Annotated in this window: 45 protein-coding genes and 1 tRNA gene (1 of these 46 running past the window's edge); 18 read left to right on the top strand and 28 right to left on the bottom strand. The window is 47.7% G+C overall.

The features are described 5' to 3' along the window. On the top strand, window positions 1-1338 hold the 3' portion of the coding sequence (locus BLW68_RS05100) for a S9 family peptidase (protein ID WP_092790953.1). It extends 882 nt beyond the left edge of the window; only the last 1338 of its 2220 coding nucleotides appear in the window; its start codon lies off the left edge, out of view; its stop codon occupies window positions 1336-1338. A gap of 167 nt (window positions 1339-1505) precedes the next feature. On the opposite strand, the gene BLW68_RS05095 is transcribed toward BLW68_RS05100, so the two are convergent. Then, a complete protein-coding gene (locus tag BLW68_RS05095) occupies window positions 1506-2756 on the bottom strand; it encodes a cyclic di-GMP phosphodiesterase (protein ID WP_245728270.1) in 1251 nt (416 codons plus the stop codon). A gap of 190 nt (window positions 2757-2946) precedes the next feature. Between BLW68_RS05095 and psrA the strand changes: the two genes are divergently transcribed. The 5 genes from psrA to BLW68_RS05070 all read left to right on the top strand — a co-directional run bounded on the left by psrA (window position 2947) and on the right by BLW68_RS05070 (window position 9402). Beyond that, window positions 2947-3633, top strand: coding sequence for a TetR family transcriptional repressor PsrA (gene psrA, locus BLW68_RS05090; RefSeq protein ID WP_092791465.1), 687 nt, complete (start codon window positions 2947-2949; stop codon window positions 3631-3633). Between the two features lies 1 nt (window position 3634). After that, on the top strand, window positions 3635-5950 hold the full coding sequence (locus BLW68_RS05085; RefSeq protein ID WP_092790949.1) for an acyl-CoA dehydrogenase: 2316 nt from the start codon (window positions 3635-3637) through the stop codon (window positions 5948-5950). Between the two features lie 74 nt (window positions 5951-6024). Next, window positions 6025-6522 (top strand): GNAT family N-acetyltransferase, encoded by a 498-nt coding sequence (locus BLW68_RS05080; RefSeq protein ID WP_092790947.1) that lies wholly within the window; start codon window positions 6025-6027, stop codon window positions 6520-6522. Between the two features lie 134 nt (window positions 6523-6656). Beyond that, on the top strand, window positions 6657-7430 hold the full coding sequence (locus BLW68_RS05075; RefSeq protein ID WP_092790945.1) for a PEP-CTERM/exosortase system-associated acyltransferase: 774 nt from the start codon (window positions 6657-6659) through the stop codon (window positions 7428-7430). Window positions 7431-7434: 4 nt separating this feature from the next. Next, window positions 7435-9402, top strand: a complete 1968-nt coding sequence (locus BLW68_RS05070) for a ThiF family adenylyltransferase (protein ID WP_092790943.1) — start codon at window positions 7435-7437, stop codon at window positions 9400-9402. A 100-nt stretch (window positions 9403-9502) separates the two neighbouring features. Here BLW68_RS05070 and pepA read toward each other — a convergent pair whose 3' ends face one another. From pepA to BLW68_RS05050, 4 genes are all read right to left on the bottom strand, one after another. Then, the gene (pepA, locus tag BLW68_RS05065) at window positions 9503-10270 is read right to left on the bottom strand and encodes a flocculation-associated PEP-CTERM protein PepA (protein WP_092790941.1); all 768 of its coding nucleotides are present in this window, start codon (window positions 10268-10270) and stop codon (window positions 9503-9505) included. A 245-nt stretch (window positions 10271-10515) separates the two neighbouring features. Continuing rightward, window positions 10516-13272 (bottom strand): XrtA/PEP-CTERM system TPR-repeat protein PrsT, encoded by a 2757-nt coding sequence (prsT, locus tag BLW68_RS05060; RefSeq protein WP_092790939.1) that lies wholly within the window; start codon window positions 13270-13272, stop codon window positions 10516-10518. 31 nt (window positions 13273-13303) lie between these two features. Further along, complete coding sequence (wecC, locus tag BLW68_RS05055) at window positions 13304-14548, bottom strand: UDP-N-acetyl-D-mannosamine dehydrogenase (RefSeq protein WP_092790937.1); 1245 nt, start codon at window positions 14546-14548, stop codon at window positions 13304-13306. A gap of 64 nt (window positions 14549-14612) precedes the next feature. Further along, window positions 14613-14855, bottom strand: coding sequence for an acyl carrier protein (locus BLW68_RS05050; RefSeq protein WP_092790935.1), 243 nt, complete (start codon window positions 14853-14855; stop codon window positions 14613-14615). Window positions 14856-15011: 156 nt separating this feature from the next. Between BLW68_RS05050 and BLW68_RS05045 the strand changes: the two genes are divergently transcribed. Genes BLW68_RS05045 through BLW68_RS05025 form a run of 5 tightly spaced genes read left to right on the top strand, consistent with a single transcriptional unit; the run spans window position 15012 to window position 21354 of the window. Next, window positions 15012-16604, top strand: coding sequence for an acyl-CoA ligase (AMP-forming), exosortase A system-associated (locus BLW68_RS05045; protein ID WP_092790932.1), 1593 nt, complete (start codon window positions 15012-15014; stop codon window positions 16602-16604). Then, window positions 16601-17860, top strand: coding sequence for a pyridoxal-dependent decarboxylase, exosortase A system-associated (locus BLW68_RS05040; protein WP_092790930.1), 1260 nt, complete (start codon window positions 16601-16603; stop codon window positions 17858-17860). The genes BLW68_RS05045 and BLW68_RS05040 overlap by 4 nt, the downstream gene beginning before the upstream one ends. A 30-nt stretch (window positions 17861-17890) precedes the next feature. Next, window positions 17891-18943, top strand: coding sequence for an SGNH/GDSL hydrolase family protein (locus tag BLW68_RS05035; RefSeq protein ID WP_092790928.1), 1053 nt, complete (start codon window positions 17891-17893; stop codon window positions 18941-18943). Beyond that, window positions 18940-20331 carry an MBOAT family O-acyltransferase gene (locus tag BLW68_RS05030; RefSeq protein WP_092790926.1) on the top strand — a complete coding sequence of 464 codons (1392 nt, stop codon included), beginning with the start codon at window positions 18940-18942 and terminating at the stop codon, window positions 20329-20331. The genes BLW68_RS05035 and BLW68_RS05030 overlap by 4 nt, the downstream gene beginning before the upstream one ends. A gap of 60 nt (window positions 20332-20391) precedes the next feature. Further along, window positions 20392-21354: a sulfotransferase gene (locus BLW68_RS05025; RefSeq protein ID WP_092790924.1), complete on the top strand. Its 963-nt coding sequence runs from the start codon at window positions 20392-20394 to the stop codon at window positions 21352-21354. Here the strand turns inward: BLW68_RS05025 and BLW68_RS05020 are convergent. The 4 genes from BLW68_RS05020 to BLW68_RS05005 are packed head-to-tail and all read right to left on the bottom strand — an operon-like array spanning window position 21351 to window position 26701. Next, a complete protein-coding gene (locus tag BLW68_RS05020) occupies window positions 21351-22649 on the bottom strand; it encodes a hypothetical protein (RefSeq protein WP_092790922.1) in 1299 nt (432 codons plus the stop codon). The two genes, BLW68_RS05025 and BLW68_RS05020, sit on opposite strands and share 4 nt — an antisense overlap. A gap of 7 nt (window positions 22650-22656) precedes the next feature. After that, window positions 22657-24987: a VanZ family protein gene (locus tag BLW68_RS05015; protein WP_177172159.1), complete on the bottom strand. Its 2331-nt coding sequence runs from the start codon at window positions 24985-24987 to the stop codon at window positions 22657-22659. 48 nt (window positions 24988-25035) lie between these two features. After that, window positions 25036-25878 (bottom strand): hydrolase 1, exosortase A system-associated, encoded by an 843-nt coding sequence (locus BLW68_RS05010; RefSeq protein ID WP_092790918.1) that lies wholly within the window; start codon window positions 25876-25878, stop codon window positions 25036-25038. Then, window positions 25871-26701: an alpha/beta hydrolase family protein gene (locus tag BLW68_RS05005; protein ID WP_092790916.1), complete on the bottom strand. Its 831-nt coding sequence runs from the start codon at window positions 26699-26701 to the stop codon at window positions 25871-25873. Before BLW68_RS05005 ends, BLW68_RS05010 begins: the two co-directional genes overlap by 8 nt. A 167-nt stretch (window positions 26702-26868) precedes the next feature. On the opposite strand from BLW68_RS05005, the gene BLW68_RS05000 reads away from it, so the two are divergent. Next, a complete protein-coding gene (locus BLW68_RS05000) occupies window positions 26869-27918 on the top strand; it encodes a DegT/DnrJ/EryC1/StrS family aminotransferase (RefSeq protein ID WP_092790914.1) in 1050 nt (349 codons plus the stop codon). Between the two features lie 29 nt (window positions 27919-27947). On the opposite strand, the gene BLW68_RS04995 is transcribed toward BLW68_RS05000, so the two are convergent. From BLW68_RS04995 to BLW68_RS04965, 7 genes are read right to left on the bottom strand one after another with little or no spacing between them, the layout of a single operon-like run. Then, window positions 27948-28952 carry a GNAT family N-acetyltransferase gene (locus tag BLW68_RS04995; RefSeq protein WP_092790912.1) on the bottom strand — a complete coding sequence of 335 codons (1005 nt, stop codon included), beginning with the start codon at window positions 28950-28952 and terminating at the stop codon, window positions 27948-27950. After that, window positions 28949-30019, bottom strand: a complete 1071-nt coding sequence (locus tag BLW68_RS04990) for a GNAT family N-acetyltransferase (protein WP_092790910.1) — start codon at window positions 30017-30019, stop codon at window positions 28949-28951. The genes BLW68_RS04995 and BLW68_RS04990 overlap by 4 nt, the downstream gene beginning before the upstream one ends. Next, window positions 30012-30956 (bottom strand): polysaccharide deacetylase family protein, encoded by a 945-nt coding sequence (locus tag BLW68_RS04985; RefSeq protein WP_092790908.1) that lies wholly within the window; start codon window positions 30954-30956, stop codon window positions 30012-30014. Before BLW68_RS04985 ends, BLW68_RS04990 begins: the two co-directional genes overlap by 8 nt. After that, a complete protein-coding gene (locus tag BLW68_RS04980; RefSeq protein ID WP_245728269.1) occupies window positions 30946-32757 on the bottom strand; it encodes an asparagine synthetase B family protein in 1812 nt (603 codons plus the stop codon). Before BLW68_RS04980 ends, BLW68_RS04985 begins: the two co-directional genes overlap by 11 nt. A 44-nt stretch (window positions 32758-32801) precedes the next feature. After that, complete coding sequence (locus BLW68_RS04975) at window positions 32802-33767, bottom strand: glycosyltransferase family 2 protein (protein ID WP_092791459.1); 966 nt, start codon at window positions 33765-33767, stop codon at window positions 32802-32804. A 13-nt stretch (window positions 33768-33780) separates the two neighbouring features. Next, the gene (locus BLW68_RS04970; protein ID WP_092790906.1) at window positions 33781-34686 is read right to left on the bottom strand and encodes a polysaccharide pyruvyl transferase family protein; all 906 of its coding nucleotides are present in this window, start codon (window positions 34684-34686) and stop codon (window positions 33781-33783) included. 15 nt (window positions 34687-34701) lie between these two features. Beyond that, window positions 34702-36135 (bottom strand): lipopolysaccharide biosynthesis protein, encoded by a 1434-nt coding sequence (locus tag BLW68_RS04965; RefSeq protein WP_092791457.1) that lies wholly within the window; start codon window positions 36133-36135, stop codon window positions 34702-34704. 161 nt (window positions 36136-36296) lie between these two features. Here BLW68_RS04965 and BLW68_RS04960 point away from each other — a divergent pair, with 161 nt between their 5' ends. Beyond that, window positions 36297-37013, top strand: coding sequence for a tetratricopeptide repeat protein (locus BLW68_RS04960; protein ID WP_092790904.1), 717 nt, complete (start codon window positions 36297-36299; stop codon window positions 37011-37013). Between the two features lie 32 nt (window positions 37014-37045). On the opposite strand, the gene BLW68_RS04955 is transcribed toward BLW68_RS04960, so the two are convergent. The 11 genes from BLW68_RS04955 to BLW68_RS04910 form a co-directional block, all read right to left on the bottom strand. Then, the gene (locus BLW68_RS04955; protein ID WP_092790901.1) at window positions 37046-38395 is read right to left on the bottom strand and encodes a putative O-glycosylation ligase, exosortase A system-associated; all 1350 of its coding nucleotides are present in this window, start codon (window positions 38393-38395) and stop codon (window positions 37046-37048) included. Between the two features lie 79 nt (window positions 38396-38474). After that, complete coding sequence (locus tag BLW68_RS20920) at window positions 38475-39833, bottom strand: phenylacetate--CoA ligase family protein (protein ID WP_143039923.1); 1359 nt, start codon at window positions 39831-39833, stop codon at window positions 38475-38477. Continuing rightward, window positions 39830-40873 carry a glycosyltransferase family 4 protein gene (locus tag BLW68_RS20915; RefSeq protein ID WP_245728268.1) on the bottom strand — a complete coding sequence of 348 codons (1044 nt, stop codon included), beginning with the start codon at window positions 40871-40873 and terminating at the stop codon, window positions 39830-39832. The genes BLW68_RS20920 and BLW68_RS20915 overlap by 4 nt, the downstream gene beginning before the upstream one ends. A 58-nt stretch (window positions 40874-40931) precedes the next feature. After that, on the bottom strand, window positions 40932-42137 hold the full coding sequence (locus BLW68_RS04945; protein ID WP_092790899.1) for a TIGR04063 family PEP-CTERM/XrtA system glycosyltransferase: 1206 nt from the start codon (window positions 42135-42137) through the stop codon (window positions 40932-40934). Next, window positions 42134-44029, bottom strand: a complete 1896-nt coding sequence (locus BLW68_RS04940; protein WP_092790897.1) for an XrtA/PEP-CTERM system amidotransferase — start codon at window positions 44027-44029, stop codon at window positions 42134-42136. The genes BLW68_RS04945 and BLW68_RS04940 overlap by 4 nt, the downstream gene beginning before the upstream one ends. Window positions 44030-44031: 2 nt before the next feature. Further along, complete coding sequence (locus BLW68_RS04935) at window positions 44032-45189, bottom strand: TIGR03088 family PEP-CTERM/XrtA system glycosyltransferase (RefSeq protein ID WP_177172158.1); 1158 nt, start codon at window positions 45187-45189, stop codon at window positions 44032-44034. Then, a complete protein-coding gene (gene xrtA, locus BLW68_RS04930) occupies window positions 45182-46645 on the bottom strand; it encodes an exosortase A (RefSeq protein WP_092790893.1) in 1464 nt (487 codons plus the stop codon). The genes BLW68_RS04935 and xrtA overlap by 8 nt, the downstream gene beginning before the upstream one ends. Next, window positions 46642-47862, bottom strand: coding sequence for a TIGR03087 family PEP-CTERM/XrtA system glycosyltransferase (locus tag BLW68_RS04925; RefSeq protein WP_092790891.1), 1221 nt, complete (start codon window positions 47860-47862; stop codon window positions 46642-46644). The genes xrtA and BLW68_RS04925 overlap by 4 nt, the downstream gene beginning before the upstream one ends. Continuing rightward, window positions 47859-48887: a FemAB family XrtA/PEP-CTERM system-associated protein gene (locus tag BLW68_RS04920; protein ID WP_092790889.1), complete on the bottom strand. Its 1029-nt coding sequence runs from the start codon at window positions 48885-48887 to the stop codon at window positions 47859-47861. Before BLW68_RS04920 ends, BLW68_RS04925 begins: the two co-directional genes overlap by 4 nt. A gap of 15 nt (window positions 48888-48902) precedes the next feature. Then, complete coding sequence (locus tag BLW68_RS04915) at window positions 48903-49751, bottom strand: XrtA system polysaccharide deacetylase (protein WP_092790887.1); 849 nt, start codon at window positions 49749-49751, stop codon at window positions 48903-48905. A gap of 5 nt (window positions 49752-49756) precedes the next feature. Then, window positions 49757-51166: a TIGR03013 family XrtA/PEP-CTERM system glycosyltransferase gene (locus BLW68_RS04910; protein WP_092790885.1), complete on the bottom strand. Its 1410-nt coding sequence runs from the start codon at window positions 51164-51166 to the stop codon at window positions 49757-49759. Window positions 51167-51351: 185 nt separating this feature from the next. Here BLW68_RS04910 and BLW68_RS04905 point away from each other — a divergent pair, with 185 nt between their 5' ends. From BLW68_RS04905 to BLW68_RS04890, 4 genes are read left to right on the top strand one after another with little or no spacing between them, the layout of a single operon-like run. Then, window positions 51352-51987, top strand: coding sequence for an XrtA/PEP-CTERM system exopolysaccharide export protein (locus BLW68_RS04905; protein ID WP_092790884.1), 636 nt, complete (start codon window positions 51352-51354; stop codon window positions 51985-51987). A gap of 39 nt (window positions 51988-52026) precedes the next feature. After that, window positions 52027-53622 (top strand): XrtA system polysaccharide chain length determinant, encoded by a 1596-nt coding sequence (locus BLW68_RS04900; RefSeq protein WP_092790882.1) that lies wholly within the window; start codon window positions 52027-52029, stop codon window positions 53620-53622. Continuing rightward, window positions 53619-54569, top strand: a complete 951-nt coding sequence (locus tag BLW68_RS04895) for an XrtA-associated tyrosine autokinase (protein WP_092790879.1) — start codon at window positions 53619-53621, stop codon at window positions 54567-54569. Before BLW68_RS04900 ends, BLW68_RS04895 begins: the two co-directional genes overlap by 4 nt. Next, window positions 54556-56184, top strand: coding sequence for a TIGR03016 family PEP-CTERM system-associated outer membrane protein (locus BLW68_RS04890; protein ID WP_092790876.1), 1629 nt, complete (start codon window positions 54556-54558; stop codon window positions 56182-56184). The genes BLW68_RS04895 and BLW68_RS04890 overlap by 14 nt, the downstream gene beginning before the upstream one ends. Before the next feature lie 31 nt (window positions 56185-56215). Here the strand turns inward: BLW68_RS04890 and BLW68_RS04885 are convergent, their stop codons facing one another. Further along, on the bottom strand, window positions 56216-57217 hold the full coding sequence (locus tag BLW68_RS04885; RefSeq protein ID WP_092790872.1) for an ExeA family protein: 1002 nt from the start codon (window positions 57215-57217) through the stop codon (window positions 56216-56218). A 348-nt stretch (window positions 57218-57565) separates the two neighbouring features. Here BLW68_RS04885 and BLW68_RS04880 point away from each other — a divergent pair. Next, window positions 57566-57641, top strand: a tRNA-Ala gene (locus BLW68_RS04880). The last annotated feature ends 30 nt before the right edge of the window (window positions 57642-57671 follow it).

The following is a 57671-nucleotide window of genomic DNA, read 5'->3' as shown; positions in this document are numbered from 1 at the left end:
AAAAGTGCCCGCTATTTAAGTTACCAATGGCAAAGCCGTAACCAACAGCAGCTGGAGCTGCGGCTGGTCGACTTAAGCAATAATCAGCAAAAAGTACTGCTGAGCGAAAGCAGCAAAACCTGGCTGAACCTGCATGATGATTTACATTTTCTGGCTAACGAGCAGGGCTTTATCTGGGCCTCTGAACGTGACGGTTATAAGCACCTGTATCACTTTGACTTTAACGGCAAATTGCTGCGCCAGCTAACCAGTGGTAACTGGGTAGTAGATGAGCTGGATGCGGTAAACGAAAAACAAGGCATGGTGTACTTTACCGGCCGTAAAGATACGCCGCTGGAGCGGCATCTGTATCAGGTCAGTTTAAAAGATGGCAATATTAAGCGTTTAACCGAAGCCGGTTTTGACCATGCGTTGGTGATGGCCAAAGATGGCAGCAGCTTTATCGACAGCTTTTCTAATGTCAGTACGCCGACTAAAGTGGCGCTGCGTGGCCTGGACGGTAAAGTGCTAACCTGGCTGGAGCAAAACGAGCTGAACAGCAGCCATGCGCTCACGCCTTATCATGCTGAACTGACGGCGCCGCGTTTTGGTACGCTTAAAGCAGAAGATGGTCAAACTATGCATTACCGGCTGTTTGCGCCAAAAACGTTGGCGCAGGATAAAAAATATCCGGTAATTGTCAGCGTATACGGTGGCCCGCATGCCCAACGTGTAACCAATAGCTGGAGTGCGCGTGACTTGTATCTGCATTATTTAGTGCAGCAAGGCTACCTGGTCTTTCAGTTGGATAACCGCGGCTCTTATAACCGCGGTAAAGCCTTTGAAGATCCGATTTATTTGAAATTGGGTGAAGCCGAACTAAATGACCAAATCCGTGGCGTAGAATATCTGCGCAGCCTGCCGTATGTCGATGCGAAGAAGGTGGCTATTTACGGCCACAGCTACGGTGGTTATATGGCGATAATGGCGATGTTTAAAGCCGGTGATTACTTCGCTGCCGGAGTGTCCGGTGCACCGGTTACTGATTGGGCACTGTACGACACCCATTACACTGAGCGCTATTTAGGCCACCCTGCGCAAAATGCTCAAGGCTATACCGACAGTGCGGTATTTCCTTACACCGATGGCTTAAAAGGTAACTTGCTGATTTACCACGGTATGGCAGATGATAATGTGTTGTTTACCCACAGCACCAAGCTGTATAAACAGCTGCAGGATAAGGGCTTACTGTTTGATATGATTAATTACCCGGGCAGTAAGCACTCTATGTTTGGCCAGCCGGTACAAACCCATCTGCATAAAAGTATTACGCAGTTTTTTGACCGACATCTGAAGTAATAAAAAGGCCAGCGGCACTGCCCGGCAGTGGCCAGTTTATTGTCTTACATGACGCGGTTTGCTCACATCAACACGCCATGAATCGTCCCTGAGGCTCGATTCCGGCCATCCATGGCCTCCAACGGTTGATTTAGAGCAAACCGGTCATGCTTATCTGTAAAGCAGCATCAGTTTTTGCCCTGAATATGGTAACTGACCTGCGCTCTGGGGTTGAGGTATTCAGCAATATGTTGCGGTAACGACTGAATTTTAACCACTTTGCTGATGCTGAGTTTATCAGGCTCTAATGTCAGAATTGGCGCTTCCAGTCTTGGCACATCAGCGTCATACACCAGTACGTTGGGGCACAGCAGGCTGTCGCTGTTTACTGACATGACAATGCCCAGCCGTTGATCAGACAATAAAACGATGGTACCTGGTGGGTACACGCCCATCATTTTAATCATCACTTTCATCTCGCGCTCCGGCAGTTTACCTTTCATACTGCGGTACATATACGACAGCGCATGGTGCGGCGATCGTGATTTACTGATATCCAGCGGATGGCACAAATTGTCAAACGCATTAACTACCGCCACAATTTTAGCTAACGCATCTATTTGTGGCTCTTTTAAAGCCTTAGGGTAGCCGCTGCCGTCAATATATTCGTGGTGTTGCTCAATAATAGGCCAGGCGTCCAGGGGAAAGGTATCGGTTAAACCCACTAACTCCACACCATATTTGGTATGCAGCTTTAGCAGGTTTTGCTCTGGCGTACTCAGCTCTGTGGTTTTGCGTAAAATCTGGCTGGGTATTTTAATTTTGCCAATATCATGGAACAAAGCGCCAATGCCTACGGTTTTAACCTGCGCTGGCGACAGGTTAAGGTTTTTTGCCAGCATCATTGACAAAGTAGCCACATTCAAAGAGTGATAATACAGGCCTTCCTGCTCTTTCGCTGCACCGGAAATTAAATGCAGCACCAGCGAATCGGCTCCGAGCAGAATATCCGCCATGGCGCTGATCAGGCTGCCGGCCTCTTCTATAGCGTTGAGCGGGCGGCTGTTAATTTTGCTCATCAGGCTTTTTACCTGCAGCAAAGATTGAGCAAAGGCTTTTTCAGTGCGCTGTAAATCACGCCGGTGCGCTTTGGCTTGCTCAATGCGCTGCATTTTTTCCTGCTGCATTTTCAGCTGCGCTTCACTGGCTGCCATATTAAACCCGGCTGTGTCCTCGTCGCTTAACTCTGCCGGTTGTGCAACTTGGACACTTTTATCCGGGTAAAAAAACACATAATCCAGATTGAGCGATTTGATAATTTGTAGCTGCTGGCTGTTTTCTATAATCATATTGCCAGACAAGAACGGATGTTTCAGCCAACCGGCAGGTAGCTTAATGGCATAGCCCAGTTTTAACGCTTCGGGTTTTATTTTCAGCACGGGTAACAAGAACTCCGGCAAAGCTAATGACAGTAAGCCACTAGTTTAAGTTTCAAATTGCACAATACCAATGACGTACAACAAAAAAGCCCGATAATTATACCAGGTTAGACCAGTTGCTGATTTGCCGCTTGACAGTATTTAAATTCAAACGTACATTTCAAACATGCGTTTAAATATTGGTGGCGTTATGTCTGTTAAGCACAGCACCCAAAATAAAATTCTCGATGCGGCACAAACATTGTTTGCCGAAACGGGCTTTACCGATACCTCTTTGCGGCAAATAACCAGCATGGCTGAGGTTAATTTAGCGTCGGTCAATTACCATTTTGGTTCAAAAAAAGAACTTATTCAGGCCGTGCTGCAGCGCTACCTCGTGGTGCTGATGCCGCGGTTGGATCAGGAGTTTACCCGCTTGCTGGCCGTGCAACAGCCAAATAGCTTAAGCCAGGTGTTATCGGTGTTTGTAAAGCCGTTACTGGAGTTAAATAAAGTACATCAGAACGGTGCCCGTATTTTTTTACAACTGCTGGGCCGTGGTTATACCGATGTGCAGGGGCACTTGCGTTGGTTTTTTAACCATCATTATGGCCGTGTACTGGATAAGCTGGTATTACTGGTACAGCAAGCCTGTCCGGATTTGCCACCCAGCGAGCTATTCTGGCGGCTGCATTTTTCACTGGGTACTGTGGTATTTACCATGGCATCTAATGAAGCCTTAGCTGAAATCGCCGAAGCAGATTTTAATGAAAAAGTTGATATTGAAGGCGTGATTTTACGCTTACTGCCGTACTTGTCTGCAGCCATTGCTGCACCTGTTGCCACTGTTACTCAATTAAGTCATACCGCGCCTGCAATGGCGAGTGAAGGAAGATAATATGTTGATTCTATTAGTATTAGTTGTCACGCTGGCGGTGATTTTTGGCGTTGCTGATATTCGCCGTAATTTAATTACCAAACCTGTGTTTACCATGTTCAAAAAAATTCTGCCGCCACTGTCTGATACAGAACGTGAAGCGATGGAAGCAGGTGATGTATGGTGGGACGGTGATCTGTTTCAGGGCAAGCCAGATTGGCACAAGCTGCATAGTTTCCCTAAAGCGGAGCTAAATGCTGATGAACAGGCTTTTATGGACAATCAGGTAGAAACCCTGCTGAAAATGCTGGATGACTACAAGATTGTGCAGGAACAGCGGGATTTGCCTACTGAGGTATGGGATTTCTTAAAACGTGAAGGCTTCTTCGCGATGATTATTCCTAAATCCTACGGCGGCCGCGAGTTCTCTGCTATTGCCAACTCAACTATTGTTTCGCGTATTGCTACCCGCAGTTTAACCGCCGCGGTAACGGTAATGGTGCCTAACTCATTAGGCCCTGGCGAGTTGCTAATGCACTACGGCACACAGCAGCAGAAAGACTTTTGGTTACCCGGCTTAGCCAATGGCACTGATGTGCCCTGTTTTGCGCTGACAGGCCCTGAGGCAGGCTCTGACGCTGGTGGCATTCCGGATACCGGTGTTGTGTGCAAGGGGGAATTTGAAGGCAAAGAAGTCGTTGGTCTTCGTCTTAACTGGGATAAACGCTATATTACATTGGCACCGGTGGCAACAGTGCTGGGGCTTGCCTTTAAACTGTATGATCCGGATGGCTTAATTGGCAATAAAGAAGAGCTGGGTATTACCTGTGCGCTTATTCCTACCAGCCATAAAGGTGTTGAGATTGGTGACCGCCACTTCCCGATGAATATGGCGTTTATGAATGGTACTACCTACGGTAAAGATGTGTTTATTCCACTGGAATGGATTATTGGCGGGCCTGATTATGCCGGCCGTGGCTGGCGGATGCTGGTTGAATGTTTATCAGCAGGACGGGGTATCAGTCTGCCAGCATTAGCCACCGCTACTGGGCACCTGGCGGCGCGAATGACCGGTGCCTATGGCTATGTACGCCAGCAGTTTGGCTTATCAATTGGTAAGTTTGAAGGTGTTCAGGAATCACTTGCCCGTATCGGCGGTTTTACCTACAGCCTTGAAGCCATGCGGGTTATGACAGCCGGCGCAATTGACATGAAACTAAGCCCAAGCGTGGTAACGGCTATTGCCAAGTACCACATGACTGAAATGTCGCGAACCTTAATGAATGATGCCTTTGATATTCATGCTGGCCGCGCTATTCAGATCGGGCCGAAAAACTACCTGGCACATGGTTATATGGGTATACCCATTTCCATTACGGTAGAAGGCGCAAATATTCTGACCCGTAACCTGATGATTTTCGGGCAGGGCGCAACGCGTTGCCATCCCTATGTACTGGCAGAACTGGAAGCGGCGGCAAACCCGGATGCTGAACAGGGCTTAAAGCAATTTGACAGCTTGCTGCTTAAGCATATCGGCTTTGCTATGGGGAATACTTTCGGTGCGCTGTGGCAGGGTATAACAGCAGGTGCTTTTAACACTGCTCCAGTATCTGGTGAAACTGCTAAATATTATAAACAGTTAAGCCGTATGAGCCGTGGCTTGGCATTAAGTGCAGATTTTTCGATGCTGATTTTAGGCGGTGAGTTAAAACGCCGTGAAATGTTATCAGCGCGCTTAGGTGATGTATTAAGCCAGCTGTATATTGCCTCCGCCGTATTAAAATTCTATGAAGATAATGGTCGTCAGCAATGTGATCTGCCATTTGTGCATTACAGCCTGCAGCGGGCGTTGTTTGAAATTGGCCGTGCTTTTGATGGCTTCTTTGCTAACTTTCCTAATCGCTTTGTTGCCGGGTTATTGCGTGTTCTGGTATTTCCGTTTGGCATTGGCTACAAAATGCCGGATGACGATACTGCGATTCAGATCTGTGAAGCGATGTCTAAACCTGGTGTGGTACGCGACCGTTTAACACATCTGTGTTACATCGGCGAGGGTGAGGACGATGCAACGGGGTTGATGGAAAGCGCTTTTATAGCAATGTATGAAGCGCAGCCTGTAATGAAGAAGATTTATCAGGCCCAGCGCGATGGTAAGCTACCGCGTAAGCAACCACTGGAGCAAACCATTGAGCAAGCCTTACTGGCTGAAGTGATAAGCGACACGGAATCTAAACAGTTATTGAAAATGAATGCCTTGCGTTTTAGCGCTATCAGCGTAGATAGCTTTAAGGCGGGCGATCTGGAAAGTCGTGCTTTAACCTCAGCTGACGTCGTCTAAACAACTTGCTACACTCAAACGCCGACAGAGCCTGATGCTGTGTCGGCGTTTTTTTATTGCTTTAAGGAGCTGTTATGTCTGATAAAATTCATTTGCGTTTAGCCACACCGCAAGATGTACCTGTTATATTGACTTTTATTCAAGGGCTGGCTGAATATGAAAGGCTGTCAGATCAGGTTGTGGCTACAGAAGAAAAATTACAACAGACATTATTTGGTCACAAAGCTTATGCCGAGGTTGTCATTGCAGAATATGATAAAAAGGCTGCCGGCTTTGCATTGTTCTTTCATAATTATTCAACATTTTTAGCCAAACCAGGTATTTATCTGGAAGATCTGTTTGTATTGCCTGAATACCGTGGTAAAGGTTTGGGCCGGGTACTGCTGAGTTATCTGGCAAAACTGGCTGTCGAGCGTGACTGTGGCCGTCTTGAGTGGTCTGTACTAGACTGGAATCAACCTGCAATAGATTTTTATCAGGCACAGGGCGCCACTATGCTAGAAGATTGGCGGATAAACCGGGTTACCGGAGCTTCGTTACAACAGTTGGCGGCTAAATACACAGTTAGTTAATATTATTGTGAAATTGGTGTGACTCTAAATAATTTAGTATATGAAATTCGCATTGTTAGATGATTTTACTATGTAAAACAAACAAAGAGTGGCTACTATATTTACTGAGTCTAATGTATTAACTGGATATCATCATGGATTGTGTCAGTCTGGCCGACAACTTTAAGCAGTATTTTGAAATTAAGTTTGCCGCTTCAACAGCGTTACGACAAGAGTCTTTTAAGATCAGACACTCAGTGTACTGTGAAGAACTGGGCTGGGAGCCGTTGCGCGAAAATGGTATGGAAACCGATGAGTGTGACGAGTACTCTTTTGCCCTGCTGTTGGTGCATAAAAGGACTGGCCAGTATGCCGGCACTGCTCGGCTGGTTATTCCTCCGGCAGAGAACCCATCTTATCAACTGCCGTTTGAACAGCACTGTTTGTCGTCAGTCAGAACCGATTTAATTGATCTGTCTGAATTTGAACGCGGTTCTTTCAGTGAAATTTCCCGGCTTGCTGTGCCTGAGGCGTTTCGCCGTCGTTTAGGTGAGCAAAATACGCCTTATGTCATCAACGAGATTAATCTGGAAAAAGATGTATTTTCAGAAGAAGAACGCAGAAACTTCCCTAATATTGCCATCGGCTTGTACCTGAGTATTATAGCGCTGGTACAAATGTGTCATCACAAGGCTATGTTTGTTGTGGTGGAACCCAGGTTAAAAAAACGCCTTGAGCGGTTAGGGTTGGCGTTTGAGCAAATCGGTGATGAAATGGATTATCACGGCACCCGCGCGTTATTTTATCTTCCTGAGCATAAGTTCATATCGGCACTTAACCCGGAAATTCTGCAGTTGTTTAATATGCTAAAAAGCCAGTTAGCCCCGCAACTGCGGCTTTACCCTTATTTAATCCGGCAAAAGGACTAACCGTATGAGTTCATCCGATTTTGACTATTACAAAGCATTTTCGCGCAATATTGGCTGGCTAACCTTAGCAGAACAGCAACTGCTGGCCAGTAAGCGCGTGGCAATTGCCGGTATGGGAGGGGTTGGGGGAGCACACTTACTGACGCTGGCCCGGCTTGGTGTTGGCCGGTTTCACCTGGCAGATTTTGACAGTTTCGATATTGAAAACTTTAACCGTCAGGCCGGTGCCAGATTATCTTCCGTGGGCCAGAAAAAGCTCGATACACTGGTAGCAATGGCATTGGATATTAACCCGGATCTGGAAATAACCACTTTTGCAGACGGTGTTACTGAAAGTAATATCGACGCTTTTTTACAGGATGTTGATGTATATATTGATGGGCTTGACTTTTTTGCGCTGAAAATCAGAAGCCTGATGTTCAGAAAAGCCTATGATGCGGGTATTCCTGCGGTAACCGCTGCGCCTTTGGGGATGGGGGTAGCGAACCTGAACTTTTTGCCCGGCAAGATGACATTTGAGCAATATTTTCTACTTGATGGCTGTGATGAAAATGAACAGTATTTGCGCTTTTTTGTCGGGTTATCGCCTGCCAGACTGCACAGTGCCTATTTAGTGGTACCAGAAAGTATAAATTTGCCTGAGCGCAAAGGGCCGTCAACTATCATGGCTTGCGAGCTTTGCGCCGGCGTTGCAGCAACTCAGGCATTAAAGCTGATGCTGAACCGCGGGAAAGTTATTGCCGCGCCCAGAAGCCTGCAATTTGATGCTTATCGTAATAGCTATAAAGTTAGCTGGCGGCCTTTTGGCAATGCCAATCCCATAAACCGGCTGGCACTTCATCTGGGACGGAAGTACTTTCTGAATCAACCCGTGCAAATAGCGCCTAAAACCGCACCGGAACAGGATCCATTACGTTATGTATTAGATAAAGCCCGCTGGGCACCCAGTGGTGACAATACCCAATGCTGGCGCTTTCGACCGACATCGGCATTAAGTTGCGACATTCTGGGTAATGATACCCGCCACGATGTGGTATACGATTTAAACGGCTTTGCCAGCAATATGGCCCACGGTGCTTTACTCGAAACTGCCCGTATCGCAGCTTCTGAACGCGGATATCAGCTGGAAATCAGCGACATTGACCGCTCTGATGCAGAGCATCCGGTGTATAAAATTGCTTTGTTGCAAGACAGCAGCATTAAAGCTGATGCGCTTGCCCCTTATATTGAAACACGAACCGTACAACGCAGGCCAATGGGCACTACAGCACTGAACTCCGGTGAAAAGCGTCAGCTTGAAATGGCTTTACCGCCTGGCTTCGCGGTGCACTGGTTTGAAAGCTCAGCTGAGCGCTGGACTATCGCTAAGTTATTATATGGTAATGCTTACACCCGGCTGATTATGAAAGAGGGTTATGATGTACATAGCAAAATCATCGATTGGGGTAAGCAGTTCAGTATAGACAAAATCCCCGAGCAGGCATTGGGCGTAGATGCCGCCACGGCAAAACTGATGAAATGGGCGCTGGCAAGCTGGGAGCGCTTTGAGTTTATGGCCAAATATATGGGGGGGACCATAGCACCCAGATTGCAACTGGATTTATTACCGGCATTACGCTGCAGTGCACACTTTGTGCTATATAGCACTGCTGCTGAGGCACCGGTGACCTTGGAACAACAGGTGGCCGCAGGGAGCGCTTTACAGCGTTTTTGGCTTACGGCAACTAAGCTAAAACTAGGCTTTCAGCCTGAGCAGACACCGGTTATTTTTTCCGGCTATTTGCGTGACAACCTGCAGTTCACCACTAACCAGCAAGCATTTGACAACGCAGTGGCGATGGACAAAAAGCTGGCTGCGTTATTACCGCCACAAGTATTTGCTAATAAGGTATTTTTTGGCCGGGTAGGGCGTAGTGAGCAACCCGCTTCGCGTTCGCTGCGGTTTAGTCTGCAACAATTGCTGGTAGAGTAAAGCAGAGATACAACGCAAAAAAACGCTCAATCGGCAGACACAGTGTAAAAGACAATAAAAAAGGGCATCATCAGATGCCCTTTTTAATAGCGCTGATAAATCAGGCTTTGTTACGACGGTTCAGACGTAAACCTAACAGACCTAAACCTAACAATGCTAAGCTTGCTGGTTCTGGTACAGTGAAGGTTTGGTTACCATCGTGACGGATTTGGAATTCCTGAGTAGAACCTGGAACACCGTTATAGTTTGGTGATAAACCAATAATGTTCTGCACAGTAACAATCAGTTGTGAATACACAGCATTGTTACCAGAGATATCGTTACCATTGTGGTAGAAGTAACCTGGGTTAGCGTTAAACTTCATGGTGATATCACAAGCACCAACACCAGCAACACTTGTCATACAGTTGCCGTTAACCAATGAAAAAGTACCTAAAGCAGTCGCAGTACCTGCATCGTAAGCACCGTTTACAGTGGTGTCAGCCCATAAAGTGGCAGAACCGCCAGCAAATAAAACCTGAATTAAACCACCAAAGTTAGGGAAGGCTTCTGCTGTACCATTAAATTCATAGTCCAGAAATACTTCGTATGCTGATGGTAAAAAGTTTGGCATACCTGATTGTTTGAAGTTAACCATTAATGTCTGGCCGAACTCCATAAAATCGTCCTGACCACCAAAAATTGAGCCATTGCCGTTAGTGTCAGTTTGAGTCACTTGTGCCAGATCCGGATCCCAGTCGATTTCGTCGAACATGGTAGAACCTGAACCGCCAAATGAGCTGTCGTCAAACATAATTACTGAAGCACTGGCGTTAAAGGCCGCCGCTCCAGCTAAAAATAATCCTGCAAGTAATTTTTTCATTTTCATTTCCTTAGTGAAGTTTCCACACAAGCTAGTTGGGTTGCCCCGCAAACTTATCCTCAAGCAATCGACTTATATATAAGCACTTTTGGTGCCAACTTTTTTTGTTGTTTTTTATCAGTGACTTGTGTGATTGGTGGTGTGGTTGAAAACTGATGTTGTAAAATTACGTGACAGTAGCCGGAGGTGTTTTTTATAGTGAAGCTGCTTTAACAGAAGCTGTGCTGCATTGCTGCAGCACAGCTGTTATATCACAACATGCTGTTAATGGCGTCAACCCGTTTGATGACTTCAGCATCACGGCTTTTTACATTAGCCAGTACCGTTTTAGCTTTGCTTTTATTATCAGCACGTACCAGTGCTTCGGCATAATTAAGCTTAACCAGATCATTCTCTGGCCTTATCGCCAGAGACTGCTCAAAAGCTTTTATAGCGTCTGGCAGGTTATCCATTTTCATCAGCACTTTGCCGTAAGTGTCTAATACGTCGGGGTGCTTTGGTGCCTGCTTGATCGCTTTTTCAATATGCTGTTTGGCTTCAGGTAACTGATTTTGCTCTGCGAGGATCCAGGCATAGTTATTCAGTATGATGTAGTTGTCAGGAGAGGCCTGCAAAATTTCATCATAAAGCCCAAAGGCTTTTTTCTTATCAGATTCCAGTAGCAGGTTGGCGTAAAACAATTTCAGGTTGCCGCTAGCCTGGGCTTTACTGAAATGGCCTTCTAAAAACTCTACAGCACGTTGGTGTGAATAGTCTTTTGAATAAATTTCAGCAATAAACATGGCTGTCTGATCTGTTGGCGCTAACTGATAGCTTTGATTAAAAGCAGCAATTGCCGGTGGGATCTGGCCGTTTAAAAACAGTACCCGGCCTTTTAAAAACTGCATTTCAGCCGTTGCTGCATCTTGCTCTGTCAGGCTTTTGAAGCTATCCAACGCTTTGGTATAGTCTTTAGATTCAGACAATGCCATGATTTTGCTACGCAGCAGCATTGGATTTTTCGGATGTTTAACCAGTTGTTTATCAGCAACATTTATCGCTTCAGCATGGCGTTTAGCCAGACTAAGGCTGGTAGCATAGAAGTATGCTGCCCGCAGGTTTTCGGGCTCTTGCTGGTACCAGCGTTCGCTTAAAGCCAGCACCTCTTTCTGATTACCAAGCTGGGCATGTGAGTCTATTAAGGTCAGCCAGTAAGCTGCGGTGGCATTAACCATATTCACTGATGGATCGCCAATTACCTCTATAGCTTTTTTAAACTCTTGTTGCTGGTAGTACATACGGGCTAACGTTAACCGCAGTGCGTTGTTGCCCGGGTTATCTTTTAAAATAGCGCCAGCCCGTTTTATTGCGTCAGCACCTTTGTCATCATCTTTGCTGAGCGCATAGTACTGCTGTAATGCCGGCAGGTAAGATGGATGTTTCTCTATTGATCTAACCAGAAGTTGCTTTGCTTGCACAAAATCACTTTTCGTGCCGGCAACAAGGGCTTGCAATAGTAAAGTAAAAGGTTGATCAGCAGTGGCTTGCTGCGCTTGTTGCAGAAACACTTCAGCTTCGTCAAACTGCTTTTGCAGCATAGCGCCATAGGCTTTCAGATTGTAGCCAACAACAGCCAGCTTTTCGTCTGTCAGCCACTCATCAACTATGGCTGAGGCTTTGTCATACTCTTTTTGTCTGAGGTAACTGATAGCAAGCACGACGCGGGTCTGACTCTGGCTTGGGTCCAATTGCAGAGCTTGTTCAAGATCCCGTAAACCGCTTGATTCCTGGCCATCAATGCCCATTTTAAGCAGGCCTAAGGTTGTCATTGAGGCGACATCTTTACTGTTTTCACTTAGTTCATATTTGGCAATCAGCTCTTGTGCTGCACTGCCGGAACCTTGTTTAATCAGCTGGAATGATGTTGCTGCGAGTAATTTGTAATCCATTGCCTGCGGATCCTGGTTAACCAGAATCGCCTGAGCCTGATCAAGCTGGCCAGACTTTAATTGCAGTGAAGCGTAAAGATTTTGCAACGGCGGATATTGCGGTAACTGGTTTTGTATCGCGCTCAGATGGTTTAATGTCTGGCTCTCCAACCCCAGATGCAGAGATGCTAATGCAGCAATAATACGTGCGCTGGTATTACGCAGACCATTGTTGATGGCTTTTTCAACATGTTCTTTGGCCAGGGTGTAGTTCTCGCGCTCATACTCCAACACCGCTTTCAGATAATTAGTAAACGGCTGATTTGGAAACGCTTTGAGCAGCAAGGCTAATTCTTTATCTGCTAAATCAAACTGCTCTGTGCTGACAAGGTTTTGCGTCAGCATCAGGCGGGCCTGCAAGTTATTAGGCACCATGGTCAGATAGTTGCGCATACTTTCAATAGAAGCGGCATGCTGCTCTTCTGCTAACTGAGTTCTGCCTTGCAGAAATAATGCTTCGGCATAAAGTAAGCTGTCAGGCTGCACCTGATTAATGATCTCAAGTGCTTGGCTATTATTGCGATTGGCAATAAGTAAATGCGCCTGGGCATAAATTGCCGCATCGCTGAAGTTGTTTTGTGTTGCCAGTTGGTCAAAAAGAGCTATTGCAGCCTCGGCGTCACCGAGCTCTAACTGAGCCAGAGCACGGTATACGTCAATATAAACTTGCTGTTCCGGTGGCAGTGTCTCATCAGAAAAGTGCGCCAGCACTGCCTGATAATCACCCGCCTGATAGCTACTGCGAACCAACGGCAAAGCCACTTTATGCTTGTCGGTGCCATAACTCAGGGCGCGGGCCAGCTCTTTTTCTGCAGATATACTGTCGCCAATCTGCAACTGAAGTAAACCAAGAGCTAAACGGTATTCTGCATTTTCCGGTTCTTGCTGCACAGCCGATTTTAATTCGATTACAGCAGCGCTGTATTGTTTATTCTGAATAAAACTCAGCGCATCACTGTAATGCTCTGTTGCATCTTTACTGCCACAACCGGAAAGCAGCGCCAGCATAACGGCGCTGGCGAGCAGGGTAGTTTTTTTCATAGTTACACTCCTTGTAGCGAAATGATTTTCGTTAACCGAAAATGCCTCTGGTATCAATAACAACTTTGGTTGCTACATCTACCGGGTGCAGGGTTTTAAACTGCTTATGGTCGACCAGTACCACTAATATATTGGCTTGCTCTAATGCCTGTGGCAAAGAAGTTAGCTTGTCGTTGTGGTCTGCATACTTTTTCGGTAGCTGTTTAATATTAGGCTCTACCAGCAAAATTTCGCCAATATTGTCTTTTAATAATGACATGGCGATATCCAGCGCCGGGCTTTCACGTAAATCGTCAATATCTGCTTTAAACGCTAAGCCTAAACAGGCTATTACCGGCTTTTTAAACTGATCAGCGGCCTGCTTTATTTTATCAATCACGTACAGCGGTTTACTGTCGTTGATTTCACGCGCCTTGCGGATAATCTGCGCCTGCTCTGGCGCGGAGTCAACAATAAACCATGGATCAACAGCGATACAGTGGCCACCTACGCCTGGGCCGGGTGTTAAAATATTAACCCGTGGGTGGCGGTTGGCCAGTTTGATCAGTTCCCAAACATTAATTTTTAAGTGATCACAAATCATCGACAGTTCATTGGCAAAAGCGATATTGACGTCGCGGAACGAGTTTTCAGTCAGCTTAGCCATCTCTGCCGTGCGGGCGTTAGTTAGTAAACATTCGCCGCGGACAAACAGGTGATACAGGGCGACGGCTTTTTGCGCACAGCGCTCGGTAATACCACCAATAATCCGGTCGTTGCTAACCAGCTCTTGCAATACCCGGCCAGGTAATACGCGCTCGGGGCAGTGGGCAATAAAAACATCGGCTTTGTCCGGGTCCTGATGTGGCATGACCAAATCCGGGCGCAGTTCAGCCAGCCAGGCTGAAATTTTATCGGTAGTACCAACCGGAGAGGTTGATTCAAGCACAATAAGGTTGCCTTTAGCGATAACCGGGGCAATATTTTCCAGCGCTGCCTTGATATAGCTTAAGTCAGGGGTTTTATTTTCTTTAAACGGCGTGGGCACTGCTATCATAAAAGCTTCAGCCGGTTCCGGTGTTAAAGATGCCTTTAACTTGCCGGTGGTGACGGCAGCTTGTACCAGCATATCCAAATCAGGTTCGACAATATGAATTTTGCCCTGATTGATGGTGTTAACCGCATGCTCTGACACATCAACGCCGAGCACTTCCACGCCGCGGGAGGCGATAACTGCGGCGGTAGGTAAACCTATATAGCCCAAACCTATTACTGATACACGGGAAAAACTCTGCATACTGTGTCCTTTATACCTGAGGTTTTACTGTCTGACGCTGTACCATATAAGGCATAATGCGATGTCAGGCAGCTTGTTTTTGAGTGACAAATTTATTTAACTGGCCAAAGTTTTCAAAGACGTCGGCGGATATTTCATCATCATTAATCTGGATACCCAGTTGCTCTTCCAGTTCGGTTATTACAGCAATAACTGCCATAGAATCAAACTCAGGAATAGCTCCCAGCAAGGGGGTATCGTCGGTAAATTGTTTATCTATTTGCAAGACGGCGCGTAAGATATCAGCGAGAAGTTGCTGGTGTGGCATAATGCTTCCTTAAAATGACAGGTAGTTCCCTGATTTGCGTAAAAGGGGCCGCTGCGGTTAAACTACACAGAGTAGATAAATTACAGTCGGATTTTCCGCAAAACTGTTTTATTATTGCACACAAAGGGATAAAAAGTGAAAGGTCTGAAGGATACTATGACCAAAAATCTCCACGATATCGTTACCCAGTCTGCTGCACGTTTTCCTAAGCGTCCTGCACTGTACTTTAAAAATACCGCCTTAACTTATGCTGAACTTGCTTCAGGCGTAACAACCACTGCTGTGCAGTTGCAAGCGCAGGATGTTAAGCGTTTTGACAGGGTGGCGGTGTACCTGCCCAAACAATTTGAAACCGTGTTCAGCCTGTTTGGCTGCGCAATGGCCGGTGCGGTATTTGTGCCGGTGAATCCGGGTTTAAAGGCGGCGCAGGTAGCCCATATACTGCAGGATTGTAATGTCCGGGTGCTGATTACCAGCAAAGACCGGCTGGCGACCTTAGAAGAAGAACTGCATTTGTGCAGTGATTTGCACACGGTGTTATTGACTGACGTTACTGAAGATATGAGCCCGCTGGCGCATATTCAGCTGAAGTCATTTTATGCTGATGTCAGCCACAGAACATTGCAGTTATATCCGCATGCAACCGATCAGGACATGGCGGCTATTTTGTATACCTCGGGCAGCACCGGTAAACCCAAAGGGGTGGTACTGTCTCACCGTAATATGCTGGTGGGCGCTCAGAGTGTCTCCAGTTATCTTAACAATACAGCCGATGATGTATTACTGGCATTGTTACCCCTGAGCTTTGATTATGGCCTGAGCCAGCTGACCACCGCGTTTTTAACCGGTGCCAGTGTGGTGTTGCTGGATTTTTTCCTGGTACAGGATGTAGTGCGCACGGTGCAGCAGTACGGGGTAACCGGCATTGCTGCGGTACCGCCTTTGTGGGCGCAGCTGGCCAAAGCTAACTGGGTTGAAGGCAGCACCGATACTGTGCGTTATCTGACCAACTCCGGTGGGGCTATGCCACAGGCTTTGCTGCAACAGCTGCAGCAGGTTTTCAATAAAGCTGAACCCTATTTAATGTATGGTTTAACTGAGGCTTTCCGTTCTACCTATTTGCCGCCAGCTGAGCTGGAAAAGCGGCCCGGCTCTATGGGTAAAGCTATTCCAAATGCCGAGATTGTCGTTGTGCGTGAAGACGGCAGCTTGTGTGCGCCAAATGAGCCAGGAGAGCTGGTGCACCGCGGGCCGCTGGTCAGCCTGGGGTACTGGAATGCCCCGGATAAAACTGCTGAGCGCTTTAAGTTTGACCCGGTAGCCCCTAAAGGTATCCAGCTACCGCAGCTTGCGGTGTGGTCTGGCGATACAGTGCGCTGCGATGAAGATGGCTTTTTATACTTTATTGGCCGGCGCGATGAAATGATTAAAACTTCAGGTTATCGGGTTAGCCCTACTGAAGTGGAAGAGGCCGTGTACCAACTTAGCCCTGCACTGGTTGATGTTGCCGCCATTGGTGTGCCGCACCCTGAGCTGGAGCAAGCCATTCTGGTGTTATTTGCCTGCAAAGACGGTAATGAACCGGACATTGCTAACTGGACAACCCAGCTAAAACGCAGTTTGCCTAATTTTATGCAGCCAAAAGCTTTAATTGTGCAGCAAGGGCTGCCAAAAAATGCCAATGGTAAAATTGATCGTAAGCTATTGTCAGAGCAGTACCGGGGTTATTTTAATGAGGCATCCAGATGAGTAGTAGCCTGAATACAGAAACACGGCCACAAGCGCCGCAGCATGAGCTGATGTCACAATTTAGCTGTCAGGGGGATGAGCTGTTGCTGGGCGGTTTCAGCCTTAATGCTATTAGTACTATGCTTGGCAAAACTGTGTTTTATGCTTACGACCGCCAGATTATAAACCAACAGATCCAGCGTTTCAGGGCGGCAATTCCTGGCAGAATTAAGCTGCACTATGCGGTAAAAGCTAACCCATACTGGCCTGTTGTGCAGCATATGCGCCCGTTGGTAGATGGTTTTGATGTGGCATCACAAAAAGAAATGCTGCTGGCATTACAAAGCGGAATGCCGGTAGCCGATATCAGCTTTGCCGGCCCGGGTAAAACTGATACTGAGCTTGCCGCTGCTATTACAGCAGGTGTAACGCTAAATGTAGAATCGGCCAGTGAGCTGCAGCGTATTTGCCAGTTGGGTAAACAGCATAAGGTCACACCCCAGGTAGCACTGCGGGTTAACCCGGCGTTTGAGCTTAAAGCTTCAGGCATGAAAATGGCCGGTGGTGCTAAGCCTTTTGGTATTGATGAAGAGCAAGTGTTTGAGCTACTGACCCAGATTGCCGCCATGCCGGTGAAGTTGCGTGGGTTTCATATTTTTTGCGGCTCGCAAAATCTAAAAACTGAAGCACTGACAGAAGCACATCAGCTTACGTTTGATCTGGCGGCTAAACTGGTTGCCGCGTGCCCATACCGGCCTGATTTGATCAATCTGGGTGGTGGTTTTGGTATTCCTTATTTTCCCGGTGAAAAACGGCTTGATTTACAGCCTATTGGTTTATCGCTTAAACACCTACTACAGCAATACGAACACGCCCTTGCCGGTATAGAGCTGGTAATTGAACTTGGCCGTTACCTGGTAGCAGAGGCTGGCGTTTATGCTTGTCAGGTGGTGGATAAAAAAGTGTCGCGGGGCACAACCTATCTGGTATGTAACGGTGGTTTACATCACCATCTGGCAAATTCCGGCAATTTTGGCCAGGTGATCCGTAAAAATTATCCGGTGGCTATTGGCAATAAAATGCAGCAAGCTGCTGCTGAACCGGTAACAGTGGTGGGGCCTTTATGTACGCCACTGGATATACTCGCAGATAAAGTCAGCCTGCCGCAGGCTGACATAGGAGACTGGGTAGTGGTGTACCAGTCTGGGGCTTACGGGCCCACAGCAAGCCCACAGGACTTTCTTGGCCATGCAGCAGTGGCGGAGATTTTACTGTGATCTTATAACCACTAAACAGAGAGCTTCAACATGGCTAAGGACAGTCAGATAGGGAAAACCTTATTACTGGCCCTGCTGTTGTTTGTACTGATGGAATTTGTGCTGCAAGTAAGGGCGCAGCTAAAGTTTGGAAATAGCATTCTTAACGCCGCCTTTGCTGACAGTGCACAAGCTGTTTCTCTTTTTGTGCAACATGATGGCTATCAGCTGCTGGCACCGGATATCGAGTTTGCCGGCAGCAGCATTAAGGTACAAAGTAATCAACTGGGGCTGCGCTCTGCAGCTGTCGGAGCAAAAACAAGCAGTACTACCAGAGTTATCGCGCTTGGCGCTTCGAGCACTTATGGCGCTTATGCTGCTACCAACGATGATACTTTTCCGGCGATACTGCAGCGGATCAGCAGCGATATGCCGCTGGAGGTCATTAATGCCGGTATACCGGGAAATGATATTGGCAGCCAGTATTTGTTATATGCCGAGCAACTGGCAGGCTTGTCAGAAGATGTATTAATTCTTTATTCTGGTTTAAGCAATGACATTGGCCGGTTGTGTCGGCGCAGCAGCACCACTGAAAGTTATGCTTTGCCGCAGTTACAAGCACCCAAATGGCTATTAAGCGTTGATTTACTGTTGAAAAACAGCACAGATTTACGCTACGTGCCTTACAAGTTTTCCCCGATGCCCGATCTTAGCCCTTACCTGCAGCAATATGCTGCCTCACTAAGGCAAATAGTTAAGCTGGCGCAACAGCGACAGGTTAAAACCATATTGTTTGCTGAAAATTTGCGCTCCTTTCGTAAAGAGCAGCCACTGCAGTTACAGCAGCAACTGGCCGCTTCAGCACTTTATTACACGCCGTGTTTAACTGTCGGACAGTTTTCTGAGGTGTTTGAACAATATAACCAGGTGCAACAGCAGGTAGCTGCTGAGTTTATTAATGTGCATTATGTCAGTTTATCCGGGCAGGTGCCTGGTGGGCGCGAATACTTTACTGATAGCGTGCATTTTTCAGCTAAAGGTGAGCAGGCCGTTGCTGTTGCGCTGGCGCAGGTATTAAAAGATACGCGGCAGGTAACGCCATGAGTTTTACGTCATTTCATTTCTATGTGTTTTTAATTGCTCTGGTTATTTTGCTGCGGCTAGTTCAGCACAACGGCCAGAAGAAGATGCTGCTATTGCTGGCCAGTTACTGGTTTTATATGAGCTGGGATTGGCGTTTTGGTGCTTTGCTGTTTGCTATGACAGTAGTAAATTTTTACTGTGGCCGGTTAATTCGTTACTCGGCAAGGCCCAAAATCTGGCTGTCGGTATCGCTGCTGTTTAGTTTAGGTGTGCTGGGGCTGTTTAAGTATTTTAATTTCTTTCTCGCTAATCTGGATGCCGTCGCTTCCATGCTGGGCATGTCGTCGCATATTAATATTCTGCATATTATTTTGCCGGTGGGGATCTCGTTTTATACGTTTCAGGCGTTGTCGTATACGATAGATATTTATCGCCGGCAGCTGGACCCTGTTGATTCGCTGGCCGACTTTGCACTGTTTGTATCGTTTTTTCCGCAGTTGGTTGCCGGGCCAATAGTGCGCGCCAGTTATTTTCTGCCGCAACTGGCGCAGCATACCCCTGCTGACAGCGCTGCACAGCAGGAAGGGGTTATGCTGATTATCCGCGGCCTGATTAAAAAAGTATTGCTGGCAGATATACTGGCGCTGCATTTGGTTGACCCGGCCTTTACGGACTACGCTAATCATTCTTCCGCATTTTTAGTGCTGGCATTAATAGGTTACAGTTTTCAGGTGTATCTGGACTTTTCCGCCTATACCGATATTGCCAGAGGCTGCGCCCGTTTATTGGGTTATCAGTTGCCGATAAATTTTAACCGGCCTTACCTGGCCGACAGTATTTCTAATTTTTGGCAGCGCTGGCATATTTCTATGTCGTCTTTTTTCCGCGACTACCTTTATCACGGGCTGGGTGGCAGTAAACGCGGCAATGTTTATATCAATTTGGTACTCACCTTTGTTGCCATAGGGGTATGGCATGGGGCTGGCTGGAATTTTCTGCTTTATGGTTTTTGCCATGGTGTGCTGGTTGCGTTTGAGCGTTATATGCGTAAGTACGGCTGGTTTGGCAGCCAAACAGGTTGGCGCTGGGCGCTGGCAGTGCTAAGAACCTTTTTTCTGGTATGTGTATTAAGGGTAATGTTCAGGGCTGAGGATCTGCATCAAGCCGGGGGCTACCTGCAGGCTATCTGGCAAAACATGGCATTATCGTTTCATCTTACTACTGCCGGCGCGGTTGCGTTACTGGTGGCAATAGTACTGCACCTGATCCCGCAGCATTATATGGCGTTATGGCAACAGCGTTACCTGACCACACCACAACTGCTGCAGGCCTCAGTTGTGGTACTGTTACTTTACAGTATGCTTATGCTGGGATCGGGCGAAGCGCCTTTTATTTATTTTCAGTTTTAAAAGACCTGCCATTGAGGTGTGAATAATTAGCAATATAACGGGCTTAATAAGGATATTTTAATGACGAGTAAACACTGTATTTTGTTATTTGGCATGCCCCGTTCAGGTACTACCTGGCTTGGTAAACTGTTTGATGCACAGCGCCAGACGTACTATTTGCATGAGCCAGACAGCGTGCAGCCAAATATAGCTATTCCGTTATTGTTAAAGGCAGATGAAGCCACGCAGTATCCATTGCAGTCACAACTTGAGTTATGGTTTACCAGCAAAGCGGAAAAAGTGATTGCCTCGCGGCCGTTTTTTGCCAAAGACTACCTTAACCCGGTTAGCTGGTTGCTCTTTCTGGGCAGTGCTTACGCTACTAAAATAGCTGGCCGCTTGGGTGTGCCGCGGTTTATTAAGCCATTACGGTTGCAATCTGCGCAGCAACAAATCGTCTGGAAGTCAATCGAGTCACTTGGCCGCATGGCGGCGATTAAACAACTGGTGCCGGCACGCAGCATTCATATACTACGCCATCCGTGTGGCCATATTGCTTCTACATTAAAAGGACAGGACGCCGGCTTGTTTGATGGTGGTTTGCCAATCTGGGAAGACTGGGATCTGTACACTAAATTACTGCAGCAAAGTGGCGAGCAGCGCTTTAGCCTGGACAGCTTAAAGCAAATGAGTAAAGAAGAGCGGCTGGCAGTGCGTTGGGGCATTATTAATGATTTTGCGCTGGCGCAATGTGCAGGTGACAGCAGCAACATGGTACTGGTATATGAAAACTTGTGTAAAAACCCCCAACAGGTGTTGCAGCAGTGTCTGGCATTTTGTGGCTTAAAAGCAGACCAGCAATGCCTGCAGTATCTGGCGCAGTCGGTACATGGCAGCGACAACAGTGCTTATTACAGTACCACTAAAGACCCGTTAAAATCTGCCTATAAATGGCGCAAACAGCTGCCTGATGACGTGCAACTGCGGATAAAAAATATAGCGCAGCAGTTTAACGCCGGGCATTATTACCGCGATGATTTTTAATTAACAGCTGGCTTTGGCAGGCTGTTATATAGCTTTAATGCATTAATGCGCCGGGTAATTTCCTGCTCCAGCTGTTTAAAACCTGCGCCATTATAGCCACCAAGCTTTTGTTGTAATTGTTGTTCAGTTAAACCTTCTGGTAAATCCTGCGTCGGCGGCATTATCGCTTGTTCAAAGGTCAGGCTGTTAAACTGGCTTAACTGTTGCGGTGTTACTGATGCTAAGTGCTCAGCAAAGTGGGTGCCGGCTCTGTCTGCTGCCAGGTCGACAAAGCTGAAACCCGAGCCACCGCTGGCTCTGTCTGCATCCATAATCTCTTTCAGATTGCCAATTTGCTGCGATAGCTGAGTATTTCCCAGCATTTGTAGCACCGCCGAATATAAAAAGTGTAGGGTAAGGTCGCGCCGGCCGTTTAGCAGCATGGGTGGCATATTCGGTACCTGATGCAGCTTTACGTCAGGGTTGGCGTAATAAATAAATCTTTTGTTGGCAAAGGCCACAGCCAGAGCCCAAAGAGCGTTTGTATACTCGGTTTCTAAATCGCTGTTGTCTGCGCGGTTTATAGCAACAAGTAACAGTTTGTGGGCAAAAAATGCCAGCCGGCGCTCGCGTTTATGCTGGCGTTGTAACTGTTTTAACTGCTGCAGATAAAATTCGACATCTGCCGCCGCGCTTTGGGCTGAGCCAAAACTAAATGGCCGATGAATTTGCGGATGCAGGCTTAGTTTAATCGGGCTGGCATTGGCTGCCTCAAAATGCAGGCGGCTGTTTATCAGCTCGCCTCTGGCGAATAAAGCCAGCAACTGCTGATCTGCCGGTGTAGCGATGACAGTGCGCACCATTAGCCTTAGCAACGGGTTAGCAATCCAGCCCGGTAGCTTTATTGCGCCCAGTTTGCAGTGTTCAATAGCGAAACCTCTGTCTGACGGCATAAATAAACAGGACGTCTGTACACCGCGTCTGGGCCAGCTTAGCGGCAGGTTGGCCTGGCCATGTAACGCTACGCCAAACGGATTAAGCACACCACTAAACTCTACCTGTGGCAGGGCATAACTGGCCACGTTCATCAGCGCATCCAGCTGCTGCTGATCAAAGATCAGTTTTATATTGCCGTTGGGTTGCGCCAGATGCTGCACGGTGTCAGATAGCACACGTTGCGCCGTGGTAACATCGCTGGCTTCTATAGTCCGCTGTGATAACACCGGTTTTGATGTAATAAGAAAAAACAAAGTCACGGCAAGCACTGCCAATAACACTACGCTGCGCAAAAAATAGCGCGATAACCTATTTAGCATGGAATGGTTAAGCCCTTGAACCAGAGAATTTTACATTGCGCCGCAGCGCTAAAGCCGGAATAAAAAACCAGCACAACAGCCCAAGCAGTGTGATAAAAGCCAGGCTGTAGCGCATAAATAATTGCAGCGGAGCGGCATACTGGGTTCTGTCCGTACTGAGCAAAAACTGTAGCGCTGAATAAGCTTGCTGGTATTTGACGATAACACTTTCAGTGGCATTTTGCAGCAGCCACCAGGACAGCGGCAGCACAAATAAGATAAGCAGTGGCAGATATTTCCAGCGGGTGTGCACTGGGGCACAGCATTGCTGAGCTAAATAAGCGGCAAGGCTAAACAACAACATCAGCCACGCAGTAAGTGCTGTGATGGCAATCAGGCTGCCGCCATCTGCCAGTAGCTCAACAATATTGTCAGTTGCTGCCATTTTTACTACGGCCAGATACCAGAACAGCGCCACTACAGCATTCGCGCCGAGCCATAAAATGGTGGCGGGTATTTTGCTACGGCTGTAAATAAATTGCAGTGCTGCCATACAGTTAAACTGGATCAGGCTGAAAAAGCCGATAAAACGCAGCATTAACTCAAAGGCCCGTGGCAGCGTTGTTACCGGAGCGCCAACAATGTCATGCAGTGATTCTGTCGGTACGGTGGCGTACAGCAGCCAGAATATAACCAGGCTCTGCGTAAGACACAGTAGTGGGGCCCAGAGGATAAAACGGGCATAGCTGTTAAAACTCAACACTGCGGGCATAGCCAGCAGGTACAGCATCAGGCACAAACCAGGAATAGCGCTGATATTATCGCTTAACAGTTCCCTCACATTGTAGGGTAATGCCGGCACCAGGCTTAACAAAAACATGGCCAGCACGGATACAGCCAAATGGCTGGCGAGCTTTATGTACAACGCTGATGCCGGTGTAACGGCTAACGGGGTTGATAAGCCAGGTGGTACGGCATGGGGATGATTAAACACAGCGCTGTCTGGCTGCTGCAGGCGATTAGCGAAAAAAACAGTGAAACCAAAGCCCGCAGCAGCACCACCTATTTGCAGTACGGTATCGGTAATATCTACCGTTTTACCGGGCAATGCCAGTTGCATAGCTTCGCATAATAATGCCAGGGTAATCACATAAATACTGCCAATAACCTGTACCGTGTGTTGCTGCCAGCGCAGCGACAACCTGCGCTGAAACAGCGCCAGTAACACTCCAAGCGGGAGAAATGCCAGCAGTTTTTGCAGCAGTGCAGTAATAGCACGGTACTCAGTGCCAAAGTAAAGCGACTCCAGCAGCACCTTGCCCTGTGCAGCTTGCAGCCGCTGGTTGATAAAAGCCCAGTCAAAATTAAAGTTAAACGGATACCAAAACAGCATTAAAAGCAGCAGGCTGTACAGCACAATTGCACCCGGCCACAACAACCACGGCGTGAGTTTTGCCGTGGGACCGGCAATATTGCTAGCAGGGTTGCGTTGCCACAAACGCAACAACGTTACGCTAAGCCAGGTGGCTATTAAGGCGCAGAGTACATCACTGATATCGGTAACCCGGCTGTATACAAACAACTGACAAAATTCCAGCAGCAGCGCCAGTAACAGCACCTTGCTGTACAACCTGATGCCTGCCTGCTTTTGTTGCAGATACAACAGCACGGCGATAGGGCACCACAACAGAATATCGCTTAGTACCGCATAGCCAATTTCAGCTGCAGAGCCGCGGTAACCGGAAAATGGCAGCAGTATAATACGGCCTTCACGCCACTTTTTATATAGCTCTACCGGGCTTAGGGTTAGATCCAGCGGTAACAGGTTGTACAGGACAAAAATAGCAACATAGCCAATTAGCAGGTAAGTAACTACCGAAGCCTGACCACGGATGAGCGCCAGCGAGGCTAAAAACTGTTTTAGCTGACGGCCTCTGAAGCAGTACAAAATGATACCCAGCATAGCGCCGGTGGCTTCAGCAATAATGTCGTTAATGGACACTGTGCGCTGCGGGAAATACAACTGGGTAAACTCTATGCTAACGGCTAAAGCGGCGCAAAACAGCCAGATAACACCAGCAAGTAACAGGTTTACAGCAGTTGCGCCGGGGCGGAAACTAAGCGCACAAAGTAAAAAAGCAAACGGGACAAACAGCAGAATATTGGCTACCCAGTCAGCGCGTGAGCGTATGCCAAGCTGCAGATACGGAATTTGCCAAAAGCGTTCTATTGCGTCGTTTAACGGCAGCGCGACATAACGCAAAGGCACCAGGCTGCCGTAAATAATAAAGGCCAGATAAAGCACACAAGCCAGCAGCAACCATTTGTGCAAAGCGGCTTCGTTGTTAGTGCTGTGCATAAGCATCCTGCTCCCTGGCTTTATTTAACCGAACGGTATCAACAGCATTTACTTTGTGGTTTGCAAAAAATTATAGCTTTGTTGCTCAACCTGCTCCCGCCAGCGCGCGCTGGAAAAAGTATGGCTGGCATCGCTGATAGGGTAGTGCCCGGCATCCTGCAAACATTTACCCCAGGCCGGGTTGTCGGCACATAGCTGCAAAAATTCCTGCGCAGTTAGATCGTTACCACTGCTTATCAGCAGCACTTTGCCATTAAATTGCTGCCAGCCACTAAGCATGGCGGCGACATAATTTTGCTCTGTTACTGTAAGCTGGGCTGTTGCGGCGACAGTGGCAGTTTTGCTGGCCCGTAATGTCTGCCAGAACGAGCTGAGGCTACGACGCAGCGCCAAACCGCCGCCAAATAGTTTATGCCAGAACTGCCTGCTTAGCAGACGCTTTAAATAATAGTGTTTGAGCATGGTTTTGGCATGGCTTTGCTGCTGGCGCACCCAGGGATTCAGCAGTATTACACCACTGATGCGTGGATCTGGCCGGTTGAGTTTAATCAAAATAGCACTGGCAGCATCGCAAAGGCCCCACAGCACCACTTGTGTTAGTTGCGGGCACTGTTGGAAAAAAGCATCAATCGCCAGTTCAATATCTGCCGTTTGCTGATAAAACGCGGCTTTACCGCCGCTGCTATCACCCATGCCGGCAGTATCCAGCCGCATTGAAGGTACGCCCTGAGCAGCCAGATAGCGGCTTAGTTTAACAAACTGCCGGTGGCTGCCAACGCGGTACTGTGGCCCGCCCACAATCAATAATACGCCGGTTGTTGCTGCGCCCTGATGCAAAATGGCACTGAGCTGATAACCGGCGCCTGCCAGGCTGATATAGCGTTCAGTCATGCTGCGCACCTTCAGTTAAGTATTGCAGGGTAAGGGCAATAAGTTGCTCTGCGCTGGCCAGCTCTGCCGTTTGCCAGTAGGGCTCGGCTTTTAGCTGGGTATAATGTAGCTGGCAGTGTTGCTGTAACTGCTCGCGCATTTTTTGTACCGGTAAGGCCACGGTATCCAGCTGCGATGTCTCCAGCCACTGCAGCTTAATGCCGCTTAGTTGCGCCGGAGAGCTGCTATTGATATCAAGCAGGCTGTGATAAAACGCCGGGCTAATCGGATAACCGGCAATTTCAATATTTTCACCTTCGCTTAGCTGCTGCTCCAAATCCTTCTGGCTGATTTTATTGCCTGCCGCCATGGCTTCTGCCACTTTTAACCGTACAAACTGTTGCCAGAATTTACTGACATCAAATACCGGCTGCCATAACACCAGTTGCTGCATCGGCAACGGTAAAATGTGTTTATTCATTAAATCGAACAGTTGTATTACGCCAAAGCGCACAGCAATAAAGTTGATGTTTTGGTAGCCCTGTTGCTGCAACAGCAGCAATAATTGGTAGAGATCATCGCGCCAGATGTCTATGCTGGCCTGATCTAAATCACCGGCGCTGTCGCCGGTGCCATAATTATCCAGCATAAAGCAGCTGTAACCAGCCGCAGCCAATTGCCGCATAGCCGCGTTTAGCAGATGGCGGGATTTATTCATTTCTTCGGCAAACGGTGGAATAACTATAACAGCACTGCCATTACCCCCGCTGTTTTGCATGGTGCGAAGAAATAACTGTCGCTGGTTCAGCTGAATAAAACCGGTACTGAGGTGATGTTGTTGCACTTTACCTTCCTTGTGCGTAAACCTGAACAGGCCCTATGATAACCGTTGCTGAGGCGATGACCAAGTTTGTATCTTGGTACTTTTTGTATTTAGGCAACTATTTGGGTTGTTGTTTGTGCGGTGGTACTGCTATAGCATAGTGCGGTGTGAATTCATGGACTGAGTCAATGCCGGTACAATTTTCTGCGCCATTAATGGATGCCAAACATTTCCCGCCTTCGCTGATCAAAGCACAACCTGCCTTTACGTTAACAGGCAGTAGTTTATGGCGATATCCGCTGCCTGTTAACCATGTTAGCACTTTTAGCCGTGCCAGATATGCACTGGCGGCAGCAGCTTTGCATTTAAAGCATAGCGCGCAGCAAAATACCGTGTTGTTACCGGCGTATCATTGCCCGGCGTTAGTAGAGCCATTTATTTATGCCGGTTATAACATTGTATTTTACCCGCAGTTGGCCGATTTAAGCACCGATATTGCTACTTTTAGCCACTTACTTACCCCGCAGGTTACCCATGTGGTAGTGGTGCGTTATTTTGGCTTTAGTCAAAATGCTGATGAGCTTATTCAGGTGGCGTTTGCTGCTAACAAAGCCGTAATTGAAGATAACGCGCATAGCCTGGCGCATTTCTGGCAAACCTGCGCGGCACAACCGCCAGCTATCAGCGCCAGTGTCAGCAGTATTGCTAAAACTTTGGGTACCGCAGATGGCGGCGTGCTGTACCTCCCCGGTTATAAAGCTGATACGCAGGTAGCTGCCGGTTTTACTACAGAATTAAAAGCGCTGCGCAGCGGTAATCGGCCGATAACTGGCTCTGCTGATGCAGATTTGCGTTATTTTCGCGCCGGTATGCAAATTGCTGATTGTTTACGAGCCAGCCGCTGGCTGATGTTACGCAGTAATTACGCTGCCATTAGCCGGCAGCGGCGGGAAAATTATCACTATTTAGCGCAGCAGCTGGAGCGCAGCAGTGCGGGGCAGGTATTATATCCAACTCTGACAGAGCATGACGTACCTTACGTACTGCCGTTTTTACTGCATGACATTTATGGCTTTACGCGATTGCGTCAGCAGCAAATTCAGGTATTGCGCTGGGAAGAGCTGGCAACAACAGCAACCGGCATTGCCAGCCACTATCAACAACATCTGGTACAACTGCCGGTGCATCAGGCTTTATCAAAACAGCAACTGCAACACATAGTGAAGGCATTAGGCTGATTCTGCAAGCTGACGACAAAGTAGTGTGATTATTTCGGCGCGGGTTTGTGTTTAAAGTTGGCAATAGCGTTCGTCAGCGCCTTTAGTTTGCCGCGCCATGTCCGGTTGTTACATAGCTGAATACCATAAAGTGGCTGTTTTGCTGACATCCAGTCTTTTTTATAATCGTCATTGCCGGTAAGAAAATCGACCGTGTTAACGTTGTCAAGGCATATCACATGCTCAAGCAGTGCGGCTGTCAGCACTGTTCCCGGGCTGAAGCGCGTAAAGTCTTTGTTATAAGCCAGTTTGAAAATGGCAGCGGTTTTATCGTATACAAACCATATTTGTGCTGCTATCGGTTCGTTATTGTAGTAAATGACGCCAATACGCAGGGCATTAATTTGCCAGTTGTGCTGGCAGATGCTGTCAATAAAAGCCGGGGTGGGTTCAGAGCGTTTCCAGCTGTGGTAATACACCTGATGGTAATCAATCAGCGCTTGCATCAGCACTTCTGCAGAACCTTCGCTGTATACTTTTACGTTAAAGTTACCGTCTTTATTCATCAGCTCTTGCTTACGTTTCAGCGTGTTTTTCAGCTGGCTGGGCCGGCGTTGCCAGTACTGCGCTAAGCTGGTGATATTGGGCTCATACCAGTTTACCGAGTGTTGGTACATAAAGCCCTTAAAACCTAAGGTGGCAAAGCTTTGGCACCAGGCCTGCGCCTGGTTGCTGTAAAGCGGTAGAATATTAATATAATCGTAGGCTGAAAATATACCGGCGTGTTGTTGTAAAGTCGCAGCACAGGGCAAAGTGGCTATCGGCTGCCCGGCAATACCATAGATTGGCGAGTAGTAATTCGTCATGCTGTCCAGGATATTATCAGGCTGGTTTGGTGTGCTGCTAAAAAAAGCCAGGCCGGCATGAGCGGTTAAAGGCAGGCTAAAGTTGTGTTTGTTATGGTTTACATGCTCGGCAAAAGCACTGAACCAGTAGTTGCAGACAAACACCGGCGGTAAAGCTGAAGGGCTCTGTTGTACGGCTGGCTCTGTCATGGTTCAGCCACCTCTGCCACGGGTTTTTTCTTCAGTTTTTGCTTTAGCCGGGTTAATAACTGTAAGGTGTTGCCAAAGATGTTTTTTGCATACACGGTGCCGTTGTAGATAGAGCGGGTGTCGGTAGCCCATTCAAGCTGTTCTGGTGAGGCGTTAGTATAAAAATCGATTACTTTTACGCTGTGGTTGTCAAACAGCGTATGCAGGATCTGTTTTAACAACAGGCGGCCCAGCGCGAAGCTTTTAAACTCTTCATCAAAAGTTGTTTTCAGAATAATCAGCATATCGTGTTTGATGCAACATAGCCTGGAGGCAACAAGCCGGTCTTGTATGTAGTATTCATAAACCATGGCATTGTTCTGCTGCGCCAGCTGATATAAAAAGTCGCGGTAGAACTGGCCTTGCCGGTTGCTGGGATGCAGGGCCGTACCGAGTTTACCTTTCCAGCCTTTAGATTCGATCATGCCGTAGCGATCTACAGCAGACTTAATATGTTGCGCACTACTGATCTGGCGAAAATCGACAGTTGTATTTTCGCGTTGCAGGCGGTTTTCATAGCGCGACATATTTTTACGCAGGTTTTTTGAGCGTAACTGCCAATAGCTGTCGAAGCCGTTTTGTAACCTTATCTGCATATTAGTGGCATAAAACGCCTGCTGATGATCATGCAGTGCATTGAGTAGCGCCAGATGTTCTGCCGGATCCAGGCTGAGAAAATCGATACGGGCTGCTATGCCCGGTAATGCGCGGAGTAATGCCGTTACATCTGGCGTAAAGGCCGGATTTATCAGCAACAAGCCAACCTGAGCCTGGCTGGGCTTATACAACTCCCAGATCAGTTTGTTTCGCTGTCGCAGCAACATCAGACATTGCACTTGCCCCTGCCAGATGGCACGCACCTGGTATAACGGTGTATGGCCAAAATACACTAATAATGAGGTAAGAAACTCAGTGCCAAGCAATTGATTATTGCCATGATAGCTGTTGCTTAACAGGGTCCAGTCCGCAAAAAACTGCGGATCGTTTATATCAAACAGCTGTACTTGCCAGCAAACCGGGTCAGACATGTGCAGGCTTGGTATAGTTAAGGGTTAGCCGGCTGTGGAACTTCAGCGGGCTTTTATCCCAGGGTGTAAAGCGTTTTAGCAGGTAGGGTGATGTTGTTGCAGTAGACACGCCCCAGTTAGTAATCACCGCGCTGCTAAAGCCGGATTCAGTAACCAGTTTTACCGTAGTGTCATCAAAATCCGTGTCTTTTACCCCGTTAGGGTAGGCAAAGTGCTGCACAGGTTTGCCCAGCCAGTTTTCCAGTTGTTGCCTCGATTGAGTAATTTCCTGTAACTGCTGTTCTTCAGGCATCACCTTTAAAATAGGGTGGTTTACCGTATGGGCGCCAATGGTAACGCCGCTGTCAGATAGCTGTTTTATCTGCGCTGGTGACATCATCAGTGGCTCTTGCTCGGTGGCATTATTTTGCTGATAAAACTGGTCAATTTTTTCCAGCCGCTGTGCTATTGGCAGGTATTTTAATTTTTTCAGCCATTGCTGCGCTTTACTGCGCCGGTCTGCGGCGTCCGTTAAGGCTAACTGCGTATCGCCCAGTTGTAGCTGCTGGCGCTCAGGTTGCGAAAACAGATAAATCAGCCGGTCATTCCACATATTGGTACCCTGGCTGAAAGCTGTGGCAACATACACCGTGGCCGGAATGCCGTATTTGGCCAGTATGGGCTGGGCTACTGTCAGGTTATTCAGATAACCATCGTCAAAGGTAACACACACTGCATTGGCGGGCAGGGTATTATGCTGCAGATGTTGCAGGGCATCCTGCAGTGACAGCGGGGTAAAATAGTCGCGCAATAAGCGCATTTGCCAGTCGAACACCTCTGCGGTAGGTTCGCTGGGCCGCATTGGATCGGGCTTTGCCAGTACCTGATGATAAATCAGAATACTTAGCTTATTGCGGCCAAGGAGTTTACCAGTAACTTGCAGTATTTTATGCAACATAACCGGCCTCATGTTGTTGTAGCCACAATTCCAGCGTAACCATAATCCATACCAGCTCACCATAATAACCTGAATGGCCTTGCTGATAGGTTGCCAGTGCTTTATCGATAAAGCTTGGCTGAATAATATTGCGCTGTTTCAGGCTGGCCAGACTATCTGCGGTTATTTGTTGCAGTTTAGGTTGTTGTTTCATCCATACGCCAAACGGCAGGCCAAAACCATGTTTGCTTTTACTGAGGGTGGCATCGGGCAGAAACCCGGTAAAACTGCGTTTGTAAAAATCACGCAGTTTTTGCCCCGGTGCTTTTATACCGGCGCTGACTTTGCAGCTAAAATCGACCACTTCTTTTTCAAACAGCGGGTAACGCACTTCAACACCGGCCAGCTGACACATGCTGCTAACTTTAACCAAATCGTTATCTGCCAGGGTAAATTTCCAGTCCAGATACATCATGCAGTCAACGGCATCAGCAGAGCGGCACGCTTTATAACGTTGTTGCTTTTGTTGTAACGGCAACTGGCTGTCAATATGGGCAATAAACGCCGGGCAAAACATGTCGTTAATATCAAACCGGTTTAAAAAGTTGTAGCTGTCCAGCCGATCCGGTAAGGCGACTTTGGCCTGGTTAATATAGCTATACGCCTTTTTCAGCCCCGGCAATTTTGCGGCCAGGCCGTTGTAGAAACACAGGTCCAGCGATAAGCGCAGTGGGCCTGGCAGGGCACGGTAATGTTCAAAGGTTTTTTGTTTGACGTAGCGCTCGTTACCGGCAAATATTTCGTCGCCACCATCGCCGGCTAACAGCACTTTTATACCATCGTCTGCAGCCACTTTGGCACAGATATACGCTGCCATCGCAGAAGAGTTACCAAAGGGTTCATTAAAGGCGGCGGCCACGGTGCTAAAATGCTGCGTGATTTCTGCCGGCTGCAGGTAATGCACTTTATGTTCGGTGCCGAAATGTTTTGCTGTGATCAGGGCATAGGCTGTTTCGTCGTAGCCTTGTGCTTCAAAACCAATCGAATAGGTTTTGGCGCTGGCACCGGTATTAGCGCTGTGCTTTGCCAGCATACCGGCTACTGTTGAACTATCCAGCCCACCGCTTAAAAAGGCTGCGCAGTCGGGGCTGATATTACGCGCAACGGCTTCGGAGATCAGTTGCTGACATTGCTGCTGTAATAACTGCTGTGGTTCGGCTGATGGGGTGAAATCAGGCTGATAATAGGTTTCGCTATGCAGGTTGCCATCTGGGCCAACCGTAAAGGTTACACCCGGTTCCAGCTTTTTGATTTGCTGGTATATGGCATCAGGCGACGGAATGCAGTGGAAATACAAGTAGTTGTATACTGCTTGTGTATCCAGATTTACGCAGGGGTTATGCTGGCGCAATAACGACAGGCTGTCGCTCAGTACCAGTTGACCTTGTTGTCTGCTGTCGATATAAAAAGGCACCGCGCCGACATGGTCATTGACTATGCTAACGGTACCCTGGTGTTTGTCGACAATGATCAATACAAAGAAACCGGCAATCTGCGTATAAAACTGTTGCGGCTGTTGCTGATGCAACTGTAAAAACCATTGTGCAGCATCGCTGGGCAGGTAATCTTGGTTATATGGCCTCACCCGGCCCAGCAGGCATACCAGTGTCTGGTCATCTTCTGCTACCTGCAACGGGCGCTGGCTGAAAATATGCAGTGTATTCAGTGCACCTGTCCCGTTAAGGCTAAGCATATAGCTGGGCGGCGTGGTAGTGCCGGCATCAGCTGCTGTAAAGGTGTCAGTTCCTGCATGGCGCCACATTATGGTATTCCTTACTTTATTACAGTTAACAATCATTGTTTCACTTAACTACTTGCCGGTATTTTTTTACGTAAAAACAGTTTATACAACAGCGGTACTGCACATATAGCACTAAGTAATACCGCTTTACCCAGCCGGTAACGATAGCGAATACAACCTTTAAACGATACCAGCGCTTTATCTCTGTGGCCTTGTATCATCGCATTATAGCCATAAGTAAAATGCCGGCCGCCCAGATAGTTGTTAACAACCGCCTGAGATTCTCGTGCGCCGGAAGGGCAGGTAAGGCCATAGCGTGCCACGGCAGATTCAAGCACCAGCAGGCTGAAGTTTTTCGCATGTACTTTTTTTGTCGTGCTATGTGGGTTATCACGGTACACCGCATAGGTTTGCGACAGTTTTGCCATTTGATATCGTTGCGATATCCGCAGCCAGAAATCATGATCTTCGCCAATACGGTAATCCGTATTAAACATGCCAATGGTGTCTATTATTTCCCGCCGCATTACGGCAGTTATGGTATGAATAACCGAGTCTTTCAGCAGCTTCAGATATAACCAGCCACTGTAATAGGCATCTTCAGCTGCATCAGTCTGACCGGCATCAGCCAGTTGAGCAGAGATCTGCTCCAGCGACGTTTCACCATGCCAGATGGCCCAGCCGCAATAGCATAAGCCGATCTCCGGGTGTTGTTGTAAATAGGTGATCTGTGCGGTTAATTTACCGGGTAACCATAAATCGTCACTGTCATTAAAGGCGATAAACTGCCCGCTGGCGATGCGCATACCGGCATTCCGGGCTGCTGCAGGCCCCTGGTTAGCCTGTTGCAGCACAATAATTTTGTCACCAAACTGGCGCAAAATATCAATGCTGTTATCGGTTGAGCCGTCATCTACTACTATGACTTCGATGTTGGCGTAATCCTGCGTCAGTACGCTGTCAATCGCTGCTGTAATATGGGCGGCGCTGTTATAGCACGGGATAATGACACTGACTAAAGGGCTTGTCATTTCAGATACCATTTCAAATACCAAAGTCCTGCTTAAACTGGTGTACCTTTTCCTGCAAGCGTGCCGTGTTGTTATTAAATACGGTATTACTGCTCAGGTGCGGCGCGGTGATATTGGCAATATCTGCCAATCTTGCCGCAACCAGATCGATATGGTGTGCAGGAGATTGCCGTGGTGGTGGTGCTCCCCAGTCTGAGCGCCATAACGGCGTATTTTGCAAGCTGCGCTTAAGCATATTTTTCAGCCGCACGGTTTTCTCTGCCGACTGATCGCCTCGCCATACCGGCGGAATAGCTGAAAACTCTGCAGTTAGCTGTACCGACTGCAGCCAGTCTTGCCATTTGTATTCTGATATATGCGGATAGGCTTTTACCGGGATCCATGGTACGCGAAACGAGTCGGCAAGTATGGCGCCATGCATAGCTTCTGTTAGCAGTAGCTCTGATTGCCTGATGCCGTCAAAAACCTGCAGAAAAGGTTTTCTCGGGTCGAGAAAGTGGATACCGGCCTGCTGACATACTCTGGCCCAGTCGCCCAGCCGCGCACTTTCACAATGCGGCATAAAACTGACTTTATATTGTTTGTTTACGGCAGGGGTATACAACTGTGCAGATAACGATGCCGGATCAGTAATCGCCAGCTCTGCTGGTAACCCCAGCGCCTGAGCTGTTAACGGGCCGCGTACACAGTAGAACTTCCAGTTTGCATTGATGGCAGGTAACTGGCCATAACCGTGGCCGGAGCCAAATACAGTTACCGCCGGTGCCGCTGGAATGCGATGATTTAACAGCGTGCCTACACCGACAAACAGCTCGGCTGCATCAGCACGGAAGAAATCCGGGAACAACTGCTGCCATAACCAGGGGTTCAGATCGTCGCCGAAATTACCTTCTTTATCTTTAAAATAATAGAGCTGCAAAATACTATCCTTGTATCAGAGCCTGAATTTCAGGGCCTCGTTAAAACGTTCTTTAAAACACAAGCGCAGCGCAAGCGCATAAAACACTGCACCGGCCACTATCATGATCATCAGCCTTGGCAGCATAGCCATGTCGGCCAATACCAGTTGCTGCATGCCATACAGTAACCCCAACATAGCGCAGGATAACAGCAATGGCGGCATAACTGCCCCGATAATTGCCATGCTGCTGATACCCGCGCGCGAAGCGCATAAGTATACCGCAAACAGGAAAAACAGGGGGGTGGTAATAAGCCAGGATGCTGCCACCGCGGTAATTCCATAGCCCGAAGCAAAATAAATGGCAATGACCGTCAGCAACAGCGAAAAACTGACATGGATAAGGCCGGTAGAGGGAAAGCCCAGCGCCTTCATCAGCGGTGTAAACAGGTTTGAAATAATGCGCAGCGGTATGGTCAGCAGTATCAGCTGCAACGGCAACACGGCATGGCTCCAGTGCTGGCCCAGCACCAGTTGCACCAGCTCATCGGCAGTAGCGGCAAAACCATAAAATAACGGGAAGCAAAATAGGGTAATAATGCGCAGCATATAACAGAATACCTGCTGATACTTTTGCTTGTCGTGCCCGATAGCGGCGTACATAGGGTAAGCAACTTCATTAATCAGCGGCATGGCTTTTGTCATTGGCATTAATGCCAGATGCATTGCCACGGCGTAATAGCCAAGCTGGCTGGCTTCAATAAATCTGGCCGCAATCAGAATGTCGGCTTTCATAAATAGCGTAAACAGTATGCCGGTAGCCATCAATGTCAGGCCAAATTTTAATGCCGGCAACATGCCACCAAACTGAAACAGTGGCAGGTAAAACCGGCGCAGCGTCAGGTTATAGCCAATAGCGCGGATAAACACCACCACAATATTTGACAGTATCAGTGACCAGAAACCAAAGCCATAAAAGGCTAACAGCAATGCCAGCGCGCTGCCGCTGAGGGTGGCGGCAAAATCGATTTTAGAGCGGCTTTTAAAATTCATTTCTCTGGCAAGCAGGTTGGATGACACCGTGATCCATGGCATTACCAGAAACACCGCTGCCGAAACGTACAGCACATATTCCAGAGCCGGTTGCTGGTAGAAAGCGGCTACAGCGCCAGCAAAACTGAGCTGCAATATGGCAAGGCCGCCGTTTAGCAGCATAAGTAAGCTGAGAATTTTTCTGATGTAAGGCTCGTCCAGCTGCTTTTGCCGCACCAGAACGTCACCCAGCCCGGCACTGGCAAATTGCAGTGCCAGCATCAGCACCATTTCAGCAATGGCCACTATGCCATAATCAGCCGGAGTGAGCAGGCGGATAACAAAAAGAGACGAAAGCCAGGTAAACACCTGTGACAGCAGTCGCAAACTCAATGTCCATCTGAAAGCCGTGCGGGCCCGGCTGGATATGCTATCCATGCAATCCTCTTGAATTTTTGCCATAACCTTTACGGCAATGCGCCATTCTAACGTCTGGCGCGGCAAAGTTAAAGCCGGATGATCAGTAATGCTAAATTGGCCGGATTTTGCTATGGTTAATGCGTTTTTGCTTTTAATAATATTTATCAGGGATGGTAGTGATGAAAAAATCAGTTTTTATTTATACCGCAGCGCTAATATTACCGACATCTGTGTTCGGTTTTGATTTTACGCCTACCCAGGCTGAGTTCAGTACCTGGGATCAACGTTGCAAACTGGCATATTCTGCAACCGGCTCAGCGCGTAAATCCGGTTTGTACCCTAACCAGAGTAAAGCCGACAGTAGTAAGGCGCTGGCCTTTGCCGAATCAGCTGGCGGAGCCTGGCACTATTGTGCTGGGGTGGTCTATCTTAAACGTGCCGAGTCAAGCTCGGGTAATCTGCGTGAAGCAAATTTAAAGCGGGCACTAAGTGAAATTCAGTTTACTGCACGCAATATCAATAAAGATCACAGCTGGTACCCGGAAATTTATATTGATATGGCCAAGGTGCATTTTGAAATGGGCGACAAACAGGCCGGTTTTGAGACGCTGCGGGGCTTATTAAAAACCCATAAAAATAACTCACTGTCTTACACGGCTTTAGCTTATTACCTGAAAAGAAACGGCGATGCCAAAGCTGCACTAAAAGTGTTGAAACAGGCACCTGAGAATTTGCAGGCTGAATCAGCAGAGTTAAATTACTTTTTGGGCTGGTACTCACTTGATGCCGGGCAGACAGATGACGCCGTACATTACGCAACCAGAGCTTATCAGCTTGGCTACCCGGTGCCGGGGTTGAGAAATAAACTGCAGGCACAAGGCAGGATAATACCTTAAAGCCACTCTGCGCTTTATTAAGCGCAGAGTTTCTAGTAGGTTAGCTTTGGCCGATAGGGTGTGGTTTCTGCTGTTGTATCGTTTTTGGCTGGCCGTTGCTGCGGCTGATAAAGTTTATATATCGATATTACCGAGACAATGCCAGCCAGGGCATAAAATAAGTCAAAATACGCCAGGCTAACGTTAGCGCCGGTGACACAAAAACCTATCAGAGACAATGATATTGCTGCGCTGAGTTTTTCGCACCAGAGCTGTTGATGTTTTTTGGCTTTTAACCGGTTACCTCTGTTTACCCATAACATACTGGTTAAAATCATCAGAAAGATGCTTAAGCCAACATAGCCGTGATCACCCAATACCTGAAAATAGATATTATGTGCGGCTTTAGGGGCTGAACCTTCAGGTATTTCTGGTGTTTCAATCGGGCCAAAAAATGGCGTGAAAGGCGCGTAGCTATGCCACACCAGGTGGTCTGTTGCCCCCATAAATCCGGCACCTGTAATAGGGTGGTCGCGCGCTATCATAACTGCAATTTTCCAGGCCCATAACCTGCCGATAAAAGAGGCGTCATCGGTGGATGCAGTTTCAATGGTGCTTTGTCTTTCGCGCCAATGTTCCGGCGTAGACTGATAAGCGGTGGGCAATATAATAAGGGCTAACAGGGCCCAAAGTAGTTTACGTTTAGACTTCCACCAAAATGCTAAAGCCAGTATTGTCAGACCAATAAAACCGCCACGTGAACCTGTGCCGACAATAGCCAGAATGTTCATTAGCAGCAGGCCCCACAAGCCCAGTTTTAAGTAATAATGCCGGGTGGCGTAGATCAGATAAACGATCAGTGGAATACACATATTAACGGCAACGGCAAAATCGTTACGATCGCGGATAGCACCGGCCCGGCCTGTAACCATATGGCCACCACCTGACAGAATAAATTTAACCGACTCCATGGCGGCATAGGAGGAAATGGCCAGCACAATTGCCCATATTAAGGTGTCTATATGTAGTTTTTTATTAATAATCAGAGATATAAAGAAGTAAAAAATTAATACCTTAATAAACTGCTGCCAGTAGTCAGTTGCGTACGTTGAGATACTGTGCAAGCTGGTAAACGAGGTAATTAATGTCCAGATGGCGAATAACAAAATCCAGAAACTTATTGAATTGAAAGCAAAAGTCTTTCTTTTTTGCACCACAATATAGGATATAACCGTGACCAGTACTATGGTCAGGTTAAGCCGGAAACTGCTGGAAAAACCAAACGCCCAGTTCGCCGGGGCCATCAGCGAGATCCATGCCCAGGATGCAATCCCTAAAAATGGCCGTTTAAAGCAGAAATAAATCGCGACAAATAAAAACAGAACCAGTAATAAATCGCGCATCAGCTTTTATCCTGCCTGTCAGCCCAATATAACAGGTAGCACACCGCGACTATGGCCGTTAACAGGTAAAAACTATCGATCATACCGCTGTTACCTTGCTAATAACGTAGCGATACTTGCCTGATTTTTCTGGTTTTATTTCATCGCACTGTTGCACATCAATTTCCACGTTTTGTCCCAGCCTGGCTTGGAGGCCACTGCAGATTTGCTGGCGTATGTCAGCAGGTAATTCGCCCTGTTGCCATACCACCTGCACAGCAGTCAGGCTGAGTGACTCCTGCACAATTTTAAATGCTGTTATACCACTAATGTCGCGCAGAATATAAATCAGTGCCAGGCCGTGCATCATAGTGCCGTCAGCGGCCATAACAAAATCGGTGCTGCGCCCCTCAATAGATTCCAGCAGCGGCAAACTGCGGCCACAGCTGCAGCTGTTTGTCGCGATGGTGCCGACATCGCCGGTACGGTAGCGCACAAAAGGAAATTCCGAGGTGGCCAGGTGGGTAACCACAATTTCTCCGGCCTGCCCGGCAGGCAGCACCTGGCCCTGAGCATCCACTATTTCTACAATAATGTCTTCGTAGGATAAATGCATGCCGCCGTGCGGGCATTGATGGGCAATAAAACCGGCATCGCGGCCACCATAGCCGTTAGCTACCGGCGCACCAAATACCGAGCTTATCAGCTCACGCTGATAAGGGTAGAGCCGCTCAGAGGTAACAAATACTACTTTAATGCCCAGATTGTTCATGGCAATACCATGACGCTGTGCCGTTTGGGCCAGCAAGTGGTAAACCGACGGATAGCCGAACAACATGCGCGGTTTAACATCGCGTATTTGCTGTAAAAAGCTCAGTAGTTTATCTTCAGTTAAATCAAAGGCTGGCACCAGTTCCGAGCGAAACAGCCGGTCGCGCCAGATGCGGGCTTTATCCTGAGCATTAAGCTCAATAGGAGAGCCCCAGGCAACAATTTCTTTGTCGCCAATATCCACATTCCACCAGCGCGTTGCCCGCCATTTGGCAGCAACATCGTGCGATACCCGTTCGTTGCCGAGTAAAAAAATCAACGGTTGGCCGCTGGAACCGCCGGTGTTAAAGCGCTTCAGCTCGCCGGCATTATCGGCTTTTAGTGTAGTAAAATGCTCGCTGATCAGCGCTTTAGTTAAAAATGGTAGTTTGCTTAAGTCAGCCGCAGTTTGAATATCATCAGGCGTAAGGTTGTGTTGTTGCATCAGGCTGCGGTAGTAGGGCACCTGCTGGTAAAGCTGAGTAATAAAGCGCTGCAGGTTGTGGTTTTGCAACTGTTGCAATTTCTCCAGTGGCAACCACTGGCTTTGCTCTAACTGGCGGCGGCGGCGTACGCTGTCATGCTTTTTAAAATATTCCTGCAGCGGGAAAATTATGGCTGAAATAAAACGGGTATAAAGCGCTGTCATGCCGTGTGCTCCATGGCGCGTATTGCCGTGTTGTAATGTCCGGCTAATTGCCGGCCAACAATAGGCCAGTGAAAACGGCTGCTGTTCAGCAGGCCATTTTGCACTAAATGCTGGCGCAACGCAGGCGACGTCAGCAGCTGTTGTGCATAAGTAAACATAGCCTGATAATCGCCCGGCTCTGTCAGCAGAGCGTCGGTTTTATCTGTGACTAAACGTGGAATGCCGCCAACGTTGGTGCTTATTACCGGCACTCCGCAGGCCATGGCTTCAATAACCGAGTTAGGGGAGTTATCAACCAGGCTGCTGTTTAGCATAATATCAGCACTGCGGTACAGCTCTGCCATTTGCGTGGTGTCAAGCCGGCCGGCAAAGCTTACTGCCTGTGTCAGCCCTGCGTGCTGCACTTGTTGCTGCAACTGGGCTAACAACGGGCCGGTACCGGCAATGGTTAACCTTGCCTGTGGATACTGCTGATATATCAGCTCAAAGGCTTTTAGGGCGGTAGCCACATCGTAAATGGCTTCCAGATTACGGGTAACAATAAAATGCGGGGCGGTAACCGTCTCAGCTTTGGGTGCGGAAGCTGGATAAAACAGCGTATGATCCAGAATATTTGGCACTATCGCTGATGGCTGAGCATAGCTGGCAAACACCTGCTGTAAAAAAGCAGAAGGTACCAGCACGGCACTGGCGCGGCGCAGCGAGAAATGCACTTTGCGCCAACTGGCAGCGAAAAAGGTTTCGGCGTGTCCGCCGCGGTAATTAACAATAACCGGTTTACGGCGCAGGTAACTTATCCAGATAGCAGGCGCGGCAAATAAATGCCAGGACCAACCAGAGTTAGCCATTATATGAACTACTTCTGCTCTGCCTACAGCCTGATACAGATTAATAATATAAGGTATCAGCCTGAACAGCGCACGCAGCCCCACAATGCGGCCAGCAAATGCCGGACGATAAGGCGGGTTTACCGCTACCAGTTCAACGGTTGCGCCATCTTGTTGCAACAGTGCTTTGAGTTGCCGCGTTTGGTTTGCCATGCCACCAGCAGGTGGCGGGACAGGGCCCACCAGACAGATATGTAAGTTGTTTACGCTATCAGACACGAGCCAGCCTCGTATAAATATCTGCATAACGGCCCACAGACACCGCCCAGTTGCGTTCTGTCTGGATATAATGCAGCGCATTATCAATAATGCTGTCGTTGGTACTGAAATTTTTTAATGCTCTGACAGCTTGCTCGGCCAGATCATCAACATTGTCGCGCTGAAATAACCAGCCGGTTTTGGCATGCTCAATCAGCTCCAGATGGCCGCCAACATCAGATGCCAGCAGCATCATACCTTGCGCCATGGCTTCCAGAGGTTTTAGTGGCGTGACCAGTTCGGTTAAGCGCATGGCTTTACGCGGATACACCAGTAAATCGACCAGGCTGTAATATTGCATTACATCGCTGTGTGGCACCCGGCCGGGCATGATCACAGCATCATTAAGCTGAAGCTCGCTAACCAGCTGCTGCAACGCCTCTTGTTGTGGCCCGCCACCAACAAGTAACAGCATGGCATCCGGCACTTTTTGTCTGATCAATGGCAGGGCCCTGATCAGCAGATCCAAACCTTCATAGGCGTAAAATGAACCAAGAAAGCCCAGTACCGGCTTGTTTTTCAGCTTAAACTGCAACTCAAGCGCGGCGTTTTTTTCACGAATAAGCTGAAACTGCTCGGGGTCAACGGCATTGGGGATCACAGTTATTTTTTCTGCGCTGATCCCACGGCTGACAAGATCTTGCCTTAACCCTTCGCAAATAGTGGTAACGGCATCCGCTTTTTTAGCCACATGGGTTTCCAGTGATTGCGTCATGTTGTAGCGCAGATCACCCTCAGTGCAGGTACCATGGTCAACTGCGGCATCTTCCCAGAACGCCCGTATTTCATAAACCACCGGCAGTTTGGCTTTTTTGGCTGCCCATAAAGCGGCCAGACCGTTTAGTGCCGGTGAGTGCGCATGCAGTACGTCAGGTTTTTCCAGGCTGATAATGTGTAATATGCGTTTTTTCAGTGCCAGTACCACGGCCAGCTCTTTTAACACCGGTAAGCGCCAAAACCAGCTGCTATAAGGCAAAGTACGGTAAAAGCTGAAGCCTTCGGCTTGTTCTGTACCTTGCTCTTCGGTTGGATGCTTCGGGCTGGTAACATGGCATGTCTGGTAGCCGAGTTTACGTTGCTGCTGCAAAATAGCACGTGAGCGAAAAGTGTAACCACTGTGTAATGGCAAAGAATGATCGAAAATATGCAGGATCTTCATTTGCTGTTGCGCTCCAGGAAGGCGGCAAACATCAGCAGTGTCCATAGCGCTGCGCTGTTATCTTTCAGGGCGCGTTTGTGATCGTCAATCAGCTGCTTTAGCTCGGCAACATTAAAGTAGCCGCTGTTAATCATTACATCTGACAGCAGCTTATCCTGCAGTTTTTGCTGCAACGGGCCGCGGAACCATTCAGCCAGTGGCACGGCAAAGCCCATTTTTTTCCGATACAGCACATCAGCCGGCAAATGCGGCTCCAGTGCTTTTTTCAGCGAGTATTTACCCACACCGTTTCGCAAATTCGCGCCCGATTCTGCGGTAAAGGCCCACTCAACAAATTTGTGATCCAAAAATGGCACCCGCACTTCAAGCGAGTGTGCCATGGAAGCGCGGTCTACTTTGGTCAGAATATCGCCTACCAGATAGGTTTTCATATCCAGATACTGGGCTATTTTCATCGGGTCCAGATGTTGTACTTTGCTACCATAACGGCGAAATACCTCCAGCGAGCTATAGCCGTTAAGGCGCTGCTTAAACGCTGTTGAAAACAGCCTGTCGCGCTGATCCTGACGCAAAATGGCAATAGAATTGTGGTAACCGGCAACGGTGTCCATCGCCAACGACTGAAACGTAGTTTTAGCGCGTAAAAAGCGTGGAGCCCAATCCAGTTTGGGGTAAATTTTACCCAGCAAGCCAAAAACCGGTTTTCTTATTGCCAGTGGCAACCAGTTACGAAAACGTTCTTCATTCAGGTGCAGTTTATAACGGCGGTAGCCGGCAAATAACTCGTCAGCGCCATCACCGCTTAAGGCGACCGTAACATGCTGGCGCGCCATCTGGCATACGCGGTAAGTGGGTATTGCTGAGCTGTCGGCGTAGGGCTCGTCGTACAAGTCTGCTAGTTGGTCCAGCAGCTCAAAATCGTTCTGGCTAACAATATTTTCGTGGTGGTTGGTGTTATAACGCGTGGCCACCTGACGGGCAAACTCGGTTTCATTAAACTGTGGGCTGTCAAAACCAATAGAGCAGGTGTTAACCGGCTCACTTTGCAGGCCGGCCATCATGGCGACAACGGCGCTTGAATCGACTCCGCCGGATAAAAAGGCGCCCAGCGGCACTTCTGCTACCAGCCGAATATCCACTGCTTCACGAAATCTTGTGATCAGCTCTGCACTCAGTTCCTGCTCTGTTACGGCATGTTGCCACTGCGTGGGTACATCCCAGTACTGCTTGGGTTCACTGAGCTGGGCCTGGCCGTGCTGCAATAATAAAGTATGGCCAGGCGCTAGTTTATAGCTGTGCTGGTAAATAGTGTAAGGTTCCGGAATATAACCAAAGCTGAAATAATCTTCGATAGTGCTGTCGCGCAGCGTGGTAACAAAATCCGGATGGTTGCGCAGCACTTTAAGTTCAGAGCCAAAAATAAACTGGCCGTCATCAAGCAGCGAGTAAAACAGCGGTTTAATGCCAAGACGGTCACGGGCCAGAAACAGGCAATGCCGGCTACTATCCCAGATAGCAAAAGCAAACATACCACGCAGGTGATGCACACAGTCTTCGCCCCATTCGAGCCAGGCATTCAGAATGGTTTCGGTATCGCCGTTGGTATTAAACTGATAGCCCTTGCCAAGTAGCTCCTGGCGCAGCTCACGGTAATTGTAGATTTCACCGTTAAACACTATACAGGCCTGTGCATTGGCGCTTTGCATGGGCTGCGGGCTGCCGGCAATATCTATAATCGATAACCGGCGGTGTGCCAGGCCAACCGTAGGCTGAAAAAAGTAATCTCCGGCGTCTGGCCCGCGGTGCCATTGGCTGTCATTCATTTTCGCCAGAACTAGCGGTTCAGGCGTAGCCTGGGTTTTCAGCTGATAAATTCCTGCTATACCACACATGGTTAAGTCTGCATCCTTGTCATTTCATAAAGCTTTTGATATCGCTGCACCATCGTATCTATACTAAAGTGCTGATGGCAATGGTTTTTTACCAATTCAGCGTCATAAGTCAGCGCGTCGCGCTGTTGCAGGTAGCGCAGCATGGCATTGGCCAGTTGCTGCGGGTTATCTGAGGCTACCAGATTAGTATCAAGCAGTGCTGCCGGCAGTAAATCCGGGTTGCCCCCCACGGCAGTGGCAATAACCGGTGTACCGGCAGCCATGGCTTCGAGCAAAGTGTTAGAAATCCCTTCTGCCAGTGAGGGCAGCACAAATACATCAAAGCGCTGCATTAACTGCGCAATATCCTGCCGGTTACCGGTAAATACTACCTGAGAGCCTAGCTGCAGGGTATCGCGCAGTTGCTCAAGTTCTTGCCGGCAGGGGCCGTCACCGACAATTATCAGCGCACTTTCTGTGCCGTACTGCGGATGTTGCTGCAATAGCAAGCTATAAGCACGCAGCAACAATGCCTGATTTTTCACGCTGGCCAGACGGCCCACTGTGGCAAATACAATGGGGGTAAGCGACGTAGTGCCAGGTGGTAGCGTCAGCTCTGCTGGCAGGGCATTGGCATACTTGGCTATTTCTACACCGTTACAAATGCGTTCAACCCGGTTTTTATCCAGTTTAATAATATCAGTCAGATACTGCTCAGCTTCAGATGACAAGCAAATAAAGCGCTGAACAAAGCTCTTGAATACGCGGCGTATCAAGCGGTTCTTTTTGTTACAGCCGCCGATATCATGGCTGTCCCAGCCGTGTTCACCATGCAAACGCAGTGGCACTTTACGCCACCAGCCGATAACTTGCAGTTCCAGCGTTGCCAGATTACGGCTATGCAGTATGTCAGGCTGCAGGTTTTGCAGCAGCGTATTTAGCCGGCCAAAAGTGCCCCAGTCATGTCCTTCAGCTTTGTTCAGACAGTGCAGGCTGACATTGTTGGTTTTGATACGCGTTGCAAACTGCGGATCGTGACCGGTTAGCGTAATAATGCTATGGCGAAATTTGTCCTGCGGTAAATGGTTTATCAGGTTAACCAGGCCATTTTCCAGGCCGCCGGTGCTAAAGTGCCAGATAAGATGAGCAATATGCACCGGTTGTTGCTGGCGCTCAGTCATATTGGCCTCCGGCAACGGCCTGCTCCGTAGTAGTTTGGGTTTGTGACAATAAGGCTGCGGCTTGCTGCAACACTGCCAGGTTTTGCTCTGAGGCTTTACCATTAACTGATACAGCAAAAATATAAGCACTGGACTGATCATCAGCCAGGTAACTTAATGCCTGGCGTACTTTCACTTCCAGTTCAGGTACTACCCGTTGTTCGTCAATCTGATACCAGTACAGCACAGTGCGTTGTTCATTCGTCAGGCTTCTTAACTGTAATATGGCACTGTCTGCACCGATAATACGTCGTTGTACCTGCCAGCGTTGTTTATCAAACAGGTTGTTCTGCCAGTTAATCAGCTCGCCATTTTGTTGTTTATTACCGTAGCGGGCGACGAAATATTCGGTACCTGCAGTATCCTGAGCATGGCTCTGGGCCAGACTGTTTATAAAATTGATACCCCAGTTACTTTTTTCTACCGGCTGACTGGCAAAAGGCATGGCAAGGTTGTGTATCGCTGCGGGCTCTGCCATCACGTTTAACGACAACCGGTAACTCAGGGTTAGCGCAATAATTGCAGTGGCCAGAATCAACATTGATGGCTTGGTTTGTAAACTAAAATGCTGTTTGCTGCGCCGTTCAAGCTGCTGGGTAGGATCTGAAAATTTTGCCCCCAGCCAGAAACCGGCTATTAATACCAGGCCGAAAAACAGCCAGCCATACAGATAATGATCAGCGCCAAAGCCAAAGCGCATATCGGTTTTTTCACCGATATAAACCAACATAAAAGCGCGTACACCATTGGCCAGTACAGATAACAAGGCCATAAACACGACAAAACTGACCTGTTTCCAGATTTTGTTGTAGTGCAGGTAGGCAAATAGCGCTGAAATAGCCAGTGATGCGATCAGAAAACGTAAGCCTGAGCAGGCTTCTGCCACTTCAAATAAACCTACCGGAGTGGCGAGGTAAAGGCCTTCACGATAAACCGGAATGCTGACAGCCTGCAACATCACCACGGTGAGATCGGCGGTAATATTCTGTAAAAACGGCGATAACTCTTCGCCAAAAGGTACCAGAAATATCAGATATGCGATGGCAAACCAATGCAAACGGCTGTTGGTATTACCAAAAGCAAGCCATAACAGCGCCTGTAGCGACATTACGGCGGCAATATGCATCAGCAGGGCGATATCAGCCGCGTAGCCAAACAGCCAGATTAATTGTAGCAATATTAAACCAAGAGCCGGTAGCCATAACCAGTAACCGGCGGCGGAAGGCGTAATAAGCGGCGTTTTGGCGCGATAAAAAAAATACAGACAGATGGGCAGGATCAGGTAGCAATGATTATAAGTTGCAGAGCTGCGCCACACCCGCTCCATATCCAGCCAGGTTGAGCCGTAAAGCACGATATAAGCCAGGCCGATCACAACAAGCAGCAAAACGTTAGCCTGGCGGTTAAGGGCTGTCATGCCGGCAACTCCGGATGGATAAAGCTGTTTAACCGTACTAACGTTTGTTGCCAGGTAAAATGCTGTAAAATCCACTGCCGGTTAGCAGAGGGCGCTGAAGTGCGATCCAGTTGCCGTTTGCAAGCCCGGATAAAGTTATCTACCCCATCGGCAATTACCGCATCTTCGCTAGCGGGGGCATTAATGCCTTCCATCGCCATGGCACTGCAGACTACGGCCTTGTTCATTGCCATTGCTTCAAGCACTTTATTCTGTATACCGCGCGCTATTAGCATAGGCGCTACCGCAAAGCGGGCGTGGCTGATATAAGGGCGTACATCATTTACCCGGCCGGTAACAATTACACCCGCTTGCTGGCTAAGTGCCCGCACTTCAGTGCTGGGTTTACCACCGACTATCATAAAGTGTAACTGCGGGTATAACTGTTTTAGCCGTGGCCAGATGTTTTGACAAAACCAGCAGACTGCATCTACATTGGCCCAGTAATCCATGGCGCCGGTAAATACGATATATTGCTCAGGCAATGTATGTTCTGTGCTGCAGTCTGGAATATCGGGTGAGAAATAGTCAGTATCAACGCCATTTAATACACTGTGTACTTTGTGCTGCAACTCAGCAGGCAGCATGGCACGAAATGCGCTGGCTTCGTCGTCTGACACGAACAGGCTGCTGCTAAAGCGCTGACAAATCTGTTTTTCGTATTGCAGCAGTAACCTGGCCTCCCGCTGATAAAACCAGCGTTTAACACCGCGTGATTTTTCGGCGTATTGGCGCCATTTGTCTGAATCAATATCAACAAAATCGATCACTCTGATCAATTGCTGATAATCAGCTTTATCGACGTACTGAGCCATAGATGAGGAGTACACCAGTACCTTTTCAATCTTATGTGTACTAATTGTGGTTTTTACCCAGGCAGCCATAGCCAGGCTGAAATAGTAGGGCAGGGTAATGGCCTGATTATTAATAAAACCGCTCAAAGCGCACAGCTTTGCCTGCCACTTGGCTTGGTTTACACAGAATACGGTGGCGCACCACTGGCTGAGTGTATCTATATACTGCCGGTCAAAAGGATCATCGATAAAACAGCCCAGATGCACCGTGTAATGCTGGCTTAGCGCTTTCATTAAATTAAATGAGCGGATTTTATCGCCCTTATTGGGTGGATAGGGAATGCGGTGTACCAGCAACAGCAAATCCGGTTTAGCGGCTGTCATCCCAGATACCTCGACAGGGCAGGGCCAATCCACTGGCTTACTGACAGCGGTAGTTTTTGCCACAGCCGGATAAATAGCTGATATTTAGGATTATTAGGGCTCAGGTTCGGTAATTGCTGGGCGGTGATCAATTTATACTGGTAGTGTAGTTCTGTCGCTTCCATACCCCAATGTTTTTTATATTGATAAGCACCAGACTCCAGTTTGCTGCGGCCAAAGTCATAACGCTGACAGTTTTTATCCAGCCTGGCATGGCACATCAGCTGGTAGTACATATAGTCATTACTTTTTAGTGATTTAGCTTCACTGATGCCGCCACCATAATAAGGCAGCACTTCACCTTTATAATAAAAACTCAGCACTGAGGATACCGGTTGCTGATCTTTACGCACGGTCAGAATTTCTGTTTGCGCGGGAAATACCTGCATAATTTTTTGGAAAAAGGCTTTGCTGAACACCGGAGTACCCAGATTGCGCACGCTTTCTGAATAGGTTTGGTAAAAATCGTTTGGGTTGGTGTCCAGCGTATACTGCAAGGGTTCGTTCAACGCATGACGGATAACCGCACGTTGTTTTTTCTTTACATTAGCCAGGATCTGCTCAGCTGTTTCGGCCAGTTCACAGGCAAAGTAAGCATGCTGGCTGCGGGTGGTAAAGTCGTTGTCCTGCACGGTTTTATAACGCAGTTCAATATGTTTTACCTGCAGTGAGGTGGCAAGTTTTACCGCTTCCTGCTCCAAAAAACGCTTAACGGCTGGCTCGCCAACCGCACCGCCATAAACACAAAATGGCGTAGACACCAGCGCATCGCCAAACAGCATACTTTTAACGCGGGCCAGCGGCAGCACACCAACAATCTGGTTATTTTGAGTGGCATACAGGTAATAACAACGATGACCAGCATCGGCAATAATTTGTTGCCAGCCAGATAAATGAAAAAAGGTGGCTTCGTCACTGGCTGTTACAAAATTATCCCACGCCACTGCTTGCTCGTCCCTGAGCGACAATGTATTCAGTTGATACATCCGGTTCCCTTCTGTTTAAGCAAAATACGGTTGATATACTTCTTTGACGCTACGCCACTGATAGTCTTGCAGCAAGCGCACCAGTTTAGCTTCCATGCGGTTTAAGTTAGTGTAGTGTCTGAATTTGGATTTAAATGGTGCTTGCTCAAACCGTGGCTGATGCGGATCTATTTCCCACGGATGAAAATAAAACATATAAGGTGCATCACTTTGCTTCAGATAGCTGTCGATACACTTTTTGCTAAGCCAGTATGGTAACAGGCGAAAATAACCACCACCTGCTATGGGCCATTGCTTACCAACTTTATTTAATACAGGCATCGGGCATTCCCAAATGCCTTCGGCCCGTTTATAGGGTTGTTGCGGCCAATCCGGTGTGCCATATAAATCGTGCACAACAGGGTAAGTACTGGAGCTATAGAGGTATCCTGCCTGCTGGAGTACATCAAACGCCCATTCATTGGTTTTACCAATAGAAAAGCTTGGTGCACGGTAACCAACCACTTCGGCGCCGGTAATGTCTTCCAGAATGGCCTTAGCCCGGCTGACATCCTGCAAAAATTCAGCTGCTGTTTGCACAGAAGCTTTGGCATGAGCATAGCCATGGCTGGCAACTTCATGTCCGGCGGCGTGAATTTGTTTTACCAGTTGCGGATAGCGTTCTGCCACCCAGCCCAAAATAAAAAAGGTAGCTTTAGCCTGATGTTTATCAAACTGTTGCAGTAAAATTTCAGTGTTACGTGCTACACGTTGCGGAAAATCAGGCCACTGTGCCGGAGACACAGTGGCATCAAACGCTGCGACATGAAAATAATCTTCAACATCTACAGTAAGCGCATTACTTCTTAACCGTGCATACTGCATTGGTATTAACGTCCTTTGCCAAAAAGTACAATTTCTACGGTTCTGACAAGAATCATCAAATCCAGCATCAGGCTGCGATGTTTAATGTAATACAGGTCAAATTTGAGTTTTTCCTGTGCATCTTCAGCGGTAGAGCCATAAGGATATTTAAGCTGAGCCCAGCCTGTCAGGCCAGGTTTAACATTATGCCGCTGATTGTAATACGGGATGTCTTTAGCCAGTTGATTAACAAACTCTGGCCGCTCAGGTCTTGGCCCGACAAAACCCATATCACCGGATAACACATTCAATAACTGAGGCAGTTCATCTATACGGTATTTGCGGATGATCCGGCCTACACGTGTAACCCTGTCATCGTCTGCAGTTGCCCAGCGGGCACCGTTTTTCTCAGCATCAGGCCGCATACTGCGAAATTTAACAATATAAAATGGCTTGCCGTCATATCCCACTCTTATCTGGCGGTAAAATACTGACGCTCCGGTTTTGCGGCCGTCTTCCAAATAAATAAGCAGGGTGGTAATTAGCATAATAGGCCAGGTAACAGCCAGTAGCAGAATAGCTAATACGACATTAAGCTTGTAATCGAGATTGGTTTTAAAGCGCTGATTTAAATCCAGGCCGTTGGCATAGATAACCCAACTCGGGTAAATCAGGTTCACTGCAATCTGACCTGTTTCACGCTCGATAAAATCAAGGATCTCAATAACGTCAATGCCACGTGTTTTGCATTTAAATAAATGCTCGACAGGTAACATATTGCGTCGTTCGTCACAGGCAATAACTAACTGATCAATGTTGTGTTCAACCACATACTGATACAGGTCGTTTTTATAATCGAATTTTGCCAGCTTGTGCTCGGCGATACCGGCGTCTTTATCGCCCTCGATCGGCGTAAAGCCGACAATTTCAAAATTGCGCTTGTCAACATTACGTCGCATGCGGCGCTCTATAATGGAAGCACGCTCACCAGCACCTAATATTAATACCCGGCGTCTGCTGATGCGGGTAATATCGTTGTAGTGAAAGAAAGCGCGAAATGCCGATACACTGATCGCAGAAAACACAGAGGCCGCTGCCAGATACAGCGTACTGATATGCAATACGGAGAACAGCTGAAAAATAATCAGTTCAAGCAAAATTGCGTTAAACAGCAGAGTAATAACAACGCGCTTGATGATACCTTTTTGCCCCTCGCGCAGTTTCTGGTCATACAGACCCACTGACAAAGCGCACAGCATTACTGAAGCCGCAAATAGCGCAGCATTAATCAGGCGATGTTCAAAAGATACAGGAGACAGGTAATAACTGTAGGCATAGCTGGCAAGTAAACTGGATAACACTAGCAGTACTAATTCACCCAGTAGAAACAGCTTGTCTGCAATCGTATTTCGTCCGTAACGACTTGCTTTACTCATAACGACATCCTTGTTGCATCCATTGCATTTAGCTATCACCACCACCGAAAAGGTCGATGAGGCAAAACCAAGCGCACTAATTATACTATTTCTTCAGCAAAACAAAAATTAAATTTTCAATTTTTACATCACAACGGTAATTTTTTAAGTTATATTATCAGGGCGTCAGTAAAAGGATGAGTAATATGATGGCTACACCAGCGAAAGGATATTGCGGTTTAACGTTGATTTTAGGTCTGTTTTTAGCAGGTTGCAGCAGCAATCCCACGTTGCCCCCGGCAACGGTGCAAAACTCTTTGACTACCTCCGTTGATAATTACCAATATCTTATCGGCCCAAATGACACGGTTGGAATTTTTGTCTGGCGAAATCCGGAGCTGTCCGGCACTTTTATCGTCAGGCCAGATGGTAAAGTATCGACTTCTCTGGTTGAAGATGTTCCCGTCAGCGGTAAAACCCCCACTCAGGTTGCCCGTGATATGGAGGCAATTCTTAGTAAATACATCCGCGATCCGGTTGTGACTGTGTCGGTAACCAATTTTGTTGGTCCATACAGTGAACAGGTTAGGGTAATCGGCGCAGCTGCCAACCCTCAGGCTGTTAGTTATCGTCAGTATATGACGGTACTTGATCTGATGATTGCAGTTGGCGGTTTAACTGAATTTGCTAACGGTAACGGTGCCAAGCTGGTAAGAACGAAAGATGGCCAGCAAATAACATTTAATGTCAGGCTGGATGACCTTATCCGCGATGGCAAAATTGCTGCCAACGTAGATATGTTGCCTGGCGATGTAGTAATTATTCCGGAAGCATGGTTTTAAGCAGCGCGGATACGCTGGTTAAGGTTCAGGGAGTGACTGATGAAAGAACTGCAACAAGCGATTGAGCAGGTACGCACCTATATTCAGGGTGTGTGGCTGCGCAGACGCTATATCGTAATTACCGCCTGGCTGATTTGCCCGGTAGGGTGGGTATATGTGTACAACATGCCGCCCACTTTCGAAGCTAATGCTAAGTTATATGTAGAAACCAGTACTGTGCTGGAACCTCTGCTGCGAGGCCTTGCCTTGCGAACCAATTCTGAAGATGAAATTAAGCTGATGGCGCGTACCCTGCTAAGCAGGCCAAATCTGGAGAAAATTGCCAGAGCTACCGATCTTGATATTCAGGCCAAAGACGAAAAAGCTTTTGAAGACCTTATCAATACTCTGCAAAAGCAAATAAAAATATCGGCGTCCGGCCGGGAAAATATTTACGTTATTGCTTATAACAACCCGCAGCCACAAATGGCGCTTAAAGTCGTGCAAGAAACGCTGAACAACTTTGTTGAAGGCCGAATAGGTTCAAGCCGTGCAGATTCTCAAACCGCAGAACGTTTTTTAACTGATCAGATATCAGATTACGAACGCCGCCTGATCGAGGCTGAACTTCGGTTGTCAGACTTTAAAAAACACCGGATGAATATATTGCCGGGTAATCAAAGTGATTACTACAGTCAAATCAGTGACGAAAAGAAACGTCTGGAAGAAGCTAATCTGGCCCTTAGAGAGCTGGAAACCCGGCTGGCGTCATCTAAAAGCCAGTTGCTGGGTGAAGAGCCGGTATTTGGCGTTATGCCTTATTCCGGCAGTGCCAACAGGCCTGCCACCCAGTTTGATGAACGTATAAAAACTTTACAGTCACAACTGGATAATCTGCTGATCCGCTATACTGAGTTTCATCCCGACGTGTTGGAAACCAAGCGCTTACTTACGCAGCTGGAACAACAACGTGACACGGAACTTGAAGCTTTGGCGCAAATGTCGTCAGAAAATCCAGGCCAGAACAGTAACCTGAATCAGAATGCAGTTTATCAGGAGTTACGTATCAGTGTGTCACGGCTGGAGTCTGAAGTCGCTTCTACACGGGTGCGGGTGCAGGCTTATCAGGACCGGGTAACTACACTGGAAAGCAGGCTTAACCTGATCCCTGAAATTGAAGCTGAATTTACCGGTCTGAACCGCGACTATGATATTACCAAATCTAAGTATGAAGCTTTACTGGCCCGAAGAGAGTCAATGGAGCTGTCCCGCCGTGCAGATGCATCATCTCAGGATGTGCAGTTCAACGTGATAGAGCCGCCACGCGTACCTTTAACGCCGTCAGGGCCAAACCGGGGGCTATTTTACTCGCTGGTTCTGTTAGTGGGGCTTGGGGCCGGAATATTTATGGCGTTTGTGCGCAGCCTTATTTCGCCTGTATTAACAAGCGCTTTGCAATTACAGAGCATAAGTGATTATCCGGTGTTTGGTGTGGTATCTCATACAGATAAACACGCTATTCTAAAACAGGTGCGATTGCATTTTCTGTATTTTGCCATGCTAAGTGGTGGCTTATTGCTATGTTATGCCGCATTGTTAAGCAATGAAGTGCTGTTTGGCCGCTCTGCCGAGCTGTTGTTGAGGGTGATCCGGTGAGTATTATTGAAAAAGCCATAAGAAAACAGTCTGATGTATCTGATAAGCAAGCGGATACCACCTTGGAGCGTGCACAGCAGGTAGCAGCACCGGATATTGATGCAACCCTGTCGCATGAGGTTTCAGCGCCAAGACGAGAACCGGCATACCGCGCTATTACAGAGGGCAGCGTTGCTGCAGAAAATCAAACAGCAACAGAAGGTGTTCAGGGGCATAAGCCTTCGGTCACGCTGGACCTGAAAATACTGGAGCAGAAAAACTTTGTTTCGTTGTCCAGTGAGCGTCGTCTGATCAATGAAGAATACCGCGTTATTAAGCGCAAACTTATCAGCAACGCGTTTGGTGCACTGAGCAGCACGTTAAAGCATCCCAATCTGATCCTGGTTAGCAGCTCAAGGCCAGGTGAAGGGAAAACCTTTTCAGCGATCAATTTGGCTCTGAGTATTGCACTGGAACAGGATAAGACAGTATTGCTGGTAGACAGTGATGTACTGCGCCCCAGTGTATCAAAAACGCTGAATATTCATCATGATATAGGTCTGACAGATTATTTACTGTCAAGCGAGATTAAGGTATCGGATATTATTCTGAGCACCAATGTCGACAGGCTGAAGATTATTACCGCTGGCCGGCCACATCACTTATCCACCGAATTACTTGCCAGTGAACGTATGTTGATGCTGGTTAATGAGTTTGCCTCGCGTTACTCAGACCGTATTGTTATTTTTGATGCGCCCCCTTTGCTGGGCGTTAATGAAACTGCCGTAATGGCCTCTATGTGTGGTCAGGCGGTTGTAGTGGTAGAAGAGAATCATTCTAAGCTGGCAGAAATAGAACAGGCAGTGGCATTATTACCCAAAGACATTGCGATTGGATTTTTGATTAACAAGGCACACCGTAATCAGGGTAAAGGTTACGGCTACGGTTATTATTATGGCGCGGGCTAAAACCGTACTGTACCACCCAGCCAAATTAACACCGCTGGTTACTGCTATTGCTGCATTGCTGACACCAGCACAGGTGCTATCGGCAAAAACAGACATTAAACCTGAAATAGAAACCCGTACCTATGGTTACTGGATCAGAGACGAGCAGGCTGGTGGTGGTCTGGACAAAGGGATGGCTGCTTTACTGAAACCTTCGGTTGCTATTAACCTTACCGGTAAGAACGCTTCTTCAGCACTGTTTTTACAAAATGAATCAGTATGGTATGACGACGCGCAACGCTCACATAAAAGCCTGGATAAATATAGCTGGCGCAATATGTTCAATGCTTACGATGATCGTGTCAGCCTGGGTTTAAGTGCGGATTCCGGCTACCGGATCCGAGACTCACGCAACGGTGTGTTCTCCGATATTATTACCGGCACTGAAAACCTGTCTAAAACCAGCAATTATGGTGCTAATTTAAATTTACGCACGTTGCAAACGGCTGACGTGAATGCTCAGCTTGGCCTGGCTTACAATAAGCTAAGTTCCAGACAGCCTGAATTGCAGGATGATATAGGTAGTTTTGACAATGATACGTTAAGCAGCTTTCTCGCGCTTGGCAGTGCACAACGCCAATCACCATTGTTTTGGCAGTTATCGGCAAACTACAATAAAACCGGGCGTCAGGGCAGCAGAGGAGACTTTGTCAGTAAACGGGCCAGTGCTACAGCTGGTTTACCATTGCAGCCGAGTTTGTCGATGATAGTGCGTGGCAGCTATGATGATAACGACAATACCTCGGGTTATGCCAATGAGTTTAAGTCATATGGTGTGGGCCTTGAGTATCAGTTTGGCCTGGCATCACGAATTAATGTTACGCAAAACTGGGCAACACGCTCTGTCGGCGAGCAACAGCAAGATATTGACGAGAATTATCTTGCTGCTGAAGTTTTTCTGGCACCGACGCGACGAACGTCTTTGTCTTATAGTCTTGACCGGCGTTACTTTGGCCGTAGCTCGAATTTGCAGGGGCAATACAATCTCAGATTTTTGTCGCTAAGGTTGTCTGTTCGCGAAGATGTGCAGACATTATCTTCTTTTGACCAGATTATTGAAGATCTTGGTATTTTTGTCTGTCCAGACGGTGCCGCTCAGTTTACAGACTGTTTTCGGCCGCCGACAAATAACTATCAGTTAGGCACCGGAGAATCGTTTCGGCAGCTATTTAATGCAGAGCTTGAGCTTAGCGAGGAGTTGATTAAGCGACGAACTGCGGCAATGACAATAGGCTACAATAAAAACCGCCTGGCGTTGAGTGTAATGCTCAGCCGCAGTGAAGATGAGTATGTTGAAACCGAGCGACAAAATAATCGTAACGCTTTTTCTGTTCAGTCATCCTGGAAGTTATCAAAACACTCCAGCTTGCTACTGAATAGCAATTATTACGATATTAACTATCTGACCGATGAGCGCGAAGACAAAAATTTATCGGTAGAAATGGGCATTAAGCGCCAGTTAAATGAACATTCTGACATCAAAGCCATGCTAAAGCGTATCAGCCGCAATTCATCAGTAGACAGCTTTGATCTTACCGAAAACAGAGTCTGGTTAAGTTACACGATACGCCTGTAGTTGCAGGCGTATCGCTGTTGTTATACGTGGTTTATGATTCTTTATTATCTCTGCTGTTGAGTAATTGCTGCTGTCGTTTAAGCAACACATCAAGTTCTTTTGCCATGCGGATTTTTTGCTCCAGCGCACTGTCAAGCACCGCCGATAATTCACTTAGCATGCTCTGAGTTGATGCTGTCTGGGGCTGCTGCACTTGCATAACAGGGGCCGATGGTTGCTGGTTGGCAATTTCCTGTGACAACTCTTCCAGCACGGTCTTGACATGTTCTGCGGTAATAACCGGGCACTCTTCTAAATAACCAAACAGCAGTATTCTGTCCATTACGGTATTAATTTTTCGTGGTATGCCGCGGCTATGCTGCTGAATAAGGGCGAAACAGGCATCTTGCAATATGCCGGCGTTGCCGCCAGCTTGCAGCAAACGGTATTGGATATAGGCTTTGGTATCTTCAATCTGAAATGCGGATAAGTTGGATGATGCAATAATCCGCTGGCGAAACTGTTCCATATTGTCGGCCTGAATAATCGCATTTAATTCATTTTGGCCCAGCAGGAAACTTTGTAACAGGGGTTTACCATTGAGCTGAAAATTAGACAGCATACGTAGCTCTTCAATAGAAGCCAGTGGTAAGTTTTGTGCTTCGTCTACCAGCAGCAGTGCTCTGCGATGCTGGGAATGCAGGCGTTTAAGATAGCTGTAAATGGCATCAAGATAGCTGGCTTTCGTATGCTCGGTTACCACCAGATTAAAACAGGACGCAATCATCCGAATAAGATCGTCAGGTTCCAGTTTTGACGTGACAATCTGTTTGGCAATAATTTCATCCTGATTCAACTGACTTAACAGTTGGTTGGCAATAGTGGTTTTTCCGGTGCCGACATCGCCGGTGATGACAATAAAACCCTCGCCCTGACTTAGGCCATACTGTAAATAGGCGAGGGCGCGTTTATGCAGTTTGCTGGCATAAAATAAATTCAGGCTTGGTGTGAGCTGGAATGGCCGTTCCTTTAACCCGTAGTACTTTTCGTACATAGTGAAAATCCTTTTTAGAGTAACGCAGGTCTTATATACCGCGCATACAGCTTATCTGATGTGCCTTAGTTTATACAAAAAACAGCCATAACACGATGCTGACAGGCAAATGCAGTAGCGTTTTTTCTGTTTAGCTGTTGCTGGCTTGAAGCGATATAGTTAAACCCTTCGCTAAGCTGTTATAAAGTCTGTAATTTCAACAGTTTTTGCCTGTAAATTCAGCATTGCGTTTAAAAAATGCCCGAACGATAAAAGCTGCTGAAAAAACTGTTGACACATTTTCAGTGGCACCCTAGAATGCGCCCCGTGTTCAGCGCTAACGCAGGTTAGCAAAAAACACAAAAGTGTGGGGCTATAGCTCAGCTGGGAGAGCGCTTGCATGGCATGCAAGAGGTCAGCGGTTCGATCCCGCTTAGCTCCACCAAGATTTATTCGTGCGTCCCCTTCGTCTAGA

This window comes from Rheinheimera pacifica, from assembly GCF_900108485.1.
In the GTDB taxonomy this organism is placed as follows: Bacteria; Pseudomonadota; Gammaproteobacteria; order Enterobacterales; family Alteromonadaceae; genus Alishewanella; species Alishewanella pacifica.
The sequence above is the reverse complement of the archived record's forward strand: the minus strand, read 5'-3'. Positions and strand labels throughout refer to the sequence as shown.

Coding starts and splice junctions, on each gene's coding strand:
- BLW68_RS04955 (WP_092790901.1), bottom strand. CDS start 38,395: ATGCGCGATTTATTACTGGTTCTGTTTTTATTTGTCGCGATTTATTTC.
- pepA (WP_092790941.1), bottom strand. CDS start 10,270: ATGAAAATGAAAAAATTACTTGCAGGATTATTTTTAGCTGGAGCGGCG.
- BLW68_RS05035 (WP_092790928.1), top strand. CDS start 17,891: ATGGCTAAGGACAGTCAGATAGGGAAAACCTTATTACTGGCCCTGCTG.
- BLW68_RS04960 (WP_092790904.1), top strand. CDS start 36,297: ATGAAAAAATCAGTTTTTATTTATACCGCAGCGCTAATATTACCGACA.
- wecC (WP_092790937.1), bottom strand. CDS start 14,548: ATGCAGAGTTTTTCCCGTGTATCAGTAATAGGTTTGGGCTATATAGGT.
- BLW68_RS05080 (WP_092790947.1), top strand. CDS start 6,025: ATGTCTGATAAAATTCATTTGCGTTTAGCCACACCGCAAGATGTACCT.
- BLW68_RS04990 (WP_092790910.1), bottom strand. CDS start 30,019: ATGTCTGACCCGGTTTGCTGGCAAGTACAGCTGTTTGATATAAACGAT.
- BLW68_RS05010 (WP_092790918.1), bottom strand. CDS start 25,878: ATGACTGAACGCTATATCAGCCTGGCAGGCGCCGGTTATCAGCTCAGT.
- BLW68_RS04905 (WP_092790884.1), top strand. CDS start 51,352: ATGATGGCTACACCAGCGAAAGGATATTGCGGTTTAACGTTGATTTTA.
- BLW68_RS04885 (WP_092790872.1), bottom strand. CDS start 57,217: ATGTACGAAAAGTACTACGGGTTAAAGGAACGGCCATTCCAGCTCACA.
- BLW68_RS04915 (WP_092790887.1), bottom strand. CDS start 49,751: ATGCAGTATGCACGGTTAAGAAGTAATGCGCTTACTGTAGATGTTGAA.
- BLW68_RS04945 (WP_092790899.1), bottom strand. CDS start 42,137: ATGAAGATCCTGCATATTTTCGATCATTCTTTGCCATTACACAGTGGT.
- BLW68_RS04935 (WP_177172158.1), bottom strand. CDS start 45,189: ATGACTGAGCGCCAGCAACAACCGGTGCATATTGCTCATCTTATCTGG.
- prsT (WP_092790939.1), bottom strand. CDS start 13,272: ATGAAAAAAACTACCCTGCTCGCCAGCGCCGTTATGCTGGCGCTGCTT.
- BLW68_RS05070 (WP_092790943.1), top strand. CDS start 7,435: ATGAGTTCATCCGATTTTGACTATTACAAAGCATTTTCGCGCAATATT.
- BLW68_RS04920 (WP_092790889.1), bottom strand. CDS start 48,887: ATGTATCAACTGAATACATTGTCGCTCAGGGACGAGCAAGCAGTGGCG.
- BLW68_RS05075 (WP_092790945.1), top strand. CDS start 6,657: ATGGATTGTGTCAGTCTGGCCGACAACTTTAAGCAGTATTTTGAAATT.
- BLW68_RS05015 (WP_177172159.1), bottom strand. CDS start 24,987: ATGCACAGCACTAACAACGAAGCCGCTTTGCACAAATGGTTGCTGCTG.
- BLW68_RS04910 (WP_092790885.1), bottom strand. CDS start 51,166: ATGAGTAAAGCAAGTCGTTACGGACGAAATACGATTGCAGACAAGCTG.
- BLW68_RS05050 (WP_092790935.1), bottom strand. CDS start 14,855: ATGCCACACCAGCAACTTCTCGCTGATATCTTACGCGCCGTCTTGCAA.
- BLW68_RS20915 (WP_245728268.1), bottom strand. CDS start 40,873: ATGGCAAACCAAACGCGGCAACTCAAAGCACTGTTGCAACAAGATGGC.
- BLW68_RS04975 (WP_092791459.1), bottom strand. CDS start 33,767: ATGACAAGCCCTTTAGTCAGTGTCATTATCCCGTGCTATAACAGCGCC.
- BLW68_RS05040 (WP_092790930.1), top strand. CDS start 16,601: ATGAGTAGTAGCCTGAATACAGAAACACGGCCACAAGCGCCGCAGCAT.
- BLW68_RS04940 (WP_092790897.1), bottom strand. CDS start 44,029: ATGTGTGGTATAGCAGGAATTTATCAGCTGAAAACCCAGGCTACGCCT.
- BLW68_RS04980 (WP_245728269.1), bottom strand. CDS start 32,757: ATGTGGCGCCATGCAGGAACTGACACCTTTACAGCAGCTGATGCCGGC.
- BLW68_RS04900 (WP_092790882.1), top strand. CDS start 52,027: ATGAAAGAACTGCAACAAGCGATTGAGCAGGTACGCACCTATATTCAG.
- BLW68_RS04890 (WP_092790876.1), top strand. CDS start 54,556: ATGGCGCGGGCTAAAACCGTACTGTACCACCCAGCCAAATTAACACCG.
- BLW68_RS05025 (WP_092790924.1), top strand. CDS start 20,392: ATGACGAGTAAACACTGTATTTTGTTATTTGGCATGCCCCGTTCAGGT.
- BLW68_RS05020 (WP_092790922.1), bottom strand. CDS start 22,649: ATGCTAAATAGGTTATCGCGCTATTTTTTGCGCAGCGTAGTGTTATTG.
- BLW68_RS04925 (WP_092790891.1), bottom strand. CDS start 47,862: ATGACAGCCGCTAAACCGGATTTGCTGTTGCTGGTACACCGCATTCCC.
- xrtA (WP_092790893.1), bottom strand. CDS start 46,645: ATGACAGCCCTTAACCGCCAGGCTAACGTTTTGCTGCTTGTTGTGATC.
- BLW68_RS05030 (WP_092790926.1), top strand. CDS start 18,940: ATGAGTTTTACGTCATTTCATTTCTATGTGTTTTTAATTGCTCTGGTT.
- psrA (WP_092791465.1), top strand. CDS start 2,947: ATGTCTGTTAAGCACAGCACCCAAAATAAAATTCTCGATGCGGCACAA.
- BLW68_RS04965 (WP_092791457.1), bottom strand. CDS start 36,135: ATGGATAGCATATCCAGCCGGGCCCGCACGGCTTTCAGATGGACATTG.
- BLW68_RS20920 (WP_143039923.1), bottom strand. CDS start 39,833: ATGACAGCGCTTTATACCCGTTTTATTTCAGCCATAATTTTCCCGCTG.
- BLW68_RS05045 (WP_092790932.1), top strand. CDS start 15,012: ATGACCAAAAATCTCCACGATATCGTTACCCAGTCTGCTGCACGTTTT.
- BLW68_RS04985 (WP_092790908.1), bottom strand. CDS start 30,956: ATGTTGCATAAAATACTGCAAGTTACTGGTAAACTCCTTGGCCGCAAT.
- BLW68_RS04995 (WP_092790912.1), bottom strand. CDS start 28,952: ATGACAGAGCCAGCCGTACAACAGAGCCCTTCAGCTTTACCGCCGGTG.
- BLW68_RS05085 (WP_092790949.1), top strand. CDS start 3,635: ATGTTGATTCTATTAGTATTAGTTGTCACGCTGGCGGTGATTTTTGGC.
- BLW68_RS05000 (WP_092790914.1), top strand. CDS start 26,869: ATGCCGGTACAATTTTCTGCGCCATTAATGGATGCCAAACATTTCCCG.